This is a genomic window from Streptomyces sp. NPDC050658 (genome assembly GCF_044457025.1).
Classification (GTDB): domain Bacteria; phylum Actinomycetota; class Actinomycetes; order Streptomycetales; family Streptomycetaceae; genus Streptomyces.
Genome location: NZ_JBITGM010000002.1, coordinates 1,000,389 through 1,056,126, shown reverse-complemented (window position 1 = coordinate 1,056,126; position 55,738 = coordinate 1,000,389). Strand labels below are relative to the sequence as shown.

Annotated in this window: 56 protein-coding genes; 32 read left to right on the top strand and 24 right to left on the bottom strand. The window is 71.3% G+C overall.

Translation table 11 applies throughout. The features are described 5' to 3' along the window. Window positions 1–1,865: 1,865 nt before the first annotated feature. The 10 genes from ACIBKX_RS11490 to ACIBKX_RS11445 all read right to left on the bottom strand — a co-directional run bounded on the left by ACIBKX_RS11490 (window position 1,866) and on the right by ACIBKX_RS11445 (window position 10,411). Window positions 1,866–2,804 (bottom strand): hypothetical protein, encoded by a 939-nt coding sequence (locus ACIBKX_RS11490; protein WP_363277074.1) that lies wholly within the window; start codon window positions 2,802–2,804, stop codon window positions 1,866–1,868. A 129-nt stretch (window positions 2,805–2,933) separates the two neighbouring features. Beyond that, window positions 2,934–3,065, bottom strand: coding sequence for a hypothetical protein (locus ACIBKX_RS11485; protein WP_363277073.1), 132 nt, complete (start codon window positions 3,063–3,065; stop codon window positions 2,934–2,936). Between the two features lie 14 nt (window positions 3,066–3,079). Then, a complete protein-coding gene (locus ACIBKX_RS11480) occupies window positions 3,080–3,502 on the bottom strand; it encodes an acyl-CoA thioesterase (RefSeq protein ID WP_363277072.1) in 423 nt (140 codons plus the stop codon). 120 nt (window positions 3,503–3,622) lie between these two features. Then, window positions 3,623–4,249, bottom strand: a complete 627-nt coding sequence (locus ACIBKX_RS11475; RefSeq protein WP_363277071.1) for a hypothetical protein — start codon at window positions 4,247–4,249, stop codon at window positions 3,623–3,625. A 98-nt stretch (window positions 4,250–4,347) separates the two neighbouring features. Beyond that, a complete protein-coding gene (locus tag ACIBKX_RS11470) occupies window positions 4,348–4,941 on the bottom strand; it encodes a histidine phosphatase family protein (protein ID WP_363277069.1) in 594 nt (197 codons plus the stop codon). Between the two features lie 109 nt (window positions 4,942–5,050). Then, window positions 5,051–5,842, bottom strand: coding sequence for a hypothetical protein (locus ACIBKX_RS11465; protein WP_363277068.1), 792 nt, complete (start codon window positions 5,840–5,842; stop codon window positions 5,051–5,053). After that, window positions 5,842–7,149, bottom strand: coding sequence for a VWA domain-containing protein (locus ACIBKX_RS11460; RefSeq protein WP_363277067.1), 1,308 nt, complete (start codon window positions 7,147–7,149; stop codon window positions 5,842–5,844). Before ACIBKX_RS11460 ends, ACIBKX_RS11465 begins: the two co-directional genes overlap by 1 nt. Before the next feature lie 150 nt (window positions 7,150–7,299). After that, complete coding sequence (locus ACIBKX_RS11455) at window positions 7,300–8,523, bottom strand: FAD-dependent monooxygenase (RefSeq protein WP_399375728.1); 1,224 nt, start codon at window positions 8,521–8,523, stop codon at window positions 7,300–7,302. A 35-nt stretch (window positions 8,524–8,558) separates the two neighbouring features. After that, window positions 8,559–9,179, bottom strand: a complete 621-nt coding sequence (locus ACIBKX_RS11450) for a peptidase (RefSeq protein WP_363277065.1) — start codon at window positions 9,177–9,179, stop codon at window positions 8,559–8,561. Window positions 9,180–9,196: 17 nt separating this feature from the next. Next, window positions 9,197–10,411 (bottom strand): pyridoxal phosphate-dependent aminotransferase, encoded by a 1,215-nt coding sequence (locus ACIBKX_RS11445; RefSeq protein ID WP_363277064.1) that lies wholly within the window; start codon window positions 10,409–10,411, stop codon window positions 9,197–9,199. A gap of 84 nt (window positions 10,412–10,495) precedes the next feature. On the opposite strand from ACIBKX_RS11445, the gene ACIBKX_RS11440 reads away from it, so the two are divergent. Next, the gene (locus ACIBKX_RS11440; protein WP_363277063.1) at window positions 10,496–11,134 is read left to right on the top strand and encodes a helix-turn-helix domain-containing protein; all 639 of its coding nucleotides are present in this window, start codon (window positions 10,496–10,498) and stop codon (window positions 11,132–11,134) included. Window positions 11,135–11,171: 37 nt separating this feature from the next. Next, window positions 11,172–12,092, top strand: coding sequence for a HipA family kinase (locus tag ACIBKX_RS11435; protein WP_363277062.1), 921 nt, complete (start codon window positions 11,172–11,174; stop codon window positions 12,090–12,092). 122 nt (window positions 12,093–12,214) lie between these two features. On the opposite strand, the gene aceB is transcribed toward ACIBKX_RS11435, so the two are convergent. Together aceB and ACIBKX_RS11425 are read right to left on the bottom strand one after the other, a co-directional pair. Beyond that, window positions 12,215–13,834 carry a malate synthase A gene (aceB, locus tag ACIBKX_RS11430; protein ID WP_363277061.1) on the bottom strand — a complete coding sequence of 540 codons (1,620 nt, stop codon included), beginning with the start codon at window positions 13,832–13,834 and terminating at the stop codon, window positions 12,215–12,217. Between the two features lie 226 nt (window positions 13,835–14,060). Beyond that, entirely contained in the window at window positions 14,061–14,672 is a 612-nt protein-coding gene (locus ACIBKX_RS11425; RefSeq protein ID WP_363277060.1) for a nucleotidyltransferase family protein, read from the bottom strand. A gap of 226 nt (window positions 14,673–14,898) precedes the next feature. On the opposite strand from ACIBKX_RS11425, the gene ACIBKX_RS11420 reads away from it, so the two are divergent. Then, the gene (locus ACIBKX_RS11420) at window positions 14,899–15,210 is read left to right on the top strand and encodes a DUF5955 family protein (RefSeq protein ID WP_363277059.1); all 312 of its coding nucleotides are present in this window, start codon (window positions 14,899–14,901) and stop codon (window positions 15,208–15,210) included. Window positions 15,211–15,314: 104 nt separating this feature from the next. On the opposite strand, the gene ACIBKX_RS11415 is transcribed toward ACIBKX_RS11420, so the two are convergent. Further along, window positions 15,315–16,781, bottom strand: a complete 1,467-nt coding sequence (locus ACIBKX_RS11415; RefSeq protein ID WP_363277058.1) for a PLP-dependent aminotransferase family protein — start codon at window positions 16,779–16,781, stop codon at window positions 15,315–15,317. A gap of 106 nt (window positions 16,782–16,887) precedes the next feature. Between ACIBKX_RS11415 and ACIBKX_RS11410 the strand changes: the two genes are divergently transcribed. Next, the gene (locus ACIBKX_RS11410; RefSeq protein WP_363277057.1) at window positions 16,888–17,409 is read left to right on the top strand and encodes a universal stress protein; all 522 of its coding nucleotides are present in this window, start codon (window positions 16,888–16,890) and stop codon (window positions 17,407–17,409) included. An 11-nt stretch (window positions 17,410–17,420) separates the two neighbouring features. Here ACIBKX_RS11410 and ACIBKX_RS11405 read toward each other — a convergent pair whose 3' ends face one another. Then, a complete protein-coding gene (locus ACIBKX_RS11405) occupies window positions 17,421–18,065 on the bottom strand; it encodes a response regulator transcription factor (protein ID WP_363277056.1) in 645 nt (214 codons plus the stop codon). Then, entirely contained in the window at window positions 18,062–19,276 is a 1,215-nt protein-coding gene (locus ACIBKX_RS11400; protein WP_363277055.1) for a sensor histidine kinase, read from the bottom strand. The genes ACIBKX_RS11405 and ACIBKX_RS11400 overlap by 4 nt, the downstream gene beginning before the upstream one ends. A 213-nt stretch (window positions 19,277–19,489) precedes the next feature. Between ACIBKX_RS11400 and ACIBKX_RS11395 the strand changes: the two genes are divergently transcribed. Both ACIBKX_RS11395 and ACIBKX_RS11390 read left to right on the top strand, forming a co-directional pair. Next, window positions 19,490–20,569, top strand: coding sequence for an ABC transporter permease (locus ACIBKX_RS11395; protein ID WP_363277054.1), 1,080 nt, complete (start codon window positions 19,490–19,492; stop codon window positions 20,567–20,569). Next, window positions 20,566–21,285, top strand: a complete 720-nt coding sequence (locus ACIBKX_RS11390) for an ABC transporter ATP-binding protein (protein ID WP_363277053.1) — start codon at window positions 20,566–20,568, stop codon at window positions 21,283–21,285. Before ACIBKX_RS11395 ends, ACIBKX_RS11390 begins: the two co-directional genes overlap by 4 nt. A gap of 106 nt (window positions 21,286–21,391) precedes the next feature. Here ACIBKX_RS11390 and ACIBKX_RS11385 read toward each other — a convergent pair whose 3' ends face one another. Beyond that, window positions 21,392–22,207, bottom strand: a complete 816-nt coding sequence (locus tag ACIBKX_RS11385) for an IclR family transcriptional regulator (protein WP_363277052.1) — start codon at window positions 22,205–22,207, stop codon at window positions 21,392–21,394. Between the two features lie 361 nt (window positions 22,208–22,568). Between ACIBKX_RS11385 and allB the strand changes: the two genes are divergently transcribed. Both allB and alc read left to right on the top strand, forming a co-directional pair. Next, on the top strand, window positions 22,569–23,903 hold the full coding sequence (gene allB / locus ACIBKX_RS11380; RefSeq protein ID WP_363277051.1) for an allantoinase AllB: 1,335 nt from the start codon (window positions 22,569–22,571) through the stop codon (window positions 23,901–23,903). A gap of 5 nt (window positions 23,904–23,908) precedes the next feature. Continuing rightward, on the top strand, window positions 23,909–25,024 hold the full coding sequence (alc, locus tag ACIBKX_RS11375) for an allantoicase (RefSeq protein WP_363277050.1): 1,116 nt from the start codon (window positions 23,909–23,911) through the stop codon (window positions 25,022–25,024). Window positions 25,025–25,082: 58 nt separating this feature from the next. On the opposite strand, the gene ACIBKX_RS11370 is transcribed toward alc, so the two are convergent. Then, window positions 25,083–25,838, bottom strand: a complete 756-nt coding sequence (locus ACIBKX_RS11370) for a 3-oxoacyl-ACP reductase family protein (RefSeq protein ID WP_363277049.1) — start codon at window positions 25,836–25,838, stop codon at window positions 25,083–25,085. A gap of 200 nt (window positions 25,839–26,038) precedes the next feature. Between ACIBKX_RS11370 and ACIBKX_RS11365 the strand changes: the two genes are divergently transcribed. From ACIBKX_RS11365 to ACIBKX_RS11350, 4 genes are all read left to right on the top strand, one after another. Further along, entirely contained in the window at window positions 26,039–26,650 is a 612-nt protein-coding gene (locus tag ACIBKX_RS11365) for a dihydrofolate reductase family protein (RefSeq protein ID WP_363277048.1), read from the top strand. A 130-nt stretch (window positions 26,651–26,780) separates the two neighbouring features. After that, entirely contained in the window at window positions 26,781–27,686 is a 906-nt protein-coding gene (locus ACIBKX_RS11360) for a DMT family transporter (protein ID WP_363277047.1), read from the top strand. A gap of 51 nt (window positions 27,687–27,737) precedes the next feature. After that, the gene (locus ACIBKX_RS11355; RefSeq protein WP_363277046.1) at window positions 27,738–28,115 is read left to right on the top strand and encodes a hypothetical protein; all 378 of its coding nucleotides are present in this window, start codon (window positions 27,738–27,740) and stop codon (window positions 28,113–28,115) included. Between the two features lie 103 nt (window positions 28,116–28,218). Further along, complete coding sequence (locus ACIBKX_RS11350) at window positions 28,219–28,647, top strand: ribonuclease (RefSeq protein ID WP_363277045.1); 429 nt, start codon at window positions 28,219–28,221, stop codon at window positions 28,645–28,647. A 46-nt stretch (window positions 28,648–28,693) separates the two neighbouring features. Here the strand turns inward: ACIBKX_RS11350 and ACIBKX_RS11345 are convergent, their stop codons facing one another. After that, window positions 28,694–28,900, bottom strand: coding sequence for a hypothetical protein (locus tag ACIBKX_RS11345; RefSeq protein WP_363277079.1), 207 nt, complete (start codon window positions 28,898–28,900; stop codon window positions 28,694–28,696). Window positions 28,901–29,073: 173 nt separating this feature from the next. Between ACIBKX_RS11345 and ACIBKX_RS11340 the strand changes: the two genes are divergently transcribed. From ACIBKX_RS11340 to ACIBKX_RS11330, 3 genes are read left to right on the top strand one after another with little or no spacing between them, the layout of a single operon-like run. Beyond that, window positions 29,074–30,324, top strand: a complete 1,251-nt coding sequence (locus ACIBKX_RS11340) for a histidine kinase (protein ID WP_363277044.1) — start codon at window positions 29,074–29,076, stop codon at window positions 30,322–30,324. A 55-nt stretch (window positions 30,325–30,379) separates the two neighbouring features. Beyond that, window positions 30,380–31,051, top strand: a complete 672-nt coding sequence (locus ACIBKX_RS11335; RefSeq protein ID WP_363277043.1) for a response regulator transcription factor — start codon at window positions 30,380–30,382, stop codon at window positions 31,049–31,051. 35 nt (window positions 31,052–31,086) lie between these two features. Next, entirely contained in the window at window positions 31,087–31,500 is a 414-nt protein-coding gene (locus ACIBKX_RS11330) for a PaaI family thioesterase (protein ID WP_363277042.1), read from the top strand. An 18-nt stretch (window positions 31,501–31,518) separates the two neighbouring features. Here ACIBKX_RS11330 and ACIBKX_RS11325 read toward each other — a convergent pair whose 3' ends face one another. After that, a complete protein-coding gene (locus ACIBKX_RS11325; protein WP_363277041.1) occupies window positions 31,519–32,532 on the bottom strand; it encodes a Gfo/Idh/MocA family oxidoreductase in 1,014 nt (337 codons plus the stop codon). A 127-nt stretch (window positions 32,533–32,659) separates the two neighbouring features. Between ACIBKX_RS11325 and ACIBKX_RS11320 the strand changes: the two genes are divergently transcribed. The 8 genes from ACIBKX_RS11320 to ACIBKX_RS11285 all read left to right on the top strand — a co-directional run bounded on the left by ACIBKX_RS11320 (window position 32,660) and on the right by ACIBKX_RS11285 (window position 40,901). Continuing rightward, entirely contained in the window at window positions 32,660–33,409 is a 750-nt protein-coding gene (locus tag ACIBKX_RS11320; protein WP_363277078.1) for a GntR family transcriptional regulator, read from the top strand. A 142-nt stretch (window positions 33,410–33,551) separates the two neighbouring features. Then, window positions 33,552–34,544, top strand: a complete 993-nt coding sequence (locus ACIBKX_RS11315) for a sugar ABC transporter substrate-binding protein (RefSeq protein ID WP_363277040.1) — start codon at window positions 33,552–33,554, stop codon at window positions 34,542–34,544. 95 nt (window positions 34,545–34,639) lie between these two features. Then, window positions 34,640–35,653, top strand: a complete 1,014-nt coding sequence (locus ACIBKX_RS11310; protein ID WP_363277039.1) for a sugar ABC transporter substrate-binding protein — start codon at window positions 34,640–34,642, stop codon at window positions 35,651–35,653. Beyond that, window positions 35,650–36,723 (top strand): ABC transporter permease, encoded by a 1,074-nt coding sequence (locus ACIBKX_RS11305; protein WP_363277038.1) that lies wholly within the window; start codon window positions 35,650–35,652, stop codon window positions 36,721–36,723. Before ACIBKX_RS11310 ends, ACIBKX_RS11305 begins: the two co-directional genes overlap by 4 nt. An 8-nt stretch (window positions 36,724–36,731) precedes the next feature. After that, a complete protein-coding gene (locus tag ACIBKX_RS11300) occupies window positions 36,732–37,544 on the top strand; it encodes an ATP-binding cassette domain-containing protein (protein WP_363277077.1) in 813 nt (270 codons plus the stop codon). Between the two features lie 198 nt (window positions 37,545–37,742). Continuing rightward, window positions 37,743–38,900 carry an ROK family glucokinase gene (locus tag ACIBKX_RS11295; protein WP_363277037.1) on the top strand — a complete coding sequence of 386 codons (1,158 nt, stop codon included), beginning with the start codon at window positions 37,743–37,745 and terminating at the stop codon, window positions 38,898–38,900. Between the two features lie 4 nt (window positions 38,901–38,904). Further along, complete coding sequence (locus ACIBKX_RS11290; RefSeq protein WP_363277036.1) at window positions 38,905–39,507, top strand: sugar kinase; 603 nt, start codon at window positions 38,905–38,907, stop codon at window positions 39,505–39,507. A gap of 68 nt (window positions 39,508–39,575) precedes the next feature. After that, window positions 39,576–40,901 carry a sulfite oxidase gene (locus tag ACIBKX_RS11285; RefSeq protein WP_363277035.1) on the top strand — a complete coding sequence of 442 codons (1,326 nt, stop codon included), beginning with the start codon at window positions 39,576–39,578 and terminating at the stop codon, window positions 40,899–40,901. Between the two features lie 11 nt (window positions 40,902–40,912). Here ACIBKX_RS11285 and ACIBKX_RS11280 read toward each other — a convergent pair whose 3' ends face one another. Together ACIBKX_RS11280 and ACIBKX_RS11275 are read right to left on the bottom strand one after the other, a co-directional pair. Further along, window positions 40,913–41,857, bottom strand: coding sequence for an ornithine cyclodeaminase family protein (locus ACIBKX_RS11280; protein WP_363277034.1), 945 nt, complete (start codon window positions 41,855–41,857; stop codon window positions 40,913–40,915). Between the two features lie 21 nt (window positions 41,858–41,878). After that, complete coding sequence (locus ACIBKX_RS11275) at window positions 41,879–43,858, bottom strand: TerD family protein (RefSeq protein ID WP_363277076.1); 1,980 nt, start codon at window positions 43,856–43,858, stop codon at window positions 41,879–41,881. Window positions 43,859–44,151: 293 nt separating this feature from the next. Here ACIBKX_RS11275 and ACIBKX_RS11270 point away from each other — a divergent pair, with 293 nt between their 5' ends. Together ACIBKX_RS11270 and ACIBKX_RS11265 are read left to right on the top strand one after the other, a co-directional pair. Further along, on the top strand, window positions 44,152–45,384 hold the full coding sequence (locus tag ACIBKX_RS11270; protein ID WP_363277032.1) for an erythromycin esterase family protein: 1,233 nt from the start codon (window positions 44,152–44,154) through the stop codon (window positions 45,382–45,384). Window positions 45,385–45,498: 114 nt separating this feature from the next. Further along, window positions 45,499–46,296, top strand: coding sequence for an SAM-dependent methyltransferase (locus ACIBKX_RS11265; protein WP_363277031.1), 798 nt, complete (start codon window positions 45,499–45,501; stop codon window positions 46,294–46,296). 36 nt (window positions 46,297–46,332) lie between these two features. On the opposite strand, the gene ACIBKX_RS11260 is transcribed toward ACIBKX_RS11265, so the two are convergent. Both ACIBKX_RS11260 and ACIBKX_RS11255 read right to left on the bottom strand, forming a co-directional pair. Beyond that, on the bottom strand, window positions 46,333–47,247 hold the full coding sequence (locus tag ACIBKX_RS11260; protein ID WP_363277030.1) for an MBL fold metallo-hydrolase: 915 nt from the start codon (window positions 47,245–47,247) through the stop codon (window positions 46,333–46,335). 94 nt (window positions 47,248–47,341) lie between these two features. Continuing rightward, window positions 47,342–47,731 (bottom strand): VOC family protein, encoded by a 390-nt coding sequence (locus tag ACIBKX_RS11255; protein WP_363277029.1) that lies wholly within the window; start codon window positions 47,729–47,731, stop codon window positions 47,342–47,344. A 163-nt stretch (window positions 47,732–47,894) separates the two neighbouring features. On the opposite strand from ACIBKX_RS11255, the gene ACIBKX_RS11250 reads away from it, so the two are divergent. The 3 genes from ACIBKX_RS11250 to ACIBKX_RS11240 all read left to right on the top strand — a co-directional run bounded on the left by ACIBKX_RS11250 (window position 47,895) and on the right by ACIBKX_RS11240 (window position 50,207). After that, window positions 47,895–48,794, top strand: coding sequence for a LysR family transcriptional regulator (locus ACIBKX_RS11250; protein WP_363277028.1), 900 nt, complete (start codon window positions 47,895–47,897; stop codon window positions 48,792–48,794). Window positions 48,795–48,828: 34 nt separating this feature from the next. Continuing rightward, the gene (locus tag ACIBKX_RS11245; RefSeq protein ID WP_363277027.1) at window positions 48,829–49,509 is read left to right on the top strand and encodes a hypothetical protein; all 681 of its coding nucleotides are present in this window, start codon (window positions 48,829–48,831) and stop codon (window positions 49,507–49,509) included. A gap of 89 nt (window positions 49,510–49,598) precedes the next feature. Continuing rightward, on the top strand, window positions 49,599–50,207 hold the full coding sequence (locus tag ACIBKX_RS11240; protein ID WP_363277026.1) for a hypothetical protein: 609 nt from the start codon (window positions 49,599–49,601) through the stop codon (window positions 50,205–50,207). 109 nt (window positions 50,208–50,316) lie between these two features. On the opposite strand, the gene ACIBKX_RS11235 is transcribed toward ACIBKX_RS11240, so the two are convergent. After that, window positions 50,317–51,186 (bottom strand): alpha/beta hydrolase, encoded by an 870-nt coding sequence (locus tag ACIBKX_RS11235; protein ID WP_363277025.1) that lies wholly within the window; start codon window positions 51,184–51,186, stop codon window positions 50,317–50,319. Between the two features lie 182 nt (window positions 51,187–51,368). Between ACIBKX_RS11235 and ACIBKX_RS11230 the strand changes: the two genes are divergently transcribed. The 4 genes from ACIBKX_RS11230 (at window position 51,369) to ACIBKX_RS11215 (ending at window position 55,658) form a co-directional block, all read left to right on the top strand. Beyond that, the gene (locus tag ACIBKX_RS11230) at window positions 51,369–52,667 is read left to right on the top strand and encodes an FAD-binding oxidoreductase (RefSeq protein WP_363277024.1); all 1,299 of its coding nucleotides are present in this window, start codon (window positions 51,369–51,371) and stop codon (window positions 52,665–52,667) included. A gap of 175 nt (window positions 52,668–52,842) precedes the next feature. Next, window positions 52,843–54,141: a 4-carboxymuconolactone decarboxylase gene (gene pcaC, locus ACIBKX_RS11225; RefSeq protein WP_363277023.1), complete on the top strand. Its 1,299-nt coding sequence runs from the start codon at window positions 52,843–52,845 to the stop codon at window positions 54,139–54,141. A gap of 33 nt (window positions 54,142–54,174) precedes the next feature. Further along, the gene (locus tag ACIBKX_RS11220) at window positions 54,175–54,807 is read left to right on the top strand and encodes an MBL fold metallo-hydrolase (protein WP_363277075.1); all 633 of its coding nucleotides are present in this window, start codon (window positions 54,175–54,177) and stop codon (window positions 54,805–54,807) included. Window positions 54,808–54,872: 65 nt separating this feature from the next. Next, a complete protein-coding gene (locus ACIBKX_RS11215) occupies window positions 54,873–55,658 on the top strand; it encodes an exodeoxyribonuclease III (RefSeq protein WP_363277022.1) in 786 nt (261 codons plus the stop codon). Window positions 55,659–55,738: the final 80 nt, after the last annotated feature.

The window sequence follows — 55,738 nt, the reverse complement described above, 5'->3', positions numbered from 1 at the left end:
GATTCCGCTTGCGCTCCACCCTTGACAGGCCCGCCTCCACCGCAGAGACCCTTTTGACCGGGCGGCCAGGGGAGGGGACTCACGGGAGGGACCGGTGGGGCGGTTCGGTCTTCGTGCCGGGTGCGGATTGGTTCGGTAGAGCTCGGTCATGCGGGGAGGGGCCGCCCGGCAGACCGGCTCCGGTCCGGCGGCAGGGCCGGGCCGTCGCGCCGTCTGCGGATTGGTTCGGTGCAGCTCGGTCACGTGGTGAGGCTGGGTCTGACGGGAGTCCGACCGACCTTGGGTCGGGCGGCGGCGATGAAGGGGAGGTCACTGGGGCGTGTGTGACTGGGGTGGTCACGCTGCATTCCCGGGCCGCTCCCCTCGCTCTTCCATATCGGGCATTTGGGGTGTTGGGAGGGGGTGTTGGGGGTGGAATCCGGGAAAGTCCCACGGATAGGCCCCAATTGCGGCGTGTCGCTGGGACTTTCCTGCGGTGCCCCCTCGCTGGCCATCTCCCATGTGTCCCTCAGTAGCCCTGCCCTCCCTTCGGCGGTCGGCGGGCACCCTTATGGGGTGACCGGGCTGCATCGAGCCAGTCCGCAGGCGGCAGGGCGACCCGGCGCCGCCACCGAGCGGGGCCGGCCTGTCAGACCGTGCCCTTCAGAGTGGGCGAGCTGTGCCGGACCAGTCCGCACCCGGCGCGAGGGCCCGGCTCATGCCCCGGAGCTGAGCCGGTCTGTCGGGCGGCGGCACATGCCCGCCTGACCGAGCTCTTCCGAACCAGTCCGCACCCGGCGGGACGACCGGCCCGGCCACCGGGGCGGAGCCGGCCTGTCGGGTCCCGCCCCTCTGAGTGACCGAGACTGAAACGAACCAGTCCGCACCCGGCAGGAAGACCGGGCACCGGACCGGTCCCTCCCGTGAGTCCCCTCCCCTGGCCGCCCGGTCAAGAAGGTCTCTGCGGTGGAGGTGGGCCTGTCAAGGGTGGAGCGCAAGCGGAATCGGCGAAGCCGACGCGACCGAAGGGAGCGCCCTTTACAGGGGCGCCGCAACCGCCACACTCCGCAGAACCGGGCGGCCCCGGCGCCAATGCACCACCGGCCCACCCCAAGCAGCCGCCCCTACCGAGCCCCACCCCATGACCCAGCCCCGAAAGAGCAAGTCCGCACCCGGCACAACGGCCTGCCACCGCCACCGAAGCCAAGCCGGCCTGTCAGACCGCGCCTTCACCGGGTGGGCGAGCTGCACCGAACCAGTCCGCACCCGGCGCGACGGCCCACCACCGTCGCTGGAGCCAAGTCGGCCTGTCAGACTGCGTCTTCACTGGGTGGGCGAGGTGCACCGAACCAGTCCGCACCCGGCACAACGGCCTGCCACCGCCACCGAAGCTAAGCCGGCCTGTCAGGCCCCGACTTCACCGAGAGGGCGAGCTGCACCGAACCAGTCCGCACCCGGCACGACGGCCCACCACCGTCGCTGGAGCCAAGCCGGTCTGTCAGACCGCGTCTTCACCGGGTGGGCGAGCTGCATCGAACTGGTCCGCACCCGGCAGGACGACCGCACACCGGACCCGCCTTCCCTGTGAGCCCTCCTTGGCAGGGCGCCGGAGGCGCCACACTCCGGGGCGCTGGACGCGGGGACGGTGCCGATGAAACGCCGGGCCGTAGAAGACGCCGCCCCGGGTGCCCACGCTCTGGGCGTCCACCCCTGCCAGAAACGCCAGTTCCGCTTCAGGCGGGGGCGGGTGGGTGGGGACGAAGCGGTGTTACCTGGACGCCGGGCCATGGCGCCCCCGGCCCGGTGCGCAAAGCGCCGCCCCCGCCGGGCCGCCGCGCTCCTGAGTGCCGGGCGGCGGCCGGCGGAGGATCCCGCCGGGAGCGGCGTCAGTCGCAGAGGCGTGCCGTCGTGAGCGCGCCGCCCGCGTTCTCGTCGTCCGTGCCGAGCGCGGCGAGGTCAGTGCCGGGGACACAGCGCAGGGCCTCGACCTTGTGGCCCTTGAACTTGGCGACCAGGTCCGGCGTCTTGTCGACGGAGAGGCGGACCTTGCCCGAACGGGTCACCGTCACCTCGCCCGCGTCACTCACCCCCGAGTCGAACGGCCCGTCGTTGCCCGCGTCCGAGGCCGAACTGATCAGCAGCCGACCGGACTTGGTCACGTCGATGTCCGACGCGTGCCGGACGTTCCCCGTCGGGTACGGCGCACGGAAGGTGGCCTTGCGCACCGCGCCGAACACGGACTCGCCGTACTTGTTGATCTCGAACGGGGCGGCGTAGACCGTAGCCGGACGGTCCGCCCCCTCGCCCCGGTCCGCCCAGACCGCGGCCAGCTTCCCCTTCCGCTCGACCACGGTGAAGCTCTCGAAGTCGGAGCCCTGGGCGATGGCGGGCAGCGGCGCGATGTCCAGGACGTCCACCGCCTCGCCCGCGTCGCTCACCTTCAGGCGGTAGACGAGCCCGCGGCTCGCCACGGCCAGGTACTCGTCCGTGGTGCCCGGCACCCGGTCCAGCGCCTCCAGGTCACTCGGCTCGCCGCCGCCCCGCCAGGTGAGCGGGGCGACGTCCACGGTCTGCCCGGGGCGGTAGGTGAGCTCTGCGACGCGATTCTGGCCGGGCCGCTTGTTGTCGCGTACGGCAAGGGCGTTGAAGCCCTCTTCGCCCGAACGGGAGGCGATGGCGACACCGCTGAGGCCGGACTCCGCGTCGTACCCGGTCTGCTGCCATTCGGCGGCCTTCGGCGGGGCCGCCGGGGCCAGGCCGGAGGAGGCGAGCACGGCGACTCCCGCGCACAGTCCGGTCATTGCGGTCAGAACGGTCTTTCGCATGGTCAGGGGCCTCTCACTTGATGTGCGACGCGCGTAGATTCACGGCTGGCCGGACCGTAGTGGCCCGGCCGCCGTGAAGGCAAGTGAAGTACCTGGACTGGTCTAGCGGTTCTGGGAGGCGATGGGCGGTCAGACGGCGCGCTGCCGGAACCGGCGGTGCGGGTCCCGCACAGCGACGACCTCGCTCACAGCGACGACCTCGCTCACAGCGACGACCTCGCTCACAGCGACGACCTCGCTCACAGCGACGACCTCGCTCACAGCGACGACCGCGCTCAGAGCCCGAGCACGCCCGGGTCATCGGCCAGCGCCCGGAAGTAGTCGCGCGGCTCGCTCACCATCTTCCGTTCCTTGAGGTCCAGCAGGCCTCCGACACCGACGAGGGTGGCGGCCTTGGTGCCGTCCGCCTTGTGGATCGACTGCTCTACGCGGAAGGTCTTGCCCTCGCCCCAGACGAACCCGCAGCTCACCTCGACCTCGTCGCCCGCGCGCAGCTCGCTGAAGTAGCGGATGGTGTTCTCCAGGGCGACGGGCCCGACGCCCTTGGCCAGGAGATCGGCCTGGTCGATTCCGGCAGCGCGGAGCATCGACCAGCGGGCGTGCTCGGCGTACTGGAGATAGACGGCCTGGTTGAGGTGGCCCTGCGAGTCCGTCTCGTACCCACGGACGCTGATGCTCACGGAAAACGGCTCCGCCACGACGTTCCTTTCAAGGTTGGTACATGTCACGCAAGGGTTGGTGCATGTCACGTCAAGATCTGCAACTGCCCGGCGGGCGGGTGCATTCCGGCCACATCTCCCCGGCCCGTCCCTCCTGACTCAGCCCCGCCTCGGAGAAGCCAGCAGATACGGCTCGGCGCCCGCCCGCTCGGCGTGCTCGCTGACCTGCCAGCCCGCGGCCGTCAGCGCGGCCGCGCACGCCCGCAGTCTCTCCGCGGCCGCGTCCCGCACGGCGACGGCCTCCGGCTGCGGCGTCTCGCCCACCCGGTAGCCCTCGGGCCCCGGCGGGCAGCCCGCCGCCTCCAGGGCCAGCGCGGCGGCCCGCACGAGATGCGCCCGCTCCCAGGCGCAGGGGCGGTCCCGAGCGCCGTCCGGATTGGTCATGCGGCGCAGCTCGACGAGGCCTTCCCACGCGCTGCGTACGTCGCGTGCGCGGGCGGGGCTTCCTGCGCCGGGAGGCGGGGCGGGCTCGGTGCCGGTGCGGGCGGCGAAGAGGCCGGACGCGGGCTGCTCCGGCGCGGGGGGTTCGTCCCGCACCGGGGCCTCCTCCCGTATGCGATGCCCCGCCGGCGTCAGGAAGAAGGCGTGCGGCGGGCGGGGGTGCCGGAAGGCGAGGCGGTGCCGCACCAGCGCGGCCAACTGCGCCTCGCTCCCGGCCAGCCGGCCGGTGGCCGGATCCGCGGCCTCGATGATGCGCCGCTGCGCGGCGGTGGGCGGCTTGGCCATGAGAACACACCTCTTCCCCGGGGCCCGTGTCCGTCCCCTGCTTCAGATGGTGCCTCGCGCCACTGACAACGGGCTCCGCGCACGGCGGTCCGGGCCCGCTACGGCCGCAGGTTCCAGCTCGCCACCACGGGGCGTCCGTGCTCGGTGCTCAAGCGGCTCACCGTGCCCGTCGCCAGCTGGAACAGCGCCCCGCCCGCCGGGGGCAGACCCAGGCGCCGAGCCGCGAGCACCCGCAGGAAGTGCGAGTGGGCGAACAGCACCACGCTGCCCTCGTTGTTGGCCAGCGCGGCGTCCACCTTCGCCAGCATCCGGTCCGCCCGCTCGCCCACCTGCTCCGGGCTCTCTCCGGGGTGCTCCGGCGGGCCGGGAGCCACCCCGTCCGTGAACAGGTACCAGTCGGGGCGGTCGCGGTGGATCTCCACGGTGGTCACACCCTCGTACGCGCCGTAGTCCCACTCGCTCAGATCCGCGTCGACCCGTGCGTCCCCGAACCCCGCGAGCTCCGCGGTCTCCCGCGCCCGCTGCCGGGGGCTCGTGAACGCCGCCCCGATGCGGAAACCGCCGACCAGCGGCGCGAGCCCGCGTGCCTGCTCCCTGCCGTTCTCCGTGAGCGGGATGTCCGTCCAGCTGGTGTGCTGTCCGGTGAGCGCCCACTGGGTCTCACCGTGCCGGACGAGGAGCAGGTCACCCATGGTGCGGAACTTCCTGTTCTGTGCGTTGCCTGTGCTGTCGTCTGTACGTCGCCTGTGCTGTCGACGGTGGCCGGGAGGCGGGCGAACCGCCTCCCGGCCACCACTGACCCTAGATCCCCGCCGGCACCCGCGCCGGACGCCCCGAGCCGCGCGTCAGGCAGTAGCCGCCGACACCGGCGAGCGCCGCGAGTACGCCGCCGCCCGCCGTCCACAGCCAGCGCGACGACCACCAGGAGGAGGACCAGCCGTCCTCAGGCTCGGCCGACACCGCCGCCGTCTTCGCGCCGATCCCCGGCACCATCGGCTTCGCCAGCGCGCCGTCCACCGCCTGGGCGCCGCCCGCGTCGTTCGACGTGACCTTCACCGCCGCCTTCATCGGCAGGCCGAGGGCCTCGGCCTTGAGGTCGGTGACCGTCAGGCGGACGTAGTACGTGCCGCGCAGCGGGTCGTTGGACCACGGCTCGGCCCAGCCGCGGACGGTGCGCAGCGTGCAGGACAGCTCGACCGTCTCGGCGTCCGGGGCCGCCTGCTTCGTCTGCGCGCCGTACCGGCACGCCTGGTGGCGCCGAAGACCGTCGTACACGTCGACCTGCCACGTGGACCTGCCGCGCGCGGCCTCGGGGACGCGCACCGTGGCGTGCACGGTGGGCCGCTCGCCGGTGTCCGCCGGGAACGCCCAGTACAGGTAGTCGCCGGTGGACGCCTCGGCCGTGGCCTCCTGGTCCTGCTGGATCGCCGTCGCCGTGCGGAAGGACGTGCCCGCCTCCGTCGGCGCCGCGGACTTCTCGGAGTTCTCGGGGTCCTCGGAGTCGGCCGCCGCGACACCGGACGCCGCCCCCAGGGCCAGCAGCGCGGCCGCGCCCAGCGCGCCCACCCGGCTCAACACACGTGTCGTACACATCAGTTGGTCCTCCAGACCGCGAAGCGCCAGCGGGAGACCCAGCCCCAGACCAGACCGGCGAGGAAGCCGGTGAGGAGCAGGGTGCCGAGCAGCCACCAGCCGTTGCCGAGGCCGAAGGACGCCACGTCCGACGCCTCGTCAGGGGCGTCCACCACGTCGATGTTCAGCTCGACCGGCAGCCCCGGCGTCGTCTTGACGGAAGCGGGCGCCGAGAAGGAGTTGCTGACGCGGAGGCAGACGGTCTCGGGGGCGGGCCCGCTCTTCCCGTCGGTCGTCTCGTCGTCCCCGTCCTGCTCCGGCTTCGGATAGCGAAGACCGGTCGAGATCACGTCCGTACGGCCGTCACCCGCCTCCGAACCCCGCACGATCTCCCGCCCGTGCACGGTGGACGCGCGCAGCAGTACGCCGTAGTCCCGGTCGACCGCGCGGTCCGCGGCGACGCTGACGGAGGCCCGCAGCTCCTGTCCGGGCTCGACGTCGACGCGGTACCAGCGGTGCTCGCCGAACTTCTCGCGGTCGGTGTAGAGCCCGGCCTTGAGGAGCGGGGCGTCGGTGCACTGCGCGGCGCCCTCCGCGGGGACCGGCGTGACGACCGGGTCGGCCGCGCGGTCCACCAACTGCTTGACGCGGCCGGAGAGTTCATCGGTGTGGCGTACGGAGGTGTACGTGCCGCCGGTGGCCTCGGCGATGCAGCTCAGCTGGTCGCGGGTCTTGGCGTCCGGCACCAGGCCGAGGGTGTCGACGGTGAGGTGGATGCCCTCGGCGGAGATCTTGCGGGCCACCTCGCAGGGGTCGAGCGGCTGGCAGGTGTCCTCGCCGTCGGAGATGAGGACGATGCGGCGGCTGCGCTCGGTGTTGTCGTCCTTGAGGTCGTCGGCGGCCTTCAGGAGCGTGGGGCCGATCGGCGTCCAGCCGGTCGGCGCGAGCGTCGCCACGGCGGTCTTGGCGTCCGTGCGGCCCGCCCGGTCGAGTTCGGCGACCGGGTAGAGCAGCTCGGTGTCCTTGCAGCCCGTCTTGCGGTCGTCGCCGCGGTAGTTGGCGCCCAGGGTGCGTATGCCGAGCTGGACTTCGTCGGGCGTGGCGTCGAGTACCTCGTTGAAGGCCTGCTTCGCCGCCGCCATCCGGGACTTGCCGTCGATGTCGCGGGCCCGCATCGAGCCGCTGACGTCGAGGACCAGCTCGACCTTGGGCGAGGGCTGAGCCGGTTCATCGGCGTCGGCCGCGGCGGGGCCCGCCGTGCCGAGTCCGGCGGTCAGGGCGGCGAGCAGGGTGAGGGCCCCGGCCGCCAGCCGTTGTCTTGTGATCATCGCCGGATCTTATTGATCTTGCGGTGCATACCCAAACCGGAGGGTGGGTATGGTCCTTCACCGCTCCGGCGGCCGGCGGGTGAGCAGGGCCTTCACCGCTGTGGCGACCAGCAGGTGGGCAGGGCCCCGACGGGACCCCGACAGAGCCCCTCACCGCTTCAGCTCGCGCCCCCCGAACGCCCCGCCGCCGTCCGCCTGCTTCCACCACGTCTCCAGCGCCGTCTGGTCCATGGCGCGCCACGGCGGCGTCTCCTCCACCAGCGCGCGCCCGAGGCGCCGCCCCAAATCGACCATCGCCGCGCCCGCGACGGTGCGGTCGGTGTCGTACGTGTCCAGGGCGTCCGGCCAGTTGGTCGCCGTGGCGAAGGCGGACTCCAGGACCGTCGCGTCCTGCAGCGCCTTGACCGCGCCCGCCCCGGTGTGCGGCCGGGCGACGGTCGCCGCGTCGCCCATCAGGAGCACCCGGTCCGCGGTGTAGCGGGGCGCCGTGAAGTCGTACATGGGCTGGAGGAAGAGCTCGTCCGGAGTCGTCGCGCGGACGAGGTCTCCCCAGTACGGCGGCAGCAACTCGTCGTGCACGTAACGGAGATGGGAGCTCAGGGCCTCCGTGAGGCCGCCCGGCGGCAGACTGGTCGGCGCGGTGAGCCGCAGGTCTCCGCCGAGCCCCAGGTCGAGGTCGGCCGGCGGCGCCGTGTAGAGCACCCAGTTGACGCGGTGGCCGCCGGCCCCGTCGGGGATGCGGTAGACGATGAGATGGCCGCCCGCGAAGACGACGTACACACAGTCCTCGGTCGCCCACGGCCCAGGGTCCGCGAGGCGGGACTCGGGGTACGCGCCCCGCCAGGCGAGATAGCCGGCGTACGTGGGACGCACCCCGTCGAACGCGGCCGCGCGCACCGCCGAGCGGTAGCCGTCCGCGCCGATCACCAGATCCACCCGCTCGGTGCCCTCCGCGGTGTGGATCTCGGCGCCCTCGCCGCCCGGCCGCACCGCCTGCACGGCGACCCCCGGCCGGAACACCACGGATGCGGGCACCCGGCGGCGCAACTCATGCCACAGGGGACCCCAGTTGTACGTGCGGAAGGGGAACGGCATCATGCCGATCTCGTGCCCCAGCGGCCCCGCCGCCCGGTCCCGTACGTACCAGCGGCGCCGCACCAGTCCCACCCAGGGCATGTCGGCGTCCATGTATCCGGCCGAATCCAGCTCCGCGTACCGGGAGTTGTGCACCGCCAGACCGACCCCGCGGTCCGCGAGATGCCCCGCGGCCCGCTCGTACACCGTGATCTCGTCGGCGCCACCGCGGTGCGCGGCGAGTGCGGCGGCGCATCCGGCGATGCTTCCACCCACGATGGCGACCCTGCCTCCACGCATCATCGCGCCATCCTGGCAGGAAGGGTGACCCGCTGTCAGTGAAGGGAAACCCCGCGTCCGGCGAAGAACGGCTCGAATGCGTCGGGCGTCAGGTCCGCGGTCCGGGTCCCCGCATTGATCCCGGAGGGATTGTGCAGATGCAGGCCGCCGTCCGCGGAACGTCCCGTGACCAGCACCAAGTGGCCGCCGCGGCCCGGCGAGGGGCGGTGCGGGCGGCGGATCTCGTAGTGCACGGAGGCCAGCACCGAGCGCCCCTCGTCCAGCAGGGCGAGGATCTCGTCGACCGCGAGGTGCCGGTGCACCGTGGCGTTGACGCCGTGCTCTTCGCGTACGTAGTCGGCGAAGGGCGCGTAGATCAGGCCCCGGATCGTGCCGTCGGCGGCGTCCTCCGTGTAGGCGCCGTACTTCAGCGCCCCGTCCCGCAGCTCGAAGAGGGTCGGCGCGGACGGGCCGAGCGCCATCTTCAGGCAGGTCAGTCCGCACAGATGGCCGCACCAGCGGGCGTAGTCGTCGAGGGTCGCCGCGCCCGATTCCCGCCAGGCCGGGTCGGCGGCCCGGTCCAGTTCGCCGTACACGATCCGCTCGACGAGGTCGGGCGAGGCGAACTGGGTGAGCGAGGGAACCCGGCAGGTGGAACAGGTGGGACTGAGAGACACGCGACCCCCGACTGCTGTCATGACTGGCGGTATCCGCTGAGGAAGCGGCCGATGCGGCTGATCGCCGCGTCGAGATCGTCAGCGTAAGGGAGGGTGAGGATGCGGAAGTGGTCGGGGCGCGGCCAGTTGAAGCCCGTGCCCTGGACGACCTGGATCTTCTCCTGGAGGAGCAGGTCGAGGACGAACTTCTCGTCGTCGTGGATGGCGTGCACCTTGGGGTCGAGGCGCGCGAAGGCGTAGAGCGCGCCCTTGGGCTTCACGCACGAGACGCCGGGGATCTCGTTGAGCTTCTGCCACGCCATGTCGCGCTGCTCGTGCAGCCTGCCGCCGGGCGCGGTCAGCTCGCGGATGGACTGCCGGCCGCCGAGCGCGGCCTGGATGGCGTACTGGGCGGGGGCGTTGGGGCACAGCCGCATGGAGGCGAGCATGGTGAGGCCCTCCAGGTAGTTCTTGGCGTGCTGCTGCGGCCCGGTGACGACCAGCCACCCCGACCGGAATCCCGCCACGCGGTACGTCTTCGACAGTCCGCAGAAGGTCAGGACGACCAGATCCGGGGCGAGGGCGGCGACGCTGTGGTGCACGGCGTCGTCGTACAGGATCTGGTCGTAGATCTCGTCGGCGAAGACCATCAGGCCGTGCCGGCGCGCGAGGTCGAGGATGCCTTCGAGGACCTCCTTGGGATACACGGCGCCGGTCGGGTTGTTCGGGTTGATGATCACGACGGCCTTGGTCCGGTCGGTGATCTTCGACGCCATGTCGTCCAGGTCCGGGTACCAGTCGGCGGACTCGTCGCACACGTAGTGGACGGCCTTGCCTCCGGAGAGGGTCGTCACGGCCGTCCAGAGGGGGAAGTCCGGGGCGGGGATGAGGATTTCGTCGCCGTCTTCGAGCAGCGCCTGGACGGCCATCGTGACCAGCTCGGAGACGCCGTTGCCGAGAAAGACGTCGTCTACGGAGACCTCGTCCAGGCCGAGCGCCTGGTACCGCTGCGCGACGGCGCGCCGGGCGGACAGGATGCCGCGCGAGTCCGTGTAGCCGTGCGCCTGGGGGAGCATCCGGATCATGTCCTGGACGATCTCCTCGGGCGCCTCGAAGCCGAACAGCGCCGGATTGCCGGTGTTCAGCCTGAGCACGCTGTGGCCCGCCTCCTCCAGGGCGTTGGCGTGCTCGATGACCGGACCCCGGATCTCGTAACAGACCTCGCTGAGCTTGCTGGACTGCCGGAACTCCATGCGCTGTGCCTCCCGTGACGTGAGTTACTTGGTTTTACCAAGCTGGAGCTTGGAAAGTCCAACAACTTGCATAGACTGCGTCGCATGCCACCCGCACCCAGGTCCCGCCGAAGCTATGACCAGTACTGCGCCGCCGCCCGTGCCCTAGACGTCGTGGGTGACCGCTGGACCCTCCTGATCGTCCGCGAACTCCTGGTCGGCCCGCGCCGCTACACCGATCTGCACGCCGATCTGCCGGGCGTCAGCACGGACGTCCTCGCGTCCCGGCTCAAGGACATGGAGCGCGAGGGCCTGACGACGCGCCGCAAGCTGCCGCCGCCGGCGTCGGCGTACGTGTACGAACTCACCGACCGGGGCCGCGACTTGCTCCCCGTCCTCCAGGCGCTCGGCTCCTGGGGCGCGCCCGCACTCCAGGACCGCAGGCCGACGGACGCGGTCCGCGCCCACTGGTTCGCACTGCCGCTGCTGCGGAGCCTGACGGGTCTTGGGGCGGAGGGTGTGGTGCGGGTCCGGCTGCCGGAGGGCGAGTTCCATGTACGCGTGGGGGCCGGGGGAGAGGCGTACGGCGAAGGCCCGGCGGACGCGGACGCGGAACTCGCCCTGGACGCCGAGACGTGCGTGGCCGTGAGCCGGGGCGCGCTGACGGTGGGGGAGGCGGTACGGGAGGGACGCGCGGAGGTCGCGGGCGACGGGGTGCTGGCGAAGGCCCTGCGGGAAACCTGATCGTGGGTTGTCGGACCCTCGGCATACAGTTGCCGGTGTGCTGCGTGAAGTGACTGCCGTCCGGTATGTGAACCCCCTGCGGGCCGGGGGGTCCGTGCCCGGAGTCGTCGAGGCCGACGACCTCGGGACGTACGTCGTGAAGTTCACCGGGTCCGCGCAGGGCCGCAAGGCGCTGGTCGCCGAGATCATCGTCGGCGAGCTGGCCCGCCACCTCGGACTCCGTTTTCCCGAGCTGGTCCTGGTCCACTTCGACCCGGCGGTCGCGGCCGACGAGCCGCACCAGGAGGTCCAGGACCTGCTGCGGGCCAGCGCGGGCCTGAACCTGGGGATGGACCTGCTGCCGGGCGCCGCGGACTTCACCCCGGAGGCCCTGGACGTGGACCCGCTGGAGGCGGGCAAGGTGGTGTGGCTCGACGCGCTGACCGCGAACGTCGACCGCACGGTGCACAGCTCGAACCTGATGGTCTGGCCGACGTTCGGCACCCACGAGCCCCACCTGTGGCTGATCGACCACGGCGCGGCCCTCGTCTTCCACCACCGCTGGGGCACGTCGGAGCCGGACAAGGCGTACGACTTCCGCCACCACGCGCTCGGCGGGTACGGCCCGGACACGGTGAAGGCCGACGCGGAACTGGCGCCGCTGGTCACCGAGTCCGCCCTGCGCGAGATCGTCGCCCTCGTGCCGGACGCCTGGCTGGCCGACGAGCCGGGCTTCGCGACTCCGCAGGACGTACGGGATGCGTACGTCGGCTATCTGCTGGCCCGCGCCCGTTCCTCCGCCGCCTGGCTGCCGCGGGACTTCCCCAGCCGGGGCGAGCTGGCGGAGGCGGACGCGCGGCGGGCCGCAGCCACGGAGAAGGGGCGCCCGGCCTGGCTCAAACGGGTGCCCGATCTGCACGGGAAGCCCGCGGCGGAACAGGACTGGTCGAAGCATCTGTCGACCGGCGGCAAGGACTGACCGTGCTGAGGAGCGGGGGCGAGCGCCGCTTCGGGCTCGCCTGACGTGACACGCACTCCGCCCCCGGCGCTGTGCGGTGCCGGGGGCGGAGTGGGGAACGTACAAAGAACGTACGAGAGAGGTCAGCGCAGCTGCTCGTAGGCAGGCAGCGTCAGGAAGTCCGCGTAGTCCGCGTCCAGGGAGACCTGGAGGAGGAGGTCGTGGGCCTGCTGCCACTTGCCGGCCGCGAAGGCCTCCTCGCCGATCTCGGCGCGGATCGCGTCCAGTTCCTGCGCGGCGACCTTCCGGGCCAGGTCCGCCGTCGCCGTATTGCCGTTCTCGAAGACGACGCCCGCGTTGATCCACTGCCAGATCTGCGAGCGGGAGATCTCCGCGGTGGCCGCGTCCTCCATGAGGTTGAAGATCGCGACGGCCCCGAGTCCGCGCAGCCACGCCTCGATGTAACGGATGCCGACCTGGACGGCGTTGACCAGACCGTCGTAGGTGGGCTTCGCGTCGAGGGAGTCGATGGCGATCAGGTCGCCGGGGGCCACGGAGACGTCCTCGCGGAGGCGGTCCTTCTGGTTCGGCTTCTCGCCGAGGACCGCGTCGAAGGACTTCATCGCGATCGGGACCAGGTCGGGGTGGGCCACCCACGAGCCGTCGAAGCCGTCGCCGGCCTCACGGTCCTTGTCGTTCTTGACCTTCTCGAACGCGACCTTGTTGACCTCCGCGTCCTTGCGGGACGGGATGAACGCGGCCATGCCGCCGATCGCGTGCGCGCCGCGCTTGTGGCAGGTGCGGACGAGGAGCTCGGTGTACGCCCGCATGAAGGGGGCGGTCATCGTGACCAGGTTGCGGTCCGGCAGGACGAACTTCGAGCCGCCGTCACGGAAGTTCTTGACGATGGAGAAGAGGTAGTCCCAGCGGCCCGCGTTCAGGCCGGAGGCGTGGTCGCGCAGCTCGTAGAGGATCTCCTCCATCTGGTACGCGGCCGTGATCGTCTCGATGAGGACCGTGGCCCGGACCGTGCCCTGGGGGATGCCCACGTAGTCCTGCGCGAAGACGAAGATGTCGTTCCAGAGGCGCGCCTCCAGGTACGACTCCGTCTTCGGGAGGTAGAAGTACGGGCCCTTGCCGAGCTCGACGAGCTTCTTCGCGTTGTGGAAGAAGTAGAGCCCGAAGTCGACGAGCGCGCCGGGCACCGGGGTGCCCTCGAACTGCAGGTGACGCTCGTCCAGGTGCCAGCCGCGGGGCCGCATGACGACGGTGGCGAGCTGGTCCGCGTCCTTCAGGGCGTACGACTTGCCGCTGCGCTCGTCGGTGAAGTCGATGCGGCGGGCGTAGGCGTCCGACAGGTTGACCTGGCCGAGGACGACGTTCTCCCAGGTGGGGGCCGAGGCGTCCTCGAAGTCGGCGAGCCAGACCTTGGCGCCCGAGTTCAGGGCGTTGATGGTCATCTTGCGGTCGGTCGGGCCCGTGATCTCGACGCGACGGTCGTTCAGGGCGGCGGGCGCCTCGGCGACGCGCCACGAGTCGTCCGCGCGGATCGCCGCCGTCTCCGGCAGGAAGTCGAGCGTGGAGGTGCGGGCGATCTCGGCGCGGCGCTCGGCGCGCCGGGTCAGCAGCTCGTCACGGCGGGGCGTGAAGAGCCGGTGCAGCTCGGCCACAAAGGCGAGGGCCGCGTCCGTCAGGACCTCCTCCTGCCGCGGCAGAGGCTCCGCGTCGACGATGGCCAGCGGGGACTGCGCTGGTGCGGACATGAGCTGTCACTTCCTTCAGCGAGCTTCACGCGCAGGTGCCGTGGCTGCCGCCGGGCATTCGGGTGACACTCAGTGCCACAGGAGCCGAGATACGGCCGCGGGCCCCACGTGAGGGAACGGGTGCTTCTGAACAGTGGATACTAGTTTCCTCATGGTGGAAGTTCAATCGTTTGTTGACGTCGAGATTCTCCTCATCAACAGAACGTGTCGCTGAGTGCCATGCCGGTCACTCCAAGTGGACCAGGTCGGCGGGGGTGTCGATGTCGTATGCACGGGCCACGTCCCCGCACTCCACGAGCACGACATCCCCGGCGTGTTCCTTCAGATAGGCGCGGGCCCCGCGGTCGCCGACCGCGCTCGCCTCGATGCCGGCCCAGTGGGCGGCGCCGAAGAGCACGGGGTGACCACGCTCACCCTCATAGGCGGCCGCCGCCAGCGTCGACGGCGAGCGGTACGCGCCGCGCACGCGGGCGATCGCCTCCGGGCCGATCCCCGGCTGGTCGACCAGCGAGACGAGCGCGGCGCCCGCGTCCGTGCCGCGCAGCGCCGCGAGCCCGGCCCGCAGCGAGGAACCCATCCCTTCCTCCCAGTCCGGATTGTCGATCAGTACGCAGCCGGGGAGTACGGCCCTTTCGCGTACGAGATCGGCGTCCGCGCCCAGCACCACGTGGACGCGCGTGCAGCCGCCCTCGCGCAGGACACGGACCGCGTGCTCCACGAGCGGGCGCCCATGGTGGTCGAGCAGCGCCTTCGGGCGACCGCCGAGGCGCCGGCCGCCCCCGGCGGCGAGGAGCAGCCCGGCGATCTCGACGGGACGGGGATTCTGCGGGTTCGTCATGGCCCCTTGCATACCGCACAGCATGCCGCGCGGGCGCGTTCCGCGCGGTCCGGACAACTTCAGGAGCCGCCTTCCGGCCGGAAAGTGGCGCGCCCCGCTTCTCGTGGCGTTTACTGGCCCGCGTCCCCCTGGTGCCTGACCAACGCCGGGGCGGGGCGTTCTGAAGGACCTGTAAGACCTGCACGGGAAAGAAGCATGCGCACGACGGCGTGCGAGGGGGAGAGCTGTGTTGCGGAGCGTGGGGCAGAGGCGATTGACCGGCAGCGACGAGGATCCGCGCGTCGCGGAGCTGCGGACCGCGGTGGCGCGGCTGCGCCGCGAACTCGCCGCGCACCCGGCGGAGTTCCCCGACCGGGGCATAGCCGAGGAGGAGCTGGCGGCGCTGGCGGCCATGGCGGTGACCGGCGCCCCGGAGGTGCCTCGGCTGCGGCGCTCGTTGCTGTTGGTGGCGGGGGCGATCGGCTCGGTGAGCGCTTTGGCGACGGGCCTCGCGGCCGTCCGGGGTGCGGTGGAGCTGTTCGGCGAGCGGCAGTCTTAGCTGCTTCCGCCCTCGGTTGTGCCCACCCGTTCCGCACGGCGGAACGGGTGGGCACAACCCATGGCGCCGGGTGCCGATGGCGGGGCGGTGCGTGGACGGCCGGTTCAGGCCACCCAGTGCCGAGGCGCTCCGCCCGCCGGGTGGGTCAAGCCGCCGCCGAGCGCCGCCGCCAACCTCTGCACCGCCTCCTCGCCCAGCGGCGACGGCAGCGTATAGGGAATCCGCAGCCGGTGCTCGTGCGTGCCGGGGTCCGCCCCGAAGCGGGCCCCGCCCTCGATCCGCACCCCGTGCTCCAGCGCCGCCGCGGCCAGCGAGGAGGCGATCGGCCGGCCCAGGTCCACCCAGAGGGAGAGACCGCCCGGCGGCAACGTCCAACGCCACTCCGGGAGATGGCGGGACAGCGCCGCGCCGAGCGCGTCCCGCTGCGCCCGCAGCCGGGGCAGCCGCTCCCGCAGCACCTCGTCCATCCCCTCGACCAGATGCAGCGCCACCAGCTGCTCGATCACCGGCGTCGACATGTCGGACGGCACCCGCGCCGTCGCCAGCTCGGTGATCAGCCGTGACCCCGCCCGCACCCACCCGATGCGCAGCCCGCCCCAGTGCGTCTTGCTCAACGACCCGACGGTGACGACCTGTTCACCGACCCCGTGCGGCGCCAGCGAGGCGAATGGCGCGGGCGGCGGCCCGTCGAGCGCGATGTCCGCGATCGTCTCGTCGATCAGCAGCCAACTGCCGGTGGCGCGCGCGGTCTCCAGGATCCGCACCCGCTGCTCCCGGGGCATCAGGCTGCCGGTCGGATTCTGGAAGTCCGGCACCAAGTAGGCGATACGGGGCGCCGCCTGACGGAGCGTCGACTCGACGAGGCCGGTGTCCCAGCCGGCGTCGGTGACCGGCACGGGCGTGGCGCGCAGCCCCGCGCGGCGGATCGCGTCCAGGGCGTTGGGGTACGAGGGGTTCTCCACCAGCACCCGGTCGCCCGGCCTGCCGAGCAGGGTCAGCGTGAGGGAGAGCGCGTGCTGGGCGCCGGTGGTGATGAGGATCTGGTCGGGGATGGTCGGAAGGCCACGCCGCGTGAACCGCTCGGCGACCGCCGCCCGCAACTCCGGGAGACCGTAAGGGTGGTAGCCCGGCGTCGACGCGTGCCGGGGCAGCGCCGCACCCGCCGCGGCCAGCGCCTCGCCCAGCTCCGCCTCCGGCGCGCCGGGTGCCGCCACCGCCAGGTCGAGCACGCCGTCCCCGGCGGGGAACGCGGCCACGCTGGCCGGCCGCCGTCCCTCGGGCAGCTCGGTCCAGGTGCCCGCGCCGCGCCTGCTGCGGGCGAAGCCGCCCTCGCGCAGCACGTCGTACGCCGCCGTGACGGTGGCCCTGCTGACGCCGAGCGCCGTGGCGAGTTCTCGCTCGGCGGGCAGTCGGGTGTGCAGCGGGATACGGCCGTCCAGGAGCAGGGTGCGTACGCCGTGGGCGAGCGCGCGGTAGCCGGGGTGCTCCCCGGCGGTGCCGGTCACCAGTGCGGCCAGCTGCCTGCTGCCCAGTCTCCGGTCCACATCGTGGATCGCTCGGACGTCTGCCATGCCACCTCCCGCTGATTGGCCCTGCTGGCCAGGCCAATCAGCGTACAGACTCGGGACCGGTACGCCGCATTGGCCTGATGCGGCCTGCGAACGGGAGGTGTTCGGCGTGGGAGCGCGGGTTGTCGTCGCAGTGAGCGGATCGCTGGCGAGTCTCGCGGCGCTGCGGGCGGGGGCGCGGGAGGCGCGGCGCGCCGGGCTCGTCCTGGTCGCGGTGATCGCCTGGGAGCCGCCGGAGGGCGAGGGGCTGTACGCGAAGAGACCGGACCGGGCCTGGGCGGAGCAGTGGGAGACGGCGGCGCGGGAGAGCCTCGACCGGGCCTTCGACGAGGCGTTCGGCGGGGTGCCGCAGGGGGTCACGGTCGAACGCCGGGTGGTGCGGGACCGGCCGGGGCGGGCGCTGTGCGGGCTCGTCTCTGGCGCGGACGATCTGCTCGTCCTCGGCGTCCGGCGCCGTTGGAGCAGGATCAGCCGATACGTCCATGCGCATGCCGGCTGCCCGGTGATGGCGGTGCCGGGCCCCTGGGTTCCGAAGCATGCTCGGCGCACCTTGAGGCGGCTCAGCGTGGCGGACTTCGTCCGGCCCGCGATGTCGCCCGCCGAGGTCGGGCTTGACCGGCGGCCGGGCTGAGGGCAGGCGCGCTATGCCCGCCCCGCGGCCCTGATCAGGCCCCGCCCCGTGGCCGCCGCCACCGCCGCCGTGCGCGAATCGACGCCCAGCTTCGAATAGATGTGCACCAGATGCGACTTCACCGTCGCCTGGCTGAGGAAGAGCTGCTTGCTGATCTGCTGGTTGGAGAGGCCGTCGCGGACCAGTCGGAGCACCTCCAGTTCGCGCAGGCTGAGCGCTTCTCCGGGGGCCCGCATGCGGTCCATCAGGCGGTGCGCGATGGCGGGGGCGAGCGCCGACTGGCCGGCCGCCGCCGTGCGGACCGCCGCGGCGAGTTCCTCCGGCGGCGCGTCCTTGAGGAGATAGCCCGCCGCGCCCGCCTCGACCGCGGCGAGGATGTCCGCGTCCGTGTCGTACGTGGTGAGGACCAGGACGCGGGGCGCGCCCGGCACGGCCGTGATCTGGGCCGTGGCCTGCGAGCCGTGCAGCCCCGTGCCGAACTGGAGGTCCATCAGGACCACGTCGTACGCGCCGGTGGCGGCGAGCGCGACGGCCTCTTCCGCGGTCGGCGCCTCCGCCATGACGGCGAAGTCCGGTTCCGTGTCGAGGACGGCGCGCAGCCCCGCGCGGACCACCGGGTGGTCGTCGGCGAGCAGCAGCCGGATGGGGGACGTCACAGTGCGGCCTCTCCTGGAGCGGGGGCGGGAGCGGGCACCGGAAGGGGCAGCGTGACCGCCACCGCCGTGCCCTGCCCCGGCGCCGACTCGACGCTCAGCGTCCCGCCGAGCGAGCGCGCCCGCGACCGCATGGCCGGCAGCCCGAAGCCGCCGTCGCCGCGCGGCGCGGACGCCGGGTCGAAGCCGCGCCCGTCGTCGACGACGTCCAGGCAGACCGAGGTGTCCATGAAGCTGAGGGTGATCTCGGCCCGGTCCGCCGCCGCGTGCCGGACGGTGTTCGCGAGCGCGGACTGGGCGGTGCGGAGCAGGGCGACCTCGTACGGCGTGGGCAGTTCGGTGGGCGTGCCGCTGACCGAGAACTGGACCTTGGTGCCGTGCGCCGACGCCGAGAGCCGCTCAAGGGCCCCGGCGAGCGAGCCGTGCTCCAGGTCCGGCGGGCTGAGCGCGCGCACGAACCTGCGGGCCTCGGCGAGATTGTCCTGCGCGGCGGTGCGGGCCTGCTCGATGTGCGGGGCGGCGGCGGAACCGGCGGGCAGCGCGCGCTGGGCGGCGCGCAATAGGAGCTGGATGGAGGAGAGCCCCTGCGCCAGGGTGTCGTGGATCTCGCGTGCGAGGCGCTCGCGCTCGGCGAGGGTGCCCGCGGTGCGCTCGGCGGCGGCGAGTTCGGCGCGGGTCGCCATCAGCTCGTCGATCAGCCGGCGGCGGTGCTCGCTCTCCCGGTACAGCGCCTGGTACCCGAGGACCGTGGCGACCGCTACGGCGGCGCCCAGCGGCGGTCCGATGAAGGTGCCGGGGGAGACGGGCGAACTGTGCAGCAGGAAGCTCGCGATGGCGGCCACGGCGGTCAGCGCGACCGTGGGCAGAGCCCAACGGATCGGCAGCAGATGCAGCTGGAGGAAGTACAGCGGGAACGCGGCCCAGAGCCCGTCGGGGGACAGTGCAAGGAGCATCACCCAGGTGACGCCGAGCGCCGCGAGCCACACCGCCGCCGCGCGCTGCGAGCGGGCCACGGCCGGGCTGAGCGTGCCCGCCGCGTAGACGGCCCCCATCGTCAGTACGGCCGTCACGACCGCCGCCGCGTGCGGTGTGCCGTCGGCGAGGGCGCGGGCGGCGGGCAGTGCGAGCAGTCCGGCGAGCAGGGCGTGCAGGCAGAGCCGCAGGACGAGCGCGACGGGGGTGCGCTGCGCGGCGGTCGTCGGCACGGCGTTCATGGTCACTTCCCACGGGTGTGGTCGCCGCCGGTGTCGGACGGGATTCTCAGGAGGGCACGGGCCCCGGAGCCGGGGCATGGCCCCATCCAGCGTAGGCGGACGCCCGGAGTTTCCCGTCAACCGAAAGTTTGAAAGCGGGCTCCCTCCTTCGATTCGGGTGAAGCGTGCTGTGGCGCGATGCCCGCGGGTACGGTGCGGACGCAGGGTGGAGCCATGTTCGTCGCATGGAGAGACCTACGGTTCGCCAAGGGGCGGTTCGCCCTGATGGGAGCCGTCGTCGTGCTCATCACTCTGCTCGTGGGACTGCTGTCGGGACTGACGGCGGGGCTCGCCAAGGAGAACACCTCCGCGATCACCGGCCTGCCCGCCGACCGCCTCGCCTTCGCCGCGCCGCCGGACGGCCGGTCCGTCTCCTTCACGCAGTCCCAGGTGGAGCGGCGCGCGTGGGAGAGCTGGGCGGACCGGCCCGGCGTACGGTCCGCCGAGCCCATCGGGATCAGCACGCTCAACGCCACCGCCGGTGACCGCTCGGCCGCCGTGTCCGCCTTCGGCGTCGAGCCGGACGCGGGCATCGCTCCGGACGGCGTCGCTCCGGGGCAGGTGGTGCTCTCCACGAAGGCCGCGGCGGATCTCGGTGCCGGGCCCGGTGACGAGGTGCGGCTCGGCAGTGTGACCGAGCGGGTCGCGCGGGTCGCGTCGAATGCGTCGTACAGCCATACGCCCGTCGTCTGGACCGCGCTCGACGACTGGCAGGCGCTTGGTCACCGGGGTACGTCCATGGACGACCAGGCGACGGTCGTCGCGCTGCGTACGGGAGACGGGGTCGACGTCCCGGCCGGGGACAAGGAGGCGGGGACGGAGACCAAGTCCCTCGACGGGGCGCTCACCGCGATCGGCTCCTACCAGGCGGAGAACGGTTCGCTGCAGCTGATGCGGGGCTTCCTCTTCGTGATCTCCGCGCTGGTGATAGGGGCGTTCTTCACCGTGTGGACAATCCAGCGCGCCGGGGACATCGCGGTCCTCAAGGCGCTGGGGGCGTCCACGCCGTACCTCCTGCGGGACGCGCTCGGGCAGGCGGTGCTGATGCTGGCCGTGGGGACGGCGCTGGGTACGGGGATCGCGGCGGCGGTCGGTTCCGTGATCAGCGGCGGCGACGTCCCGTTCGTGCTCGAACCGTCGACCGTCCTGTGGCCCGCGGCCGTGCTGATCGCCCTCGGGGCGCTCGGGGCGGGCCTGTCCGTCCGGCGGATCACCGCCGTCGATCCGCTGACCGCGCTGGGGAGTGCCCGATGAGTCTGTCCCTCGAAGACATCACGCTGACGTATCCGGACGGCGACGGCCGCCTGACGGCACTCGACGGCGTAGGCCTGGAGGTCCCGGCGGGGACCCTGACGGCGGTCGTCGGCCCGTCCGGCTCCGGGAAGTCCAGCCTGCTGGCGGTGGCGGCGACGCTGGTGACGCCGGACCGGGGGCGGGTGGTGGTCGACGGCACGGAGACGGGCGCGCTGTCCCGCGCCGAACGCGCCGAGCTGCGGCGCCGCCGCCTGGGCATCGTCTTCCAGCAGCCGAACCTGCTGCCGTCGCTGACGGCGCTGGAGCAGTTGCAGCTGATGCCGCATCTGGACGGTGCGGCGGGCCGCCGCAGGCGCTCTGAAGTCCGGGACAGGGCAAGGGAGTTGCTGTCCGTCGTCGGCCTCGCGGACCTCTCCCACCGCCGCCCGCACCAACTGTCGGGCGGCCAGCGCCAACGGATCGGCATCGCACGCGCCCTGATGAACACCCCGGCGGTCCTGCTGGTCGACGAGCCGACCAGCGCGCTGGACCACGAACACGGGGCAGCGGTCCTGGACCTGCTCTCCCGCCTCACGAGGGAGCGGGACACGGCGACGGTCCTGGTCACGCACGACAGGGCGCGGCTGGCCGTCGCCGACAGGGTGGTGGAGATGGTGGACGGCCGGCTGGGGGCCACTACGGGGGATCCATTCCCCGACCCTGCGCCTTCCCGATGACTCCCGACCCCGCCCCTGCGCGATGACTCCCGAACCCGCCCCTGCCCGACAGCTGAAGGCTCCGCCCCCCTGCTGTGGGGGCGGAGCCTTCGCGTGCGGTGCGGAACTACGCGGCCGGACCCGAACTCGCCAGCGCCGCGGAGAGTTCCACCGCCACTTCCTGCAACACCGGGACGATCTTCTCGACGGCCGTCTCCGTCACCCGGCCCGCCGGGCCAGAGATGGAGATCGCCGCTGCCGTGGGGGAGTTGGGGACCGAGACGGCCAGGCAGCGGACCCCGATCTCCTGTTCGTTGTCGTCGACCGCGTAGCCCGCCCTGCGGACCTCCTCCAGCGCGTCGAGGAAGCCCTCCGGTGTCGTGATGGTCTTCTCCGTGGCGGCCGGCATTCCGGTGCGGGCGAGCAGGGCCCGGACCTCCTCCGGCGGCGTGTGCGCCAGGAGCGCCTTGCCCACGCCCGTCGAGTGGGGCAGGACCCGGCGGCCGACCTCGGTGAACATCCGCATGGAGTGCTTGGACGGCACCTGCGCGACGTACACGATCTCGTCCCCGTCGAGCAGCGCCATGTTCGCCGTCTCGCCGGTCTCCTCGACCAGGCGGGCGAGGTAGGGGCGGGCCCAGGTGCCGAGGAGGCGCGAGGCCGACTCGCCGAGGCGGATCAGGCGCGGGCCCAGTGAGTAGCGGCGGTTCGGCTGCTGGCGTACGTAGCCGCAGGCGACCAGCGTGCGCATCAGGCGGTGGATCGTGGGGAGCGGAAGTCCGCTGCTGGCCGACAGCTCGCTCAGACCGACCTCGCCCCCCGCGTCCGCCATCCGTTCAAGGAGGTCGAAGGCGCGCTCGAGGGACTGGACACCACCGCTGGCAGCGGGCGGCTTGGAGGCGGCGACTTCGGTGGAGGCGTCGCTGGCGCTTGACGTCGGCACGGCGCAGTCCTTTCGGGGCTGACGGGCAAGGCAGCAGCCTACCGGGCGGTTCTTCTCCGGGTCCTGCGACCGCCCTGCCGTCTTCGCCGGTCAGGGGGCCTTTGTCCGCTTCTCCGCAGTAACGGCCGGTGATCGCTTGACGGTCCGGTTGTGCGTAGCTACGTTCACGCTTTCGGAATTCTAATTCCACTTTGTGGAAACGTCCAGTGTGCTCCAGGTGACCTCTTGACGGCTCGCGATCGGACGTGAAGACTCTTTCAACAGAACGTTGAATTCCGTTTAGCGGAACCGAAAGGTCTGTGTAGCGGAAAAGAACGAACAGCAGACGACTGACCACAACAGCGAAGAGAGGGCGTTGAGGGTGGACGTTGAACTGGTGCTGCGCTCGACCCGAGTGATCACCCCGGAGGGCACCCGCGCCGCGTCGGTCGCGGTCTCCGGCGGGAAGATCACGGCCGTGCGGGCGTACGACGCCGATGTGCCGGCCGGCGCCCGGCTGGAGGACTTCGGCGACGACGTGCTGCTTCCGGGCCTCGTGGACACGCACGTCCACGTGAACGACCCGGGCCGCACCGAGTGGGAGGGTTTCTGGACCGCGACGCGCGCCGCGGCCGCCGGTGGCATCACCACCCTCGTCGACATGCCGCTCAACTCCCTGCCGCCGACCACCACCGTCGACAACCTGCGCACCAAGCAGGACGTCGCCCGCACCAAGGCGCACATCGACGTCGGCTTCTGGGGCGGCGCCCTGCCCGACAACGTCCGGGACCTCAAGCCCCTGCACGAAGCCGGGGTCTACGGCTTCAAGTGCTTCCTGTCGCCGTCCGGCGTGGATGAGTTCCCGCACCTGGACCAGGACCAGCTCGCCACCTCCATGGCCGAGATCGCCGGCTTCGGCGGCCTTCTCATCGTGCACGCCGAGGACCCGCACGAGCTGGACGCGGCCCCGCACAACAGCGGCCCCAAGTACGACGACTACCTCGCGACCCGCCCCCGTATCTCCGAGGACGTCGCGATCAAGGGCCTCATCGACACCGCCAAGCGGCTCGGCGCCCGCGTCCACGTACTGCACCTGTCCTCGTCCGACGCCCTGCCGCTGATCGCCGCCGCCCGGAGCGAGGGCGTCAAGCTCACCGTCGAGACCTGCCCGCACTACCTCACGCTCACCGCGGAGGAAGTCCCGGACGGGGCGAGCGAGTTCAAGTGCTGCCCGCCGATCCGCGAGGCCGCCAACCAGGACCTGCTCTGGGCCGCGCTCGCCGACGGCACCATCGACTGCATCGTGACGGACCACTCCCCGTCCACCGCGGACCTCAAGACCGACGACTTCGCGACCGCGTGGGGCGGCATCTCCGGGCTCCAGCTCAGCCTCCCCGCGATCTGGACCGAGGCCCGTAAGCGCGGCCACAGCCTCGAGGACGTGGTGCGCTGGATGTCGACGCGCACCTCCGAACTGGTCGGACTGGACCAGAAGGGCGCCATCGAGGCCGGCCGCGACGCCGACTTCGCGGTCCTCGCGCCCGACGAGACCTTCACCGTGGACCCCGCGGAGCTGCAGCACCGGAACCGAGTCACGGCGTACGCGGGCAAGACCCTCAGCGGCGTCGTGAAGTCCACCTGGCTGCGCGGCGAACGCATCCTGCACGGCGGCGAGTTCAGTGAACCCGCAGGCCGACTTCTGGAAAGGAACAACTGACCCCCGTGACGTCGATCCCCTCCTTCACCGGTGACGCCAGCCCCTACGGCGGCGGCGACCCGTACGCGGACTACCGCACCGCCGACTTCCCCTTCACCCAGTACGCCAACCTCGCCGACCGGCAGCTCGGCGCCGGTGTGATCGCCGCCAACGACGAGTTCTTCGCGATGCGCGAGAACCTGCTCCTGGCCAACGCCGCCGAGTTCGACCCGGAGCACTTCGGGCACAAGGGCAAGGTCATGGACGGCTGGGAGACCCGCCGCCGCCGCGGCGTCTCCGCCGAGCACCCGTGGCCGACGGCCGAGGACCACGACTGGGCGCTCGTACGCCTCGGCGCGCCCGGCGTCGTACGCGGCATCGTCATCGACACCGCCCACTTCCGCGGCAACTACCCGCAGGCCGTCTCCGTCGAGGCCACCTCCGTCGCCGGTTCGCCGACGCCGGAGGAGCTGCTCGGTGACGACGTGAAGTGGACGACTCTCGTGCCCCGCACGGCGGTTGGCGGCCACGCGGCGAACGGCTTCGCCGTGGACGTCGAGCAGCGCTTCACGCACCTGCGGATCAACCAGCACCCGGACGGCGGCATCGCCCGCCTGCGTGTGTACGGCGAGGTCGTCGCCGACCCCAAGTGGCTCGCCGCCCTCGGCACGTTCGACGTGGTCGCGCTGGAGAACGGCGGTCAGGTCGAGGACGCCTCCGACCGCTTCTACTCGCCGGCCACCAACACCATCCAGCCGGGCCGCTCCCGCAAGATGGACGACGGCTGGGAGACCCGCCGCCGCCGCGACACCGGCAACGACTGGATCCGCTACCAGCTGGTCGCCCAGTCGGAGATCCGCGCCGTCGAGATCGACACGGCGTACCTCAAGGGCAACTCGGCGGGCTGGGCGTCCCTTTCGGTACGTGACGGCGAGGACGGCGAGTGGGTCGAGGCGCTGCCCCGCACCCGCCTGCAGCCCGACACGAACCACCGGTTCGTCCTTGACACCCCGGCGATCGGCACGCACGTCCGCATCGACATCTTCCCGGACGGCGGCATCTCGCGGCTGCGGCTGTACGGCTCCCTGACGGAGTCGGGCGCGACCGCCCTGACGGCCCGTCACCAGGAGCTGGGCGGCTAGCTTTTCCGGCCGCGGCGGAGGGGCCGGACCCCGGCCTCTCCGCCGCGCACGCGCTTCGCTACGCCGTGTACCCCCCGTCCGCCACCAGCTCCGCCCCCGTGATGAACCCCGCCTCGTCCCCGGCCAAGTAGGCGACGAGCGATGCCACTTCGTCCGGGGAGCCGAAGCGGGCCAGCGCCGTCGCCGTCCGCTGCGGCTCGGCGAAGGGGCCGTCCGCCGGGTTCATGTCCGTGTCGATGGCTCCGGGGTGCACGACGTTCACCGTGATCCGCCGCCCCGCGAGCTCCCGCGCCAGCGGCTTGCTCATCCCGGCGAGGGCGGCCTTGCTCATCGCGTACAGCGTCCCTCCCGGCCCGCCGGCGAACCGCGCGAGCGCCGACCCGGTCGAGATGATCCGGCCCCCGTCCGCCAGCCGCCCGGCCGCCGCCTGAGACGCCAGGAAGACCGCGCGTACGTTGACGTCGAGCACCCGGTCGACATCGGCGAGCGTCAAGTCCCCGATGGGCCCGAGCACTCCGACGCCCGCGTTGTTCACCAGGATGTCCAGGCGCCCCAGATCGTCCGCCGCGCGCTCCACCGCGCCCGCGGCATCCCCGGGATCCCCCGCGTCCGCCTTGATGGCGAAGCCGCGCCGCCCGGCCGCCTCGATCTTGGCGACGACGTCGAGAGCGGCGGCCTCCTCCTTGACGTACGTGATCGCCACATCGGCACCCTGCTGGGCCAGCCGCAGGGCGATGGCGGCGCCCATGCCGCGGCTGCCGCCGGTGACCAGGGCCGCCTTGCCGGTGAGCGAGGAAGACGAAGACGTGTGCATGGCTGTACTGACCTCAATCCTGAGATAGCGGGATATTGCATGTCATCTGCGTGCAAGAGGTGCTTGCGTGTTCAATGAAAGCGGCCCGCGGTCCCCGTCGCTGGCGGGAATTGGACAGCGAACTCCGATGACTTCCGGGCGGGCGAGCGGTCTCAGTAGGTGAAGAGCAGAGAAGCGAACCGAAGCGAAAGGCCGCCGCCATGAAGCTCACGCTCACCGAGTTCCAGACCCTCGACGGAGTCATCCAGGCGCCGGGCGGCCCCGAGGAGGACGGCAGGGGCGGCTTCGAGCACGGCGGCTGGTCCGTGCCGTACGACGACGAGGACTTCGGCCGGTTCATCAACGACGTCTACGACCGCACCGACGCCTTCCTGCTCGGGCGGCGCACCTACGAGATCTTCGCCTCGTACTGGCCCAAGATGACCGATCCCGCCGACCCGGTGGCCTCCCGGCTCAACACGCTGCCCAAGTACGTCGCCACCACCACCCTCACCGGTGCGGACTGGGCGAACACCCACCTCATCGGCCGTGACGACCTCGCCAAGGACGTGGCCCGCCTCAAGGAGCAGCCCGGCCGCGAGATCCAGATGCACGGCAGCGCCGGCCTCGCCAAGTCCCTCCTCGCGCACGACCTGATCGACACGATCCACCTGCTGACGTACCCCGTGGTGCTCGGCACGGGAGTGCGCCTCTTCGGCGAGGGCGGCCTGCCCACCGCGTTCCGGAACGCCGGGACGAGTACGACCTCCACGGGCGTCGTCATCAGTACGTACGAGCGCGCGGGGCGCCCCGAGTACGGCAGCTACGTATAGCCGGACCGAGATGATCCGCCCCGCTTGATCTGGTCGGCGCGACCCCCGCCGGATACGGTGATCGCCTCAGGTGAGAGCCGCCGAAGTCTCCACACCGCCACATCCGCAGGAGACTTGGAGACCGCGCCCCGTGTCGACGCTCACCGCTTCCGCCGCGCCCACCGCGCGCCGCGCCTGGCTCACCGATCTGCCCGTCCTGCTGGTGGCCGTCGTCTGGGGCGCCAGTTATCTCGCGGCCAAGGGCATCACCACCACGCACACGGTCGTCGCCGTACTGGTGCTGCGCTTCGGCATCGTGCTGCCCGCGCTGGTCGCGGCGGGCTGGCGCGGCCTGCGGGCGCTGACCGCGGCGCAGTGGCGCGGGGCGGCGACGCTCGGGCTGATCCTCGGCGGGATCTTCCTCCTGGAGACGTACGGCGTCGTCCACACCTCGGCGACCAACGCGGGCCTCATCATCAGCCTCACCATGATCTTCACGCCGCTCGCGGAGGCGGCGGTCACCCGGACCAGGCCGCCGCGGGCGTTCCTCGCGGCGGCGGGACTCTCCGTGCTGGGCGTGGTCCTGCTGACCCAGGGCGGCGGCTTCACCACACCCTCGCCGGGCGACGGCCTGATGCTGCTCGCCGCGCTCGCCCGCACCGTGCACGTCCTCGCGATGTCCCGCATCAAGTCGGTCGAGGGGGCCGACTCGCTCTCCCTGACCACGGTCCAACTCGGCTCCGCCGTCCTCGTGTTCGCCCTCCTCGCCGGAGCCGGCACGGGAGCGTCGCCCTGGTCCGTCGCCGCGGACTTCGGCGTACGCGAATGGGCGGGCCTGCTCTTCCTCGCCGTGTTCTGCACGCTGTTCGCCTTCTTCGTGCAGATGTGGGCGGTCCGCAGAACCTCCCCGTCGCGCGTGAGCCTGCTCCTCGGCACGGAACCGCTGTGGGCGGCGGCGGTGGGCATCGCCCTGGGCGGCGAACGGCTCGGTGTGGTGGGAATCGTGGGAGGTGTGCTGGTTCTGGTCGGGACCAGTTGGGGGCGTGGGGCGCGGTGATACGTTCCGTGCTCGTCCGAGAAGTCGATCAAGGAACGGGGAGAGATCGAAATGGGAGACTTCGAGCGGAAGTTCGGCAGTCGCGCGGAGGCCAGCCGCAACTGGGGGTACCTGCTGCTGTTCGGGGCGGTCATGATCTGGGCCGTGCTCGCATGGCAGTTGATGGCGCCGTTCGACGGAGAGGACGGCCGGTACTCCGGCACCCGGTGCGAGTCGGTGCTGTTCTACGAGGGTGACGCCCCGACCTGGGAGGCGGCCGAGACGCAGCGCGAGTGCCACGCCGAGCGCCGGTGGCCCGAGATGCTGGCCTGGCTGGGGCTCTCGATCCCGCTGTCGGTCGGCGGCGCCGTGCTCTACACCAGCGGGACCACCAGCCTGCGCATACGCGAGTACATGGCCGAACATCGCATCGCCGCGGAGCGGAACTGACGGAGGAACAACCGCCTTCGGGCGGTTAACTCTCGGTAACTCCCGGAAAATTCACCGCACTTGTCGTTGACACGCCAACCTCTACGCGCGTCACACTGGACCCATGCGAATCCCCCCACGAATCCTCGGCGTCACCGCCCTCGCCGCCGCCCTGCTCGTCGGCGGCCCCGTCGCGGTCTCCGCGAACGCGGCCCCGGCCCAGGCCCCGGCCCCCGTCTCGATATCGGCGTCGCACTCCGTCGCCGCCGTCGGCGACATCTGCTACTCCGCCCTGCCCTCCCAGGCGCACGACACCCTCGACCTGATCGAGGCGGGCGGCCCCTACCCGTATCCGCAGGACGGCACCGTCTTCCAGAACCGGGAAGGCCTCCTGCCCTCGCAGAGCTCCGGCTACTACCACGAGTACACGGTCAAGACCCCCGGCTCCGACGACCGCGGCGCGCGCCGCGTCGTGACCGGAGAGGCCAGCCAGGAGGACTACTACACGGCCGACCACTACGAGTCGTTCGACCTGGTCGACTACGACTGCTGAGGTGTCGGCGACGACAGTTCCCTAAGGCCTGTCCGCCGGACAGGTCCTAGCGTCTCTTCCGGCTCTCCGCGGCCGCGAACAGCGCGAACGCCAGCACGACGAGTGTGACGCCCGCGTAGATCTCGTAGCCGTCGAGGAACCCGATCCGCCGTACGAGACCGAAGCCGTGCAGCCAGCCCGTCAGCTCGTGCACGACGGCCGCCGCGCCCTGGATCAGGAGAAGAACGCCGAAGATCTCCAGTGCCTGCTTCATGCCTGCCTGTTTCATACGACAGAGCCTCGCCCTGTGGCCTCCCCACGCACATCGGCCACGGGGCGAGGCTTCTTCCCGCCCGCCCCTCCCAAAGTCTCGACCTGCGCGACTTTCGTAGCCGATCACGTCCACGGGACGTCCGGCGCCCGCCGCGGTGCGTAGATTTGTCGACCATGAGCGGCAATGACCCCACGACCCGGACCCACCCCTTGGCCAGGAGTCCGTGGGCGCTGCCGTCGGCCGTCCTCGCCGAGCTCGACCCGGACCGCGGCACGGGGCGCAGGCCCCGGCGCACCCTGCGCGACTGGCTGGTCGACTTCGCCTGCTTCTTCGCGGCCGTCGCCATCGGCCTGGTGGCCGCCGACTCCGTCGACGGCAACCCGCACCTCTCCCGCTCCGCCGCGGAGCTCGATCAGCTGATCGGCGCGCTCGCCTGCGCCACGGTGTGGCTGCGCAGACGGTGGCCGGTCGGCCTCGCCGTCGCGATGGTGCTGGTCAGTGTCGTCTCCGACACGGCGGCCGGTGCCGCCGCGGTGGCGCTGTTCACCCTGGCCGTGCACCGTCCTTTCCGGTACGTCGCCTGGATCGGCGGGGTCTCGATCGCGATCGTGCCGCTCACGTACTGGCTGCGGCCCGACGCCGAGCTGCCGTACCTGGTGGTCGTCATCGTCGGCGTACTCGTCAACTCCGCGGTCATCGGCTGGGGCATGTTCGTCCGCTCCCGCCGGCAGCTCCTGCTCAGCCTGCGCGACCGCGCCATCCGCGCCGAGAACGAGGCCGCGCTCCGCGCCGAGCAGGCCCAGCGGCTCGCCCGCGAGGACATCGCCCGCGAGATGCACGACGTGCTCGCCCACCGCCTGACCCTGCTGAGCGTGCACGCGGGCGCCCTTGAGTTCCGCCCCGACGCGCCACGCGACGAGATCGCCCGCGCCGCCGGTGTCATCCGGGAGAGCTCGCACGAGGCGCTGCAGGACCTGCGGCAGGTGATCGGCGTGCTGCGCGGCGGCGACGGCGAGGCCTCGGGCCGCCCGCAGCCGACCCTCGCAGCGCTCGACGCCCTGGTCGCAGAGGTGCGCGAGGCCGGCATGAAGGTGGCGCTCGACCAGCGGGCCGGTGACACCGCCGAGGTGCCCGCCGCGATCGGCCGCACCGCCTACCGCATCGCCCAGGAGGCCCTGACCAACGCCCGCAAGCACGCCCCCGGCGCCGAGGTGAGCGTCGTCGTGTCCGGCGCACCCGGCGAAGGACTCCGTGTCGTCGTACGCAATCCGGCGCCGCCCGGCGACGTCCCGCACGTGCCGGGCTCCGGCCAGGGCCTGATCGGGCTCACCGAGCGGGCCTCGCTCGCGGGCGGAACCCTGCGACACGGCCGCACACCGGACGGCGGCTTCGAGGTCGGCGCCTGGCTGCCGTGGGCGCGGTGACGGCCGCCGGGTCCGGCATCCGACCAACGTCCCCGACCTCGTTACGGTAGGCCCCATGAAACCGATCAAGCTGCTGCTCGTCGACGACGATCCGCTGGTCCGCGCGGGACTGTCGTTCATGCTCGGCGGCGCGGACGACATCGAGATCGTGGGGGAGGCGGGCGACGGAACGGAGGTCGCGGGCCTGGTCGCCGAACGGCGCCCCGACGTCGTCCTGATGGACATCCGCATGCCCACGATGGACGGCCTCGCGGCGACCGAGGCGCTGCGGGGGCGCCCCGACGCCCCCGAAGTCATCGTCCTCACCACCTTCCACGCCGATGAACAGGTGCTGCGGGCGCTGCGGGCCGGCGCCGCCGGCTTCGTGCTCAAGGACACCGCGCCCGCCGAGATCGTCGCCGCGGTGCGGGCGGTGGCGGCGGGCGAACCGGTGCTCTCGCCCACCGTGACCCAGCAGTTGATCACCCAGGTGACCGGCTCCGACCCCCAACAGGGGCGCAGACAACGGGCGTTGGTGCGGCTCGAACTGCTGGGGGAGCGGGAACGGGAGGTGGCGGTCGCGGTGGGCCGCGGCGCGTCCAACGCGGAGATCGCGGCGGAGCTCTACCTCAGCGTCGCCACGGTGAAGGCCCATGTCTCCCGCATCCTGACGAAGCTGGACCTCAACAACCGGGTGCAGGTCGCGCTGTTGGCGCATGACGCGGGATTGCTGGACGGGGTGGACTGAGCCCCCTGCCTCAAGAGGCTTGTACCGTACGCCCCATGAGCGCCCCCTTTGATCTTGCCCTCGCCCAGAAGACCCTCGACGCCCAGCCCTTCAGCCGACTGCTCCAGGCGCGCATCACGCGGTTCGGCGAAGGTGCCGCCACGCTCGAGCTCACCATCCGCGAGGAACTCCACCAGCAGAACGGCTTTCTGCACGGTGGAGTCCTCGCCTACGCGGCCGACAACGCCCTCACCTTCGCCGCGGGCACCGCGCTCGGCCCCGCCGTGCTGACCTCGGGCTTCTCCATCCAGTACATGCGGCCCGCCACCGGCGCCGAACTCCACGCCCGCGCCACGGTCGTCCACGCGGGCCGCCGCCAAGCGGTGGTGCGCTGCGACCTGTTCACCACGGACGGGGAGAACGAGACGCTGTGCGCGGTCGCTCAGGGGACGGTTCTCTCGGCCGGCTGATCAGCTCTCGGGCCTCGTTCAGCCCTCGGAGCCCCCGCCGATCTCCGTCATCCGCACCAACCGCCCCTCCCGCCGGGACACTTCACAGGCCTCCGCGATCCGCAGCGCCGCCAGCGCCTCACGGCCGTCGCAGGGGTTCGTCCGTTCGCCCCGCGCGACCTCCACGAACGCGGCCAGCTCCGCCTCGTACGCGGGGGCGAACCGCTCCAGGAATCCCGGCCAGGGCTTCTCGGGCGGCGGCGGGCCCGACGGTTCCACGGACGACAGCGGGGTGCGGTCGTCGACACCGACCGCGATCTGGTCGGCGTCACCGGCCAGTTCCATGCGTACGTCGTAACCCGCGCCGTTGCACCGCGTGGCCGTCGCCGTGGCGAGCGTCCCGTCGTCGAGGGTGAGGAGCACCGCGGCCGTGTCGACGTCGTCCGCCTCGCGGAACATCGCGGGGCCCGCGTCGGAGCCGGTCGCGTACACGTCCGTCACCTCACGGCCCGTCACCCAGCGCAACATGTCGAAGTCATGGACCAGACAGTCCCGGTAGAGCCCGCCGGACAGCGGCAGATAGGCGGCCGGCGGCGGCGCAGGATCGGCGGTGACCGCGCGCACCGTGTGCAGCCGGCCGAGCCGCCCCGCCCGGACCGCCTCGCGCGCCGCCGAGTACCCGGCGTCGAACCGCCGCTGGAACCCCATCTGGAGCACCGTCCCGGCCGACTCGACCTCCCGGAGCGCGGAGCGGGTGCCCGGCAGGTCAAGGGCGATCGGCTTCTCGCAGAAGACGGGGAGCCCGGCCCGCGCCGCCCTGCCGATCAGCTCGGCGTGCGCGGAGGTCGCCGCGGTGATCACCACGGCGTCCACGCCCCCGGTGAACAGCTCGCCGACCGACGCGGCGGCCGTCGCCCCGATCCGGGACGCGAGGGCCTGGGCCCGCCCGGTGTCCGCGTCGGCGACGACCAGCGCCGCCACGTCGGGATGCCGCCGCAGTGCCGCGGAGTGAAAACTGCCGATACGACCCGTTCCGATCAGTCCGATGCGCATGGACCCACCCTCGCCAGGCCCGGAGGCCCTGTCAATCCTTTGTCCGGACAACAGAACTTCAGAACTTCCCGTCATCATTTCCTGGGGCTACGCTCGGCCCGTGCCCAAATCTGCCGACAAACCAGCCGTGGACCCCACCGTCGCCCTGCAGCTCGGCGTCGACCGCAGCAGCCCGGTCCCGCTGTACTTCCAGCTGTCCCAGCAGCTGGAGGCGGCCATCGAGCGCGGCGCCCTCACGCCGGGCAGCCTGCTCGGCAACGAGATAGAACTCGCCGGGCGCCTAGGCCTCTCCCGGCCGACGGTCCGCCAGGCCATCCAGTCGCTGGTCGACAAGGGGCTCCTCGTGCGGCGCAGGGGCGTCGGCACACAGGTCGTGCACAGCCAGGTCAAGCGCCCCCTCGAACTCAGCAGCCTGTACGACGACCTGGAGGCCGCCGGTCAGCGGCCCGAGACCCGCGTCAGGGTCAACGCCGTCGAGCCGGCGTCCGCCGAGGTCGCGGCGGCCCTCGGTGTCGCGGAGGGCGACGAGGTGCACCTGGTGGAGCGGCTCCGCCTCGCGCACGGCGAGCCCATGGCGTATCTGCGCAATCACATCCCCGCCGGGCTGCTCGCGCTCGACACCGGCCAGCTGGGCGCCACCGGCCTCTACCGCCTGATGCGGGCCGCGGGACTCACCCTGCACAGCGCCCGCCAGACCGTCGGCGCCCGCGCGGCCACCGCCGCCGAGGGCGAACTCCTCGGCGAGCCCGAAGGTGCCCCGCTGCTCACGATGGAGCGCACCACCTTCGACGACACGGGCCGCGCGGTCGAGTTCGGCTCGCACGTCTACCGGGCCTCGCGCTACTCCTTCGAGTTCCAGCTCCTCGTACGGCCGTAGACACGGATCCTCGTACGGCCGTAGATACCAACTCACCAACGGTCGTCAGAATGTTCTGACAAATCCATTGACGCTGCCGCGCGCCCGCCGCTAGAACTCCCCCAGCCGCATTCGGGCGGCCGGGAGAAGAGGTGGTCCCACCATGCGTACAGCCCGCACGGCAGCAGCTCTCATAGCGGTGATCGCCCTCGCGGCCGGGTGCAGCAGCTCCGGCGGCAAGGACGACGAGGACAAGTCCGGCGACGGCGGGGGCGGCGGCAAGGGCGTGAACACGCCCCGCCTCAAGATCGCCATGGTGACCCACTCGGGCGAGGGCGACACCTTCTGGGACATCGTGCAGAGCGGCGCCAAGCAGGCGGCCCGCAAGGACAACGTCGAGTTCCTCTACTCCAACGACAAAGAGGCCAAGGGCCAGGCCGAGCTCGTGCAGTCCGCCATCGACAAGAAGGTCGACGGGATCGTCGTCACGCTCGCCAAGCCCTCGGCGATGAAGGACGTCCTCGGCAAGGCGAAGGCCGCCGGGATACCGGTCGTCACGATCAACTCCGGAGGTGAGTTCTCCGCCGAATTCGGCGCGCTGAGCCACATCGGCCAGGACGAGTCCGTGGCGGGCGAGGCCGTCGGCGAGGAACTGAACAAGGGCGGCAAGAAGAAGGCCCTCTGCGTCATCCACGAACAGGGCAACGTCTCCCTTGAGCAGCGCTGCGCGGGCGTCAAGAAGACCTTCGAGGGCTCGGTCGAGAACCTGAACGTCGAGGGCACCAACGCGCCCGGCGCCCAGTCCTCCATCAGTGCGAAACTCCAGGCGACCAAGGACATCGACGCGGTGGTCACCTTGGGCGCGCCCGTCGCCGCATGGTCCGTGAAGGCCAAGGAGGACGCCGGCAGCAAGGCGGAGGTCGACACGTTCGACCTGAACGCCGAGGTCGTCAAGCGCCTCAAGGCCAAGGAGGTCGGCTTCGCGGTCGACCAGCAGCCCTACCTCCAGGGCTATCTCGCCGTCGACGAGCTGTGGCTCCACAAGACCAACGCGAACGTCATCGGCGGCGGAAAGCCCGTCCTGACCGGACCCGCGATCGTCACCGAGAAGGACGTGCCGAAGCTCGAGAAGTACACAGCACGCGGTACCCGATGAACACACGCGTGATCCGCGTGGTCGATACTTGGGCGGCCGGGGCCGGAGATCCGGACCGGCCACACCGAGGAGCAGAGCAAGAAGGGCACGGCGTCGTGGCAAGGGTGAAGACAGGGGTACGAGCGGTGGGCGCCGTGCTGGTCGCGGTGCTCGGGGTGTCCCTTGCGGGGTGCAGCAGCACCGGAGGCAAGCGCGCCGAGGACGCCCGGAAGGCGGCGGCCGCCCAGGGCAAGGCCGCGGTGAACACACCGCGCTGGACCATCGGCATGGTGACCCACTCGGGCGACGGCGACACCTTCTGGGACATCGTCCAGAACGGCGCCGAAGAGGCGGCCCGCAAGGACAACATCAAGTTCTTGTACGCCCATGACGACGAGGCACAGCAGCAGGCCCAGCTGGTCGACTCGTACATCGACAAGAAGGTCGACGGCCTCATCGTGTCGCTGGCCAAGCCCGACGCGATGAAGGGTCCGCTCGCCCGCGCCAAGAAGGCCGGCATCCCGGTGATCACGGTGAACTCGGGCTCCGCGGAGTCCAAGGAGTTCGGCGCGCTCACCCATATCGGCCAGGACGAGACGATCGCGGGCGAGGCCGTCGGCGAGGAGCTCAACAAGCGCGGCAAGAAGAAGGCGCTCTGCATCCTGCACGAGCAGGGCAACGTCGGCCACGAGCAGCGCTGCGACGGCGCGAAGAAAACCTTCGACGGCAAGATCCAGAACCTGTACGTGACCGGCACCAACATGCCCGACGTGCAGTCCTCCATCGAGGCCCGGCTGCAGTCCGACAAGTCCGTCGACTCGGTCGTCACGCTCGGCGCGCCCTTCGCGGACGCCGCCGTGAAGGCCAGGGACGGCGCCGGCAGCAAGGCGGAGATCGACACCTTCGACCTCAACGAGAAGGTCGCCGCCGGCCTCAAGTCCGGCACCCTCGGCTTCGCCGTCGACCAGCAGCCCTACCTCCAGGGCTACGAGGCCGTCGACCTGCTGTGGCTCTACAAGTACAACGCCGACGTCCTCGGCGGCGGAAAGCCGGTGCTCACCGGACCGCAGATCATCACCAAGGACCAGGCCGCCGAGCTGGAGGAATACGCGAAGCGAGGGACCCGATGACAGCGCCCGCACCAGCCCCTGCACCAGCGCCCGCCCCGTCCCCGGACACCAGGACGGACGAGCGGCTCCTCAAGACCTCGCCCCTGAAGAAGCTGATGGGCCGCCCCGAGCTCGGCTCGGTCGTCGGCGCCATCGCGGTCTTCGTCTTCTTCTCCTTCGTGGCCGACAGCTTCCTCCAGGCCACCAGCCTCGCCACGGTCCTGTACGCCGCCTCGACCCTCGGCATCATGGCGGTGCCGGTGGCGCTGCTCATGATCGGCGGCGAGTTCGACCTGTCGGCGGGCGTCCTGGTGACGACGTCCGCGCTGGTCTCGTCGATGTTCAGCTACCAGATGACGGCGAACGTCTGGGTCGGCGTGGGCGTCTCGCTCCTCACCACCCTCGCCATCGGCGTCTTCAACGGCGTGATGCTCACCCGCACGGACCCGCCGAGCTTCATCATCACGCTCGGTACGTTCCTGATGCTGACCGGCATGAACCTCGGCTTCACCAAGCTGATCAGCGGCACGGTCTCCACCAAGTCGATCGCCGACATGGAGGGCTTCTCCTCCGCCAAGTCGCTCTTCGCCTCGACGTTCACCATCGGCGGCGTCGACTTCAAGGTCACCATCCTGTGGTGGCTCGGCCTGGTCGCCGTCGCCAGCTGGATCCTCCTTCGCACCCGCGTCGGCAACTGGATCTTCGCGGTGGGCGGCGGCGAGGACGCGGCCCGCGCGGTCGGCGTCCCGGTCGCCAAGACCAAGATCGGCCTCTACATGGGCGTCGCCTTCGGCGCCTGGATCTCCGGCCAGCACCTGCTCTTCTCGTACGACACCGTGCAGTCCGGCGAGGGCGTCGGCAACGAGCTGATCTACATCGTCGCGGCCGTCATCGGCGGCTGTCTGATCACCGGCGGCTACGGCTCGGCGGTCGGCGCGGCCGTCGGCGCGCTGATCTTCGGCATGGTGAGCAAGGGCATCGTGTTCGCCGAGTGGAACTCCGACTGGTTCAAGTTCTTCCTCGGCGTGATGCTGCTCCTGGCCACCCTGCTCAACCACTGGGTCCGCAAGCGGGCGGAGGCGACGAAGTGACCACGGACATGACGAAGGCGGACGCGGTGCCGACGCCGGAGCCGGGGCGCACCCCGCTCGTCGAGCTCGACGACGTATCCAAGTACTACGGCAACATCCGGGCCCTCGAAGGCGTCTCCCTGGAGGTGCACGCGGGGGAGATCTCCTGTGTCCTCGGCGACAACGGCGCAGGCAAGTCCACGCTCATCAAGATCATCGCGGGCCTGCACAAGCACGACGCGGGCACCTTCCGCATCGAGGGCGAGGAGACACGGCTCGGCTCGCCGCGCGAATCCCTGGACCGCGGCATCGCGACGGTCTACCAGGACCTGGCCGTCGTCCCCCTCATGCCGGTCTGGCGGAACTTCTTCCTCGGCTCCGAGCCGACGAAGGGCGTCGGCCCCTTCAAGCGCATGGACGTCGACTTCATGCGCCGGACGACCCGCGCGGAGCTGCTCCGCATGGGCATCGACCTGCGCGACGTGGACCAGCCCATCGGCACCCTCTCGGGCGGCGAGCGCCAGTGCGTGGCGATCGCGCGGGCGGTCTACTTCGGCGCGAAGGTGCTCGTCCTGGACGAGCCGACGGCGGCGCTCGGCGTCAAGCAGTCGGGCGTGGTCCTGAAGTACGTCGCGGCGGCGCGGGACCAGGGCCTCGGCGTGGTCTTGATCACCCACAACCCGCACCACGCGTACCTGGTGGGCAACCGCTTCGTCCTCCTCAAGCGCGGAGTGATGTCCGGCAGCTACGCGCGCGACGAGGTGACCCTGGATGAGCTGACCCGCCAGATGGCGGGCGGCTCCGAGCTGGACGACCTCCGTCATGAGCTGGAGGGCCGCTGAGGAGAAGCGCCCCGTAGGGGCGCGGGGAACTGCGCGAGCAACCACAGAAAAGCCGCAGACGCGTCTGCTCAGTCACCGAGCAGACGCGTCTGCGGCATTTCGTGGGCTGAGCGCGCAGTTCCCCGCGCCCCTGAAGGGGCGCCCCGCACCACGGGTCCGTTGTGCGCGCCCCCGCGAGAGTGAGGCAGAATCGCCGCAATGAGCACCTACCGCGACCTAGCGCACCGCGGCTCCGCACGAGCCACCGTCCTGCGGACCGTGGGCACGCGTGAGCGCCGATCCCATCTGACGGCGCCCCGCGTGCCCACCGTCGGCATCGACATCGGCGGTACGAAGGTGATGGCGGGCGTCGTCGACGCCGACGGGAACATCCTGGAGACGCTCCGCACGGAGACCCCGGACAAGTCCAAGAGCCCCAAGGTCGTCGAGGACACCATCGTGGAGCTGGTCCTCGACCTCTCCGACCGGCACGACGTGCACGCCGTCGGCATCGGCGCCGCGGGCTGGGTGGACGCGGAACGCAACCGCGTCCTGTTCGCCCCGCACCTCTCCTGGCGCAACGAACCCCTCCGCGACCGCATCTCCGGCCGCCTCGCCGTGCCCGTGATGGTGGACAACGACGCGAACACGGCGGCGTGGGCGGAGTGGCGCTTCGGCGCGGGCCGCGGCGAGGACCACCTCGTCATGATCACGCTCGGCACCGGCATCGGCGGCGCGATCCTGGAGGACGGCCAGGTCAAGCGCGGCAAGTTCGGCGTCGCCGGCGAATTCGGCCATATGCAGGTCGTGCCCGGCGGCCACCGCTGCCCCTGCGGCAACCGCGGCTGCTGGGAGCAGTACAGCTCCGGGAACGCGCTGGTCCGCGAGGCCCGCGAGCTGGCCGCCGCGGACTCCCCGGTGGCGTACGGGATCATCGAGCGGGTCAAGGGCAACGTCCCGGACATCACGGGCCCCCTCATCACCGAGCTGGCCAGGGACGGCGACGCGATGTGCGTCGAACTGCTCCAGGACATCGGCCAGTGGCTCGGCGTCGGCATCGCGAACCTCGCGGCGGCCCTCGACCCGTCCTGCTTCGTGATCGGCGGCGGTGTCTCGGCCGCCGACGACCTGCTGATCGGCCCGGCCCGCGACGCCTTCCGCCGCCACCTCACGGGCCGCGGCTACCGCCCCGAGGCCCGTATCGCCCGCGCCCAGCTCGGCCCCGAGGCCGGCATGGTGGGCGCCGCCGACCTGGCCCGCCTGGTCGCCCGCCGCTTCCGCAGGGCCAACCGCCGCCGCGTGGAGCGCTACGAACGCTACGAGCGGTACGCCGAGGCCCGCCGCACCAACGACCGCACCTCTCAGGGAACCCAGTAAGCAGATGACCGTGCCCCGTCAGTCCTCGTCCCCGGACCATCCCGGCGCTCCCGAGCCGCCGGACGGCGATGGAGGCAAGACCGAGGACCGCCGCCACATGATCCGCCGCCGCTGGCTGACGGCGACGATCATCGTGCTCCTGATCGGCATCCCCGCCGGCTATCTGGTGATCTCCGCCAACCAGAGCCGCAACAGCGGCCGCGACAAGGAGGCCAAGTACTCCGCCACCGGCCTCACCGCGGGCTGGCCGTCGAAGGTGCAGCGCCGCCTGTACGACGTACCGATACCGCCGTACTCCAGGGAAGTCGCCTACTACGAGACGAACAACTGGCGCACCAGCCGGCTGTACGTCCAGTTCCTGACCAGCAACAAGGGCCTGGACAAGTTCCTGAAGCAGATCGGCTCGGCCACGGGCGAGCTGGAGAAGAACGACATCACGATCAGCAAGCGCGACCGCAAGGTCGTCGGCTGGGAGTTCACGGACCCGGGCCCCTGGTACGGCCTCACCCACGAACAGAAGGATCCCGCACCGACGCTGGACGTGGTGGTGAACCGCGCGAACCCGGAGCACCCCATGGTGTACGTGGTGTCGACGACGACGCCGTGACGACTACAGCTGTCCCCGGCCGCAAGTGGCGCGTTTCGACAGCGAGTTGACTGCTCCGGCCTCGTACGATGACGCGCATGATCTCCGAGGCGGAGTACGACGGACGGCGCAGGACCCAGTGGCTGGCGGGGGAGGCCCGCGCGGCCGGGGTGGCACGCAGGGACATGCTGCGGCTGCTCGCGGCGGCGGGCGGCGTTTCGACACTGGCGGTGACAGCCGCCCCGAGGGCGACGGCGGCGACCGGCTCACCGGGAACGACGGCGGGGACCGGATCGCCGGGAACGACGGCGGCGACCGGATCGCCGAACGCCGCACCCGGAATCGTGAAACCCCTGCCCGCCGACCACTTCACGATCCGCGGCACGAACGCGGAGACGAGGTTCGAGGCGCTGGCGGAGACCGGATTCCGCACCCCCGCCTCCCACTTCTTCGTACGTAATCACACGGCGACCCCGCGGCTCGACGGCCCGGCCTGGAAGCTGAAGGTCTGGGGCGACGGACTGCGCGGCGGGGCAAGGGAGTTCACCCTCGCCGACCTCAAGCGCGTGCCCTCCGTGTCGCGCACGGCCGTCGTCGAATGCGCGGGCAACGGCCGCAGCTTCTTCGCCACGCAGCAGGGCGGCCCCGTCTCCGGCACCTCCTGGACCCTGGGCGCGATCGGCAACGCCCGCTGGCGCGGCGCACGCCTCTGTGACGTCCTGCGGCTGGCCGGCGTGACCCGCAAAGCGGTGGACGTGATGCCGCGGGGCCTGGACGGCGACTACATCACGGACGACGGCACGAACCTGGGCCGGGTGCGCCGCCCCATGCCGCTCGCGAAGGCGATGGACGACGTGATCCTCGCGTACGAGATGAACGGAGCCCCACTCCCACCGGACCACGGCTACCCGGTCAGGCTGATCGCCCCGTCCTGGGTGGGCATCGCCTCGATCAAATGGCTGGGCGACATCGAGGTCTCCACGACGCCCCTCTACTCGCCGTGGAACACGGACTTCTACCGCCTGTTCGGCGCGGCGTACCCGAAGGAGGGCAGCGCCCCGCTGACCCGCCAGACCATCAAGTCCGCCTTTGAACTCCCGTGGGACGCATGCCTCCCGGCAGGCAGGACCCACCACATCACCGGCCGCTCCTGGTCGGCGTCCGGAGCGATCGCCCGGGTCGACATCAGCACGGACGAGGGCGCGACCTGGCACCCGGCCCGCCTCAAGGACTCCCCACGCCCGGCCACTTGGACCCGCTGGACGACTCCATGGCACCCGACGACCCCGGGCCCGGCCACCCTCCGCGCCCGGGCGACGGACACCACGGGCCGCGTCCAGCCGGAGGAGACGGTGCACAACACGCAGGGCTATTTGTTCGACGCGGTGGTGAGGCACGCGGTACGGGTCGTATGAGAGCCGGCCGTTCAGGGAGCGGCCTCGTAGACAGCGGCGGCGACGGCCAGATCCTCCCAGGCCATCCCCGCGGACTTGAACAACCGGGGCCGGTCGCGGGAAACCGCGACCACGCCCCGCACCACGTCCCGCAGCGTCCCCAACCGTGCCACGTCGAAGGCGCCTTCCTCGACCGCGAGCACGATGTCCCCGCACTCGCGCAACGCCACGCCACGGGACTCGGCCACCACGGAACCGCGCTCGAGCAGCGCCCCGTCGACCTCGCGAGCGTCGGGCTCATGAGACCCGACGGCAGCCACCATCGCGTGCTCCGCGAGCAGGTCACTGTCGAACAACGGCTCGCGGGCAGTAGTACAGCAACAGACCACATCGGCGTAGGCGACGTCCTGCGCACTCGCGGCCGCGGCGGAGAGCCCGGCGGCACGAACCCGCCCGACGAACTCCGCCACCCGCTCCGCGTCCCGCGCGACGACGTCCACATGCTCGACCCCCGGCCGCACCGCCCGAACGGCCTCCACATGCCCCCAGGCCTGCGGCCCACTCCCGAACACAAGCAACCGCCGCGCCTCGGGCACGGCGAGATGCCTGACGGCGACCCCCGACACGGCGGGAGTCCGCAGCGAGGTGAGCCCGATCCCGTCGAGCAGCGCCCGCGGCGTATGCGTAACCCCGTCGAGCAGAACGTAAAGCCCCTGAACACGCGGCAGTTGCCGCTCAGGGTTCCCCGGAGTGACGGTGGCGACCTTCACACCGGCGTACGAGACCCCGGCGGACGGCATCAACAACAACTGCCCCCCGGGAATCCCGACGACGGCCCGCGCGGGTTCGGCCTCCGGATCGAGCCCGCCCTTGAGGGCGCCTTCCACGGCGTCGACGGCGACGGACATCGGCACAAGCCGGGCCATGGCATCGGCGTCGATGCAGGGCAGCGGTGACGTGTCTCCGGACGGCGGCATCGGCGGTTCCTTTCGCTCGCGTCAGGTGACGCTCGTGATCACCCCCCTATAGAACACGTCCACGGCCTGGTCGACACTCCTGATGAAGCCCGACTCGGCGTTTCCTCGCGTGCTCCCCAGGCCGCGCGAGAGGGAGAGACGGAAGCCCGTGATCGGTCCTGCGACGACCGGGAGCAGGTCGGCCGGTTCCGGACGGAGCTTCTCCAAGGTGCCGCGCGGGCCCGGTACGGCACCGCGGATGAGGGTCTGCACATGGAGGTCGGCCGGGGCCTCGGACAGCTGCCGCATCAGGCGCTTCACCCAGGTGAGCGGCGAGCCCTGCTCGGGCGCGGGGACCTCCATCGACGTACGCAGCCGGCTCAACCGCAGATCCGCGGTGATCTGCAGACTGCCGGGCGCGCCGTCGATCCTGATCTCGGCGAGCAGCCGGCCCTCCTCGCACAGCGATCTGGCGAGCGTCACGCGCCGCGAGTGCGGATCGGTGCCGCGTCTGGCCCGCTGGACGGGCACGACCTTCGCACCGAGTTCGCCGCCGAGGCGCAGACACACCTGCCGGATCAGCCGCTCCCAGCTCTCCACCACCAGTACGGCACGGGCGTCACCGGGGACCAGCGTCTCGTCGTCGATGCCGTTGCGTACGGGGACCCAGGCCGGGCCCATGTTCTGGAAGCCGTGGCAGCCGGAGTTCTCGTGCTGGAGGTAGTGCAGCAGCTCCCGCAGCAGCCAGGCGTGCGGCTCCTGGCGTACGCCCTCGTGGAGGATCAGCATCTGGGCCTGGTGCGTCACCTCCGCCCAGGACAGGTGCCAGAGCGCCACCTTGTTCCTGCGGCGCGCGTCCGCGCGGGCGTCGACCAGCGGACTGCCGTCCAGGGCAACGTCGTTGGAGAGCGTGACGACGGCCTCGTAGCCGCGCCGGGCGGCGATGTCCAGGTAGTCCTGGACCTGCTCGGCCTTGAGCGCGTTGCCGTTGGTCTTGGTCTCCACCAGCGCGGTCCACAGCTTCCCCGCACGCTCGACCCGGATGACGCCGTCCGGGCGCCGGGGGCGGTCCGCGTTCGGCAGGGAGACTTCGGTGAACGTCTCCATGCGCCCGGCCGGAGCGCCGAACCCGGCCGTGAGCCTGCGCCCGAACTCGGGCACTTGGGCCATCACCGCCAAGAGGATGGATGTCGCCCGCACCTCGCGGTCCCGGTCGCTCTTCAGCGAGGACACGGGGAAGAGCCGTGCCGCCTTCCACGCGTCGTTCTCCGCCAGGGACGGTTTGAGGGCCGCGCGCGGCAGCGTGACCTTCTTCTTCGCCGTACGCAGCCTGCGCGGCCGGGGTGCCGTCGCGGGCGCCGCTTCGGGTGCTCCCGCGGGCGCCGACGGGGGGCGCGGGGCGGGTTGCAGCGAGGGTCCGGCCGGTGTCCCGGGTGCGGCCGGGGCCACGACCGCGGGGGCGGTGCCCGCCTCGTCCTCCTCCTCGTCCTCGTCGATCTCGATCCCATAGTCCGTGGCCAGCCCGGCGAGCCCCGTCTCGTAACCCTGCCCTACGGCCCGGAACTTCCACGCGTCGTGCCGCCGATAGACCTCCCCGAAGACGAACGCGCTCTCCACGGAAGCCCCGGTGATGGAGAAGCCGATGATGCCCTCGCCGGTCCGGTCGGTGAGGGTGAGCCGGAGGTCCTCCAACTCGCCGAAGCCGGCCCGCCGGTAGCGGCTGGCCGCGATGACGACGCGGTCCACCGCGGCGGGCAGCGCGGCGAGGTCGAGCTTGATGCGGTCCTCGCTGCCGTTGTCCGTGGGTGTCTGGCCGAGCAGTTGCACGGAACCGTCCGCCGCCGTCGGGTTGTTGTAGAAGAAGAAGTCGCCGTTGCCGCTCACCCGGCCGTCAGCGCCGAGCAGCAGTACGGACACGTCGGCGTCGCCCTCACCGCTCGGACTGCTCCAGCCGAGCCGTACGACGACGGAACCGCCGCCGTCCTCGAGTGCGGGCAGCGCGATGTTGGCGCCCTTGGTCATCTCGTGCACGTCAGCCCCCCACAGAGGAGGAAGGGCAGTGCGGGCGGAGGCCGAACGGCCCTCCTGTTGGCGGTAGTTGAATACTCCCCCGTCATAGGAGCTTGAGGCGGAACCGTACGTCCTGACAAGAGCCAGGGCATCGCGGGCTCCAGACCACGCGGGGCCCCACGCGTACCGCGTCAATCGGCCAGCCCCGACCAGCCATTTGAGGGTTTGGCCTCCTTGAAGGCCGCAGTAGCTCGTGCTATCGCGCAAAAGTCTCAACTGAGTGCTTCAACGATACCGTTGAAGGCATGGCTACTGACACCAAGGACGCCGCCCGTGCCGTCGCGGCCAACGCTCATGCCGTCGACGCCGCCACCCTCATGGGACTGCTCCCGACCCGGCCCCGCCTGTTCGCTCTGGGGGAGCCCACCCATGGCGATGGCGCGCTGCTCGATCTGCGTAACGAGTTGTTCCGGCAGCTCGTCGAGGAGGAGGGGTATCGGAGCATCGCCATCGAGAGCGACTGTCTGATGGGCCTGGTCGTGGACGACTACGTCACCTCGGGCGTGGGGACCCTCGATGAGGTCATGGAGCGTGGATTCAGTCATGGTTGGGGTGCCTTCGAGGGCAACCGTGAACTGGTGCGGTGGATGCGCGCCCACAACGTCCGTGTCGACCGCGAGGGGCAGCCCGCCTCCGAGCGCGTCCGCTTCGTCGGCTTCGACGGTCCGTTGGAGATCGCCGCCGCCGCGAGCCCCCGCCAGGCCCTCACCGCACTGCACGGCTACCTCGCCGAGCGGGTGGAGTCCGAGTTGCTGCCCTGTACCCCCGAGACGCTCGACCGGCTGCTGGGTGCCGACGGGCGCTGGACCGAGCCCGCCGCGATGATGGCCCCGGAGCGCTCCGTGGGGCAGTCGGCCGATGCGCGTCAACTTCGGCTGCTGGCAGATGACTTGACGGCGCTGCTCGAAACGCAGGCGCCGCACCTGCTCGCGACGACTCCGCGGGAGGAGTGGGATCGGGCGTGTCTTCACGGACGTACCGCGGCGGGGTTGCTGCGCTATCACCACTGGATGGCCGACACCTCGCCGGCCCGCCTGACCGGGCTCGTCGGCGTGCGGGACCAGATGATGGCCCACAACCTCCTCGCCGCCGCCGAACGGGGACCGGTCTTCGTCCACGCCCACAACTCCCATCTCCAGCGCGGCAAGAGCTCGATGCGGATGGGCGGGGCGCCGCTGGAGTGGTGGGGCGCCGGTGCGCTGATCGCCGCCCGGCTCGGCGGGGAGTACGCCTTCGTGGCGACCGCGGTGGGGACGATCCGGCATCAGGGGGTCGACACGCCGTCGCCGGACACGGTCGAAGGGTTGTTGTACGCGCTTCCCGGTGATCGCCGGGCAGTTGACGTACGGGGGTTGGCGGCCGACCTCGGGAGCGACTTGCCCGCGCCCCGCGTGTCGCCCTGGTTCGGGTACGCGCCGCTCGATCCGGCGCGGCTGGCGGACAGCGACGGTCTGGTGTTCGTCAGTGATGTCGGGTAGCGGCTCGGCGCACCCGCACCTGCTCTCCCCAACTGGCGGAGTTCGTCACGTCCTTGGCCGTGGATCGGGATACTGGACGGGCAGCACCCTGACCATGTTGAGAGAGGCCCCCTAGTGAGCAGTGAGCCGGCAGACATCCACCGGATAGACACGTCCCTTCCGCACAGCGCCCGCGTCTGGAACTACTGGCTGGGCGGCAAGGACCATTACGCGTCCGACCAGCAGGCCGGCGACGCCTACAAGGAGAAGTTCCCCCTGATCGTCCCGATGGCCCGGGAGTCGCGCGACGTGCTGCGCCGCTCGGTGACCTGGATGGCCGAGCAGGGCGTCAGGCAATTCCTCGACGTGGGCGCCGGATTACCGACCGCCAACAACACGCACGAGATCGCCCAGCGCGTCCAGCGGGACAGCCGGGTCGTCTATGTGGACCACGACCCGATCGTCCTGATGCACGTCGACACGATCCTCCGGAGCTCGCCCGAAGGCGCCACGGACTACGTCCTCGCGGACATGCGGGACACCGCCACCATCCTCGAGAGCGCGGCCAAGACGCTGGACATGACCCAGCCCATCGGCCTCGTCATCAACGACGTACTGGGACACATCGATCCCTGGGAAGACGTCCTGGCTCTCGTACGCGGCCTGGTGGCGGGGCTCCCTTCGGGCAGTTACGCCTCGCTGAGCCACTCCGACGCCGACGACGACCTGCACCGGAGCGTCCAGGAGGAGTACAACAACTCCGGTGCGATCCCGTACATCCTGCGCAGCCCGAAGCAGACGATCTCCCTCTTCGACGGCCTCGAACTCGTCGACCCCGGCTTCGTCCCGTGGCCGAAGTGGAAGCCGGACGCGGCCATGCCGGGCTCGCTGACCATCCGGGCCGGCTGGGTCGGCGTGGCACGTGTCCCGTGACATCACGCGTCCCCTGACGTCAGGTGTCCCGTGACATCAGGCGCGAAAGCGCCCCGGCTCGACTTCCGACACCCGCGCTGCGCCGACGAGCCGCCGCAGGTGCTGCTCGGCCGTCCTGCGCTCTACCGGCCCCACGTGCGCCCCTTCGACGTGCGGCCGGTAGACCAGCCGGTGCTCGGCGATCTCCGCGACGGTCCGCGGCTCGCCGAGGAACGCGAGCAGCGCCGCATCCCGCCGCTCCACCACATCGGCGTACACGTCGAGCCGACGACGGAACTCCGCGGCGCCCTCGATCACGCCCTTCTGGTGGGCCGTCCCGTACCAGCGGGCGTCGATCTCCCGGCACCGGCGCATGGATGCCTCGAAGGCGTCGAGATCGCTGCCGACGTCCCCGTAGTAGGGCCCGAACGACGTCAGATCGATGTCGGCGACGAACAGGAACCCGTCCGGCTCGACGAGAAATCCGCAGTGCCCGGCGGTATGGCCGGGCAGATGCACCACGGTCACGGTCCGACCGCCGAGATCGAACACGGCCCCGTCACCGAACCCCTTGGCGTCCGGACGTCCCCGCACGTGGAAGTCGTCCCGCAAGGCCGCCTCGAACTCGACGACCACATCCTCCGGCAGCCCGAACCCCGCGACCATCGCCGCACGGGAACGCAGCGCCTCGAGATCACCGTCATGGACATGAACCGGTACGTCATAACTGCCGAGCCCGGCGATGTGATCCTCGTGCGCATGACTCACGAGCACGACGTCCGCCGCCGGCGCCGACTCCACGAGCGACAGCGAGGGATCGACGACGAGCGCCTGCTCCGTGCCGCGCACGAGCAGCGAATTCCCATAGGGATACGCACCACGCGCGGCCCCCACAAGCACACTGACGCCCCCGTACTCGACCGTCGTGTACCCCGCGTGTCCCGCGTGTCCCGTGTGTCCGTTGCTCTGCATCGCTGCATCTCCTCCGTCTCATGACTGATCGTCCGAGATTTCGGGTCCGGACGGAAGATCTTCACCGGGATGACGACGGACGCGAACGGAGTACCTACGCGTCCTGCGGGTACCAGCGCAGTTCCACCGTGTTGCCGTCCGGGTCCTGGACGTAGAGGGAGAGCGCCGTGCCCCGTGCGCCGAAGCGCTCGCCGGGGCCGTCGAGGACCTTGAAGACGCCGGAGTCGATGACCTCCTGCCAGTCGAGCGGCTCGACGACCAGGCAGATGTGGTCGACGTTGGAGCCCTCCGGCCGGCCGTCGGGGGCCGTGATGAGGTCGACGATGGTGGTGGGGCTGATCCGCACGGACGGGAAGGGGACCTTGCCGGCCCGCCACTCCTCCACCCGCACCGGCTCCAGGCCCAGCGGTCCGGTGTAGAAGGCGAGCGAACGCTCGATGTCGGTGACGGTCAGGACGAGGTGGTCGAAGGCGATCACGCGCATGAGGGTCTCCACGGGTCGGTGCGCCGGAGCGCCATTGTCGGTGACGGATGGCGGCGGCGGGAGGAACAAGCCCCGCTTGCCGTTGACTTCAGCATCGCCGAGCAGCATCCATCGGTCCAACGCATGTTTGTCATTTGATCCATCGTGCATCACGATGGATCAAATGGATCTCCAGCAGATGCGGTACGTCCTCGCCGTGGCGGAGACCTCCAGCTTCACCCGCGCCGCCGAGCGGTGCCACGTCGTCCAGTCCGCGCTCAGCCACCAAGTGGCCCGCCTGGAGAAGGAACTCGGCGCCCGCCTCTTCGAGCGGACCAGCCGCCGGGTACGGGTGACGGCCGCCGGCGAGGCGTTCCTGCCCGCTGCCCGCCAGGCCCTGGAAGCGGCCGAGCGGGCCCGCTCGGAAGTGGCGGCGGCCACCGGCGAGATACGGGGCAAGCTGACCGTCGGCGCGATCCCCACCGTGACCGCGGCCGACCTCCCCGCGGTGCTGCGCGACTACCGGCTGCGCTACCCGCAGGTGCGGATCAGCCTGCGGACGGGCTCCAGCGAGCGGCTCGTCGAGCAGGTGCGCGAGGGCCTGCTGGACGCCGCGTTCCTCGGCGTACCACCGGGTTTCCGGCCGCAGGGCGTACGCGACCGGGAGCTCGCCCACGGCCGGCACGTCGCCGTGGTCGCCCCGGGCCACCCGCTGGCCACGGCGGACGAGGTGGCCCTGCACGACCTCGCCGACGAGACGTTCGTGGACTTCGCAGGCGGCAGCGCAGCGCGCGCCCAGTCGGACGAGGCGTTCGCGGCGGCGGGCCTGCGGCGCGAGGTCGCCTTCGAGGTGTCCGGCATCGAGTTGATGGCCCGGATGATCCGCCACGGCCTGGGCATCGCCCTGCTGCCCGCGGAGTTCGCCACCGAACTGCGCGGCCTGAAGAGCGTACCGATCACCGATGGTCCGGTACGGGTGGAACTCCTCGTCTGGACCCGCTTCACCCCGTCCCCTGCGGCCACCGCGTTCCTCGCCCTGCTGAACACCGATGGGCCCACGGGGCAGTGCCCCAAGAGCCAATAGCGGCAGCCGACCCGCGATCCCTACGGTCGCGGTCATGAAACAGATACGCATGACCGTGATCGGCCTGACCGCCGCCGCGCTCCTGGCGGGCGCCTCACCCGTGGCCGGCGCGGCCGAGGGCGCGGCGCCGGTCTCCGTTCCGGCCGCCGCGGATTCGTCCGGTACGGCTCTGGCCGCCAGGGGCGAGATGAAGGTCCTCAAGTGGATGTCGTACTCGCGCTCGAAGAAGCACCCGATGCCGTTGCGGCTGGGCACCTACAAGCGCAACAGCCGGGGCAAGATGGTCGGCCATGGTTGGACCAAGATCAAGAAGCGGCACAACATCCAGAAGTACGGGATCGTCGCCTGGCTGGCCAAGTCCCCCCGCGTGAAGCACGTACGGGGCAAGCGCTACAACCTCACCGGCTGGGCGCACCGCATCAGTTGCAAGTCCGGCGGGTGCAAGGTCGTCTCGCGCATCCCGATGCTGCTGGCCACGGACGAGACGTGGATCAACACCGGAGGGCACCCTTCCCGCGACAGCTACTACGGTGCGGTGACCGCGTACTGCAACTACGGCAACAAGAACAAGCTGAAGTGTCCGACGTGGGTGAACACCAAGTTCAAGCCGAAGGCGTCACTGCAGACCCTGAACGCGCGCGGGGGCGGTGAGCGCTACGCGTTCACCTACAAGCCGCTGAAGTCCGTCAAGGGCACGCTGGTGACCGCTTCCTGAAGCGGTCGGACGTTGCCCATACGCTGCCCCGTGCGCACCCGTGTCCGCGTGCGGGGCAGCGTTGTCGGGTGAGGTGAAGGGAGCCTGTGGTGGTGAAGTGGTGGTCGGACAGGTCCCGTTACGTGTTCTCCTACGACCCGCTGGGCGGCGCCGAGGACGTACGGGTGGACCCGGAGGGGGAGTCGGCGGCGGAGGCGGCCGGTCGCAGGGAGTACGACTTCCTTCTCGCGGCGGCGCGGATGATTCTGGAGGGCGGCCCTCGGGGGATGGAACTGCGTTCGCTGGACGTGGCCTCGGGGACGTGCGTGTTCGCCGAGGTCGAGGTGGATCCGCGTCCCGTGCGGTGGTTCGGCGGGGTGGATCCGGCCGGGGACGTGGAGCGCTGGTTCGAGCCGCAGCCCGGTTCCCCGGCCTGGGGGCATCTGGGGTGGCTGGTCAAGATGCTGGGGCATGTCGGAGGGTGGCGGGACGCGGGGGAACTCGGGCCGCCGGAAGTCCTGGGGGTCGAGGCGGCGGACCGGGCCCACGCCGATGTCCTGGTGGCGCATGCGGGGCGCCCGTGGCGGGTTCGGGTGCTCCTGGAGGGGCGCGGCGAGCCGTTGGGCGAGGTGTCGATGGAGATGGCGGAGATGTTCGGTGAGGGCGACTACGAGCGGCATCAGGTGAAGGGGGAGCCGGGCGTGATCGTGTTCGGGTAGGGCCCGTAAAGCCGCTACTGATCCGCGGAGGGAGAACCGTCGTACCCACAGGGCGAGTTCCGTCCTCCGTGCCCGAGGCTCAATGTGTTCCTGGTGGTCGGCGGTTGCCTCAGGAGGCACCGTCAAGGACCTGCCGCAGCCGATCCGCGAACTCGTCCGGCTTCCCCGGATATCCGAACTCTCCGTCGAGGAAACCGCCGTGGTGGCTCGGGAACACGGTCACTCGCTGCCCGAGCAGCTCGGCGGTGGCGACGGACGTACGTCCGGTCTGTACGTTCTCGGACTCCTCGCCCACGGCGATCACGATGCGGGTCGGCGCGGCGGCGAGCGCGTCGGCATCCGGCCGATGGCTGCTGACCGCCCATGACCGGTCGGAGAGCAGCGGATCGTCGCGTGAGCCGTCATCCTCCGCGGGCATCCCGAACGCGGCGGGATCGGCCTCGGGTTGTGCGAAGTACGCGTCGGTGAACTCGCCCTCCCACGAGGTCATGGCGACGAACGCGGCCATACCGGCGCCCCATCCCCGCTTCTCGAAGGCCTCCCGTACTCCGGCCCGCGCCCGCACGGCGGCCGGGCCGTCCGGTGTGAGGGTGATGAGCGGCGGCTCGTGCGCGACCAGGGTGGTCACGTCATCGGGATACGTCGCCACGACCGCGAGCGCGATGATCGCTCCGCCGCTGCTGGCGAACATCTCGACGGGCCCGGCCCCGAGCGCCTCGATGACGGCGTGTACGTCGTCGGCCTGGGTCTGCGGCGTATGGTCGACCCGCCCGTCCTTGCGGGCGCTGCGACCGAGCCCGCGCGGGTCATAGGTGGCCACGGTCCGCTCGGGGAAGCGCGCGGCGAGCGCGGCGAAGCCGGTGGCGTCCATGGGGTGCCCGATCATGAACAAGGGCGGGCGTCCGTCTGCGGTCGGCAGCGGCCCGCGAACGTCATAGACGAGGTCCGCGCCGGCTGTCTCGAGTGTGTGAGTCTCCATACCCCTGCAGACCGGCCCCGCCCCGAAAACTCATCGGACCGCACGGACGCCGCCTCGGCGAACCGCGCTGCCGGAGGGAGCCCAAGTGCCGTCCGTCCGGGCACTGAGCGGGCTGCCGCATAGTGTCCGCAGGTCTGGGGAGGAAGGGAGGGCTTCGGTTCGTCTGTCCCAGAGGGAGTGTCGTGTCACGGAATGTGGAGATCGTGGTCGTCGGTGCCGGGATGTTCGGTTCGGCGGCCGCGAAGTATCTCTGTGCTGCCGGTGCCGATGTGACGGTGATCGGTCCTGCCGGGCCCGGACGCCGTGCGGCGGCACGTCTGGACGAGTTCGCAGCCCACCACGACGAGGCGCGGATCGTGCGGCGGCTGGGGTGGGACCGCGTCTGGGGCACGGTGGACGGCCGCTCGGCCGAACGCTTCCGGGACATCGAGGCCGCTTCCGGCGTCGGCTTCTTCCACGAGTGCGGCTCCCTGGCGGTCATGGCACAGTCGATCAAGCCGCGCACCGACGCCATGCTCCAGATGTGCCGGAGCGACGGCGTCCCGGTGGAGCGCCTCTCCTCCTCGACTCTGTCCCGGGAGTTTCCCGCTCTGGGCCTGCCGGCGATGACCGGTGGCGTCGAGGGCGTCCTGGAACGCGAGAACGCCGGGTATCTCAACCCCCGGCGCCTGGTACGGGCCCAGCTGGATCTCGCCGTGGCCCAGGGCGGGCGGCTGCTGCGCGGAGCCGTGGACAGTGTCCGCAAGGACACCAGAGCCGGCGTGTGGCGGCTTCATGTGCGCGGCGACAGCGGCGACTTCGAACTCGGTGCCGAGAAGGTACTCCTCGCGACGGGGTCCCTGATCAACCACACCGGCGCCCTTCCTCCCGGGCAGCAGCTCGCCGTGTACCCCTTCACCGAGCCCAACCTGCTCGCGGAGGTCGCCGCCTCTCAACTCGACCACCTGCGCGACTTGCCCACCGTGGTCACCGTCGACCCCGCGGACTCGGGCAACGACAACACCTCGCTCTACCTGCTGCCGCCCATCCGCTACCCCGACGGCCGCTGGTACGTGCGCATCGGCCCGGCCATGCAGCCGCTCGTCCAGGAACTGCACCAACAGGAGGAGATCCACTCCTGGTACGCGCAACAGCGGATCACCGCGGAGCAGTCGGACTTCCTCCAGCGGATGCTCCGCCTGCTGCTACCGGACCTGGAACCGCTCTCCGTACGCGAGGCATGCTGCGTCATCGACAAGACGCCTTCCCGCTACCCCTACCTCGGACCTGTGGCCGAGGACGACAGCCTGACCGTGGTGGCCGGCGGGAACGGCCACGGCGCCCGCGGCTGCGACGAGATCGGACGGCTGGCCGCAACCGTGGTCCTGGGCCAATCCTGGGACTTCCCCCTCCCACGCGACACGTTCGCCCCGATCGCACGCAGCACCCCACCCGGCGACAGCCGACCGAACTACTGCACACCACCCTTCGGACTGTGCTGACCCGGACGGAGCCGTCCTCGGCTTCCCCACCGGGGTGCGGCAGGTGCTCGGCATGTGTGAGTGGCCGCCGGCCCACACGATCGGTCCGGATCGTCCGTGCGTATGGCGGTTCGTACCGGGGCGGGGACCAGACCTGGATGAGGGTTTGGAGGCGAGATGTGAGACCGTGCTGGGCGTGAGTGAGACACCGAACAACACCCTGCAGTACCGCTTTGACGGGCCGGAGGACGCCCCGGTCCTGATCCTCGGCCCCTCCCTGGGCACCACATGGCACATGTGGGACCGGCAGGTGCCCGAGCTGGTCAAGCAGTGGCGGGTGTTCCGCTTCGACATGCCGGGGCACGGCGGCGCGCCCGCGCATCCCGCCGGCTCCGTCAGCGAGCTCGCGCAGCGGCTGCTCCGTACGCTCGACGAGGTCGGCGTGCAGCGCTTCGGGTACGCGGGGTGCGCCCTCGGCGGTGCCATCGGTGCCGAGCTGGCCCTGCGCCACCCCGAGCGCGTCGCCTCGCTCGCGTTGATCTCCGCGTCGCCGCGGTTCGGCAGCGCCGACGAGTTCCGGCAGCGCGGCGTGATCGTGCGGAGCAACGGGCTCGACCCCATTGCGCGCACCTCGCCCGAGCGCTGGTTCACGCCCGGCTTCGCCGCCGCGCAGCCCGCGATCACCGACTGGGCCGTACAGATGGTGCGGACCACCGACCCCGGCTGCTACATAGCCGCCTGCGAGGCGCTCGCCGCCTTCGACGTGCGCGCCGAGCTGGGGAGGATCGGGGTGCCCACCCTTGTGCTCGTCGGGTCGGAGGACCAGGTCACCGGGCCCGGCGAAGCCCGTACCCTCGTCGCCGGCATACCGGACGCCCGCCTCGCCGTCGTACCGGGCGCCTCCCACCTCGCCCCCGTCGAGCAGCCCGCCGCCGTCACCGACCTTCTCGTACGGCACTTCTCCACCGCCTGGCAGCTGCCTACCGACGCCACCGGCACCCACGCCGCGATCAGCGCGCCCCCCGTCAAGCCGGTGCTCGCCCCGCCGCCCGTCGCGCCCGTCGCCGAGATCGGGCCCATGGCGCAGCCCGAGGCCGTGGTCGGCGCCGGCCGTCCCGATCCGTACGACGCGGGCATCAAGGTCCGCCGCGAAGTGCTCGGCGACGCGCACGTGGACCGCGCCCTCGCCGCCGCCGACGACTTCTCCGGCGACTTCCAGGAGCTCATCACCCGCTATGCCTGGGGCGAGGTCTGGAACCGGCCCGGACTCGACCGGCGCTCCCGCAGCTGCGTCACGCTCACCGCGCTCGTCGCGGGCGGTCACCTGGACGAACTGGCCTTCCACACCCGCGCCGCCCTGCGCAACGGCCTCACCCCCCAGGAGATCAAGGAAGTACTCCTCCAGGCCGCCGTCTACTGCGGCGTCCCCGCGGCGAACTCCGCGTTCAAGGTCGCCCAGACCGTGATCCGTGAGGAAACCACGCCCCAGGAGTAGCAGGATGGGGGCATGACGACTGCCGCGAAGCGCATCAAGCTCACCAAGAAGACCCACGCCTGCGTCCGCCTCGAACGCGACGGCCGCAGCCTCGTCATCGACCCCGGAACCTTCACCGAGGAGGACGCCGCGGTCGGCGCCGAGGCGATCCTCGTCACGCACGAGCACATCGACCACTTCAACGAGGACCGGCTGCGCGCGGGCATGGAGGCCAACCCGGCCGCCGAGATCTGGACCCTGCGCTCCGTCGCCGACCAGATCTCGGCCGCCTTCCCCGGCCGGGTCCATGCCGTCGGGCACGGGGACACGTTCACGGCCGCCGGGTTCGAGGTGCAGGTGCACGGCGAGCTGCACGCCGTGATCCACCCGGACATCCCGCGGATCACCAACGTCGGCTATCTGGTGGACGGTTCGGTCTTCCACCCCGGCGACGCGCTGACCGTTCCCGAGCAGCCGGTGGACACGCTGATGCTGCCGGTGATGGCCCCCTGGAACAAGATCTCCGAGGTCATCGACTACGTACGCGAGGTCAAGCCGCTGCGCGCCTACGACATCCACGACGCGCTGCTCACGGATCTGGCACGCCCCATCTACGACTCCCAGATCGGGGCACTGGGAGGCGCCGAGCACCTGCGCCTCACGCCGGGGGAGTCGGCGAACCTCTAGTCACGGGCGGCGGCGCGGTCCCGGCCGACCTGTGGCTGTCAGACCCGCCGGGTAGGTTGTGGGGCATGCGCATTGCCACCTGGAACGTGAACTCGATCACCGCTCGCCTCCCGAGGCTCCTGGCCTGGCTGGAGAACACCGGCACGGACGTGCTGTGCATCCAGGAGACCAAGACCACGGCGGAGGGCTTCCCCGCCGACGAGCTGCGCGAGCTCGGCTACGAGTCGGCGGTGAACGCGACGGGCCGGTGGAACGGAGTCGCGTTGGTCTCCCGAGCAGGCCTCGACGACGTGACGCTCGGACTGCCGGGCGGGCCCGACTACGACGGGGCGCAGGAGCCGCGCGCGATCTCCGCGACGTGCGGGCCGGTGCGGGTCTGGTCGGTGTACGTGCCGAACGGCCGCGAGGTGGAGCACGCGCACTACGCGTACAAGCTGGAGTGGTTCGACGCGCTGAAGTCGGCGGTGGCCGCCGACGCGGGCGGCGCGCGGCCGTTCGCCGTCCTGGGCGACTTCAATGTGGCGCCCGCCGACGAGGACGTGTGGGACCCGGCGCTCTTCGAAGGGGCCACGCATGTGACGCCCGCCGAGCGCGCCGCCTTGGCCGCCCTGCGGGAGACGGGCCTCTCGGACGTCATGCCGCGCCCGCTGAAGTACGCCCACCCGTTCACGTTCTGGGACTACCGCGAGCTGGGCTTCCCCAAGAACAAGGGAATGCGCATCGACCTGGTCTACGGGAACGAGCCGTTCACGAAGGCGGTGACGGACGCGTACGTCGACCGCGAGGAACGCAAGGGGAAGGGCGCGTCGGACCATGCGCCGGTAGTGGTGGACCTGGACCTGGAGCTCTAGCGGCACGGGGTGGGGGGGGGGGGGGGGGCCCCCCCCCCCCCCCCCCCCCCCCCCCCCCCCCCCCCCCCCCCCCCCCCTGT

Coding starts and splice junctions, on each gene's coding strand:
- ACIBKX_RS11275 (WP_363277076.1), bottom strand. CDS start 43,858: ATGACCAAGGGCGCCAACATCGCGCTGCCCGCACTCGAGGACGGCGGC.
- ACIBKX_RS11290 (WP_363277036.1), top strand. CDS start 38,905: ATGACCGTGCCCCGTCAGTCCTCGTCCCCGGACCATCCCGGCGCTCCC.
- ACIBKX_RS11340 (WP_363277044.1), top strand. CDS start 29,074: ATGAGCGGCAATGACCCCACGACCCGGACCCACCCCTTGGCCAGGAGT.
- ACIBKX_RS11395 (WP_363277054.1), top strand. CDS start 19,490: ATGTTCGTCGCATGGAGAGACCTACGGTTCGCCAAGGGGCGGTTCGCC.
- ACIBKX_RS11475 (WP_363277071.1), bottom strand. CDS start 4,249: ATGGCCAAGCCGCCCACCGCCGCGCAGCGGCGCATCATCGAGGCCGCG.
- ACIBKX_RS11460 (WP_363277067.1), bottom strand. CDS start 7,149: ATGATCACAAGACAACGGCTGGCGGCCGGGGCCCTCACCCTGCTCGCC.
- ACIBKX_RS11335 (WP_363277043.1), top strand. CDS start 30,380: ATGAAACCGATCAAGCTGCTGCTCGTCGACGACGATCCGCTGGTCCGC.
- ACIBKX_RS11305 (WP_363277038.1), top strand. CDS start 35,650: ATGACAGCGCCCGCACCAGCCCCTGCACCAGCGCCCGCCCCGTCCCCG.
- ACIBKX_RS11300 (WP_363277077.1), top strand. CDS start 36,732: ATGACGAAGGCGGACGCGGTGCCGACGCCGGAGCCGGGGCGCACCCCG.
- ACIBKX_RS11260 (WP_363277030.1), bottom strand. CDS start 47,247: ATGCAGAGCAACGGACACACGGGACACGCGGGACACGCGGGGTACACG.
- ACIBKX_RS11235 (WP_363277025.1), bottom strand. CDS start 51,186: ATGGAGACTCACACACTCGAGACAGCCGGCGCGGACCTCGTCTATGAC.
- ACIBKX_RS11325 (WP_363277041.1), bottom strand. CDS start 32,532: ATGCGCATCGGACTGATCGGAACGGGTCGTATCGGCAGTTTTCACTCC.
- ACIBKX_RS11245 (WP_363277027.1), top strand. CDS start 48,829: ATGAAACAGATACGCATGACCGTGATCGGCCTGACCGCCGCCGCGCTC.
- ACIBKX_RS11315 (WP_363277040.1), top strand. CDS start 33,552: ATGCGTACAGCCCGCACGGCAGCAGCTCTCATAGCGGTGATCGCCCTC.
- ACIBKX_RS11425 (WP_363277060.1), bottom strand. CDS start 14,672: ATGACGAACCCGCAGAATCCCCGTCCCGTCGAGATCGCCGGGCTGCTC.
- ACIBKX_RS11490 (WP_363277074.1), bottom strand. CDS start 2,804: ATGCGAAAGACCGTTCTGACCGCAATGACCGGACTGTGCGCGGGAGTC.
- ACIBKX_RS11440 (WP_363277063.1), top strand. CDS start 10,496: ATGCCACCCGCACCCAGGTCCCGCCGAAGCTATGACCAGTACTGCGCC.
- ACIBKX_RS11270 (WP_363277032.1), top strand. CDS start 44,152: ATGGCTACTGACACCAAGGACGCCGCCCGTGCCGTCGCGGCCAACGCT.
- ACIBKX_RS11470 (WP_363277069.1), bottom strand. CDS start 4,941: ATGGGTGACCTGCTCCTCGTCCGGCACGGTGAGACCCAGTGGGCGCTC.
- ACIBKX_RS11255 (WP_363277029.1), bottom strand. CDS start 47,731: ATGCGCGTGATCGCCTTCGACCACCTCGTCCTGACCGTCACCGACATC.
- ACIBKX_RS11295 (WP_363277037.1), top strand. CDS start 37,743: ATGAGCACCTACCGCGACCTAGCGCACCGCGGCTCCGCACGAGCCACC.
- ACIBKX_RS11370 (WP_363277049.1), bottom strand. CDS start 25,838: ATGCACACGTCTTCGTCTTCCTCGCTCACCGGCAAGGCGGCCCTGGTC.
- ACIBKX_RS11390 (WP_363277053.1), top strand. CDS start 20,566: ATGAGTCTGTCCCTCGAAGACATCACGCTGACGTATCCGGACGGCGAC.
- ACIBKX_RS11415 (WP_363277058.1), bottom strand. CDS start 16,781: ATGGCAGACGTCCGAGCGATCCACGATGTGGACCGGAGACTGGGCAGC.
- ACIBKX_RS11465 (WP_363277068.1), bottom strand. CDS start 5,842: ATGTGTACGACACGTGTGTTGAGCCGGGTGGGCGCGCTGGGCGCGGCC.
- ACIBKX_RS11330 (WP_363277042.1), top strand. CDS start 31,087: ATGAGCGCCCCCTTTGATCTTGCCCTCGCCCAGAAGACCCTCGACGCC.
- ACIBKX_RS11445 (WP_363277064.1), bottom strand. CDS start 10,411: ATGGAGTTCCGGCAGTCCAGCAAGCTCAGCGAGGTCTGTTACGAGATC.
- ACIBKX_RS11345 (WP_363277079.1), bottom strand. CDS start 28,900: ATGAAGCAGGCACTGGAGATCTTCGGCGTTCTTCTCCTGATCCAGGGC.
- ACIBKX_RS11455 (WP_399375728.1), bottom strand. CDS start 8,523: ATGCGTGGAGGCAGGGTCGCCATCGTGGGTGGAAGCATCGCCGGATGC.
- ACIBKX_RS11250 (WP_363277028.1), top strand. CDS start 47,895: ATGGATCTCCAGCAGATGCGGTACGTCCTCGCCGTGGCGGAGACCTCC.
- ACIBKX_RS11365 (WP_363277048.1), top strand. CDS start 26,039: ATGAAGCTCACGCTCACCGAGTTCCAGACCCTCGACGGAGTCATCCAG.
- ACIBKX_RS11400 (WP_363277055.1), bottom strand. CDS start 19,276: ATGAACGCCGTGCCGACGACCGCCGCGCAGCGCACCCCCGTCGCGCTC.
- ACIBKX_RS11280 (WP_363277034.1), bottom strand. CDS start 41,857: ATGCCGCCGTCCGGAGACACGTCACCGCTGCCCTGCATCGACGCCGAT.
- ACIBKX_RS11215 (WP_363277022.1), top strand. CDS start 54,873: ATGCGCATTGCCACCTGGAACGTGAACTCGATCACCGCTCGCCTCCCG.
- ACIBKX_RS11355 (WP_363277046.1), top strand. CDS start 27,738: ATGGGAGACTTCGAGCGGAAGTTCGGCAGTCGCGCGGAGGCCAGCCGC.
- ACIBKX_RS11350 (WP_363277045.1), top strand. CDS start 28,219: ATGCGAATCCCCCCACGAATCCTCGGCGTCACCGCCCTCGCCGCCGCC.
- aceB (WP_363277061.1), bottom strand. CDS start 13,834: ATGTCCGCACCAGCGCAGTCCCCGCTGGCCATCGTCGACGCGGAGCCT.
- ACIBKX_RS11285 (WP_363277035.1), top strand. CDS start 39,576: ATGACGCGCATGATCTCCGAGGCGGAGTACGACGGACGGCGCAGGACC.